This window comes from Flectobacillus roseus (genome assembly GCF_030056595.1).
Taxonomy (GTDB): Bacteria; Bacteroidota; Bacteroidia; order Cytophagales; family Spirosomataceae; genus Flectobacillus; species Flectobacillus roseus.
This window is the reverse complement of sequence record NZ_JASHIF010000011.1, coordinates 1-57,671: the sequence shown is the minus strand read 5'-3', so window position 1 is coordinate 57,671 and position 57,671 is coordinate 1. Positions and strand designations below refer to the sequence as shown.

Below are 57,671 nucleotides of genomic sequence, written 5' to 3'. Positions count from 1 at the left end.
GCCATGATTGGGAAGCTTTCTGGTAAATCTTGTTTGGGAAGATAGGTAAAGCCATTTCTTTCATAAAAACGAATAGCGGCTTGTAAGCGCTCTATAGTGCCGAGATAGAGATGTTGCATTTGTGCTTCTTGCGCTTTTATCGTAAGCGTGTCCAGCAGTTTTTGGGCAATTCCTAATTCTTTTCCTCTAAATTCCTTCTTCACAAACATTTTACGGATAGCACCAATAGGTCCACCACAGTCGATGAGGGCAATGGAACCTACTACCTCATCACCTTGTACAGCCACCCAAAAGTTGCCATTGCCTTGTTGATAAAAATTGGGAATTTCTAATAAATCGGGTTGGTCTTGGATAGTGATTGGCACCTGAAACTCCACCTGTTGAATAGTCAGAATCAAATTTACAATTTGCTCTGTGTCTTTCGATTGAAAAGTTCTAATTTGAATCATCGGGATAAGTATAAATGCTGAATGATGAGTTGCGAATGGTAAATACAAAATAAGTAATCACTTACGTAACTATTTACGAAATTAAAAAAATGGATAAATAATTCAACATTTTTACTTAATTTTTTTGATAAACTCGAATAAAAAAGCGCCGTATGTGCGAAAGAACACCAACTATCGTGAAGTCTTTCGCACCTACCGCGCTATAAAAGGAATATAAGACAATATTTAATAACTTGTATTTTAGGCAAGGACAACTCACAACTCAAAACTCATCACTTAAAACTCTCTATTCTTTCGATAACTTAAATGAAAAAGAGGTGCCTTTATCAGGTTTGGACGCTACCGTAATTTTGGTTTTATGTGCATTCAAAATATGCTTTACAATAGCCAAACCAAGTCCAGATGAACCATCAGAACGGCTACGGGCTTTATCGACACGGTAAAAACGTTCGAAAATTCGGCTCAAATGTTCTGGAGCAATACCTGGCCCATTGTCTTTTACCGAAATACGCCAGTCTTTCTTTTCATCTTCAAAAACAACTAATACTTTTCCATCTTCATTACCGTATTTAATCGCGTTTTCAACCAAATTGGTAATCACTTGACCTATACGCTGTGCGTCGGCTTTTACCCAAACTTGACTTTCAGGAGATTTTATTTGCAGACTTACATTTTTGGTTTCGGCTTTACTTTCTAATTGCTCAAAAACCTCTTTCGTAATTTGTTTAACATCCACACGCTCTCTGTTCATGCGAATATCGCCTGTTTCCATTTGAGAAAGTGTGAGTAAATCTTTTACCAAAATATCGAGCCCATCCAAACTTTTGGCAGCTTTGGTCAAGAACTTCACTCGTACACGCTCGTCGTCCATAGCGCCATCTAATAGCGTATGAACAAAACCTTGCGCCGCAAAAATGGGTGTTTTGAGTTCGTGCGATACGTTGGCCAAAAACTCACGACGATATTTTTCAAGTCGTTTTAACTCATTTACCTCTTGTTCCTTTTTGGAAACATAGACAAACAATTCATCATTCAATTTTTTAAGTGGATTGGCATTTTTGTAGAGTTTTTTGCGAGAAACTCCAAAATCCTTCATCTTCAAACGATTGATGGTATCATACATCTTGTTGATTTCTTGAAATACCAGATAATCAAGCGTGAAATAGATGAGCAATCCTGCGATGATAAATGAAGCGATAAAACAGATAAAGAGAATGTTGGCGTTGGCCTCGGGCAAAAAAGAGAGAAAAGAAGTCGTAAAAATGGCAATTACTACCGAAAGTAGCGTGGCCAACAACTTGGGATTTAATAACATAACTTCAACTTTAAGGAATAATTCATCAAAGTTTGGGCTTTTTTTCGAAACTCTTAGTGTTTGTTGTGTTAAATCTCAGGATATGCAAGCAAAAACTTTGTACCTTTGCACTTTGAAAGCATAATTATGGAACTGAATCAATTATCTGCCATTTCTCCAGTCGATGGACGCTACCGCAAGCAAGTAGAAAGTCTTGCTCCTTATTTCTCAGAATTCGGACTAATCAAGTACCGTGTCCTTATCGAAATTGAGTATTTTATTGCACTCTGCGAAATTCCATTGCCACAACTCGAAGGTGTCAGCAAAGACCTTTTTGGTGCCTTGCGTGATATTTATCGCAATTTCACTGAAGAAGATGCCCTTTGGATTAAAGAAACTGAAAAAGTAACCAACCACGACGTAAAGGCGGTTGAGTACTTTATCAAACATAAACTAAGCAACTTTGGTATTGAACAATACCTTGAGTTTATCCACTTTGGTTTGACTTCGCAAGATGTCAACAACACAGCTATTCCACTTTCGTTGAAAGATGCTATGGATGCGGTTGTTTTACCAAAACTTCAAGAGGTTATTGAAAAAATCAAAGCCTTGGGTGAAGAGTGGAAAGATGTCGCTTTATTGGCACACACACATGGTCAACCTGCCTCTCCTACTCGTTTGGGTAAAGAGTTTTGGGTATTTGCCGAACGTCTTGAGCGTCAAATGGACTTATTGAAAACGATTCCTTACTCGGCTAAATTTGGCGGAGCAACAGGTAATTTCAATGCTCACAATGTAGCATATCCTGAAACTAGCTGGATTGATTTCGGTAACAACTTCGTAGGTTCTTTGGGTTTGTCTCGTAGCAAATACACTACACAAATCGAGCATTACGATAACTTGGCGGCTTTGATGGACAATCTCAAACGCCTTAATAATATTGTATTAGACCTTGACCGTGATGTTTGGACATACGTATCAATGGGCTATTTCAAGCAAAAAATCAAGGCAGGTGAAGTTGGTTCGTCGGCGATGCCACACAAAGTAAACCCAATTGATTTTGAAAACTCAGAAGGTAACGTAGGTATTGCCAATGCTTTGTATGAGTTTTTGGCAGCAAAACTGCCAGTTTCTCGTTTACAGCGTGACCTTACTGACTCTACGGTATTGCGTAATTTGGGCGTTCCAGTAGCACATCAGATTATTGCACTAACAGCATTATTGAGAGGTTTGAACAAATTGGAATTGAACCAAGATGCCATCAATACCGACCTTGAAGATAACTGGGCAGTTGTAGCCGAAGCGATTCAAACGATTTTGCGTCGTGAAGGTTATCCACAACCTTATGAGGCATTGAAAGCCTTGACTCGTAAAAACGAAAAAATCACGTCAAAAACGATTGCGAACTTTATAGATTCACTCGAAATTAGTGATAAAGTGAAATATGAATTAAAACGTATTTCTCCATTCAATTACCTTGGAATCTTGGAGTAAGATATTGGTCTTCAGCTATTGGCAATAAGTTTTCAGCAACAAAAGCTGTTTTTCTAAAGTGCTCAAAAGTAAGATTAATGCCTTTATTCTATCATTTTTGTATTTTTTTGAAAAACTTTTTTTGAAAAACAAATTTTCGAATTAAGTTTGCAAAAAATACAAAAGCAGATTTTCTAAAAAATGACAACAAATTTCAAAAATACAGCATGGTGGTGGCAACTGACGATACTCGGTTGAGCAGTACCTTATTGTGTTTTCGGAAAAAAATATATCATTCGAAAAGACCTACTGTTCAACCAGTAGGTCTTTTTTTTATGTCCAATAGATTTTGCCAAAAGTTAACCATTGATTCTAACAGGTAGCAAACCTACCACACCCTAACATCATGAAATTTACCGTTCAGACCGTTCAGAAAAAGAAGTTAGCCGACACGATTACTCCAGTGGGGGTATTTCTTAAACTCAGAAACAAGTTTAAGAATACCGTAATTCTAGAAAGTGCTGATTATCATGGCAAAGAGCATGGCTACAGCCATATTGCGTGTGATCCAGTGGCAAGTTTTATCATCGACAACGATGTTGTAACTCAAACTTTCCCCGATGGTACCGTCGAAACATTTACCTTGGCTCGTCGCAAAGATGCTGTACAAGCTCTGTTGAATTTTGCTGAAAGATTTGAATGGACTCGCCAACCCGATTATGCGCCAATGGCCAACGGGATGTTTGGACATATTTCTTATGATGCCGTAGAATATTTTGAGGATATTGAGATTCAAGAAAAGAACGAGAATACCGAAATTCCGCAGATTATCTATTATGTATATCGTTATGTAATTGCGATTAATCACTTCAAAGATGAGCTTTCGTTGTATGCCCACGAATACAATGATACAACAGCACCATCTTTAGAATCGCTCGAAATGTTGCTTGATTTGCCTCACTATGCGACAAAATCATTTACGGTAACTGGCGATGAAATTACAAACGTTACTGATGATGAAATGCGTGAGGTAATCAAAATTTGTATTCAGCACTGTTTGCGTGGGGATGTATTCCAAATTGTACCTTCACGTCGTTTTAGCCGTACTTTTGAAGGTGATGATTTCCAAGTATATCGTGCGTTGCGTTCGATTAACCCATCGCCATATATGTTCTATTTTGATTATGAAAACTATCGTATTTTTGGCGCTTCGCCTGAAAAACAAATTCAAATCAAAAACGGACTCGCTGAAATTCACCCGATTGCAGGCACATTCCGTCGTACGGGTGACGACGAAAAAGATGCTGAATTGGCTCGTCAGCTCCATGCTGACCCTAAAGAATCAGCCGAACACGTTATGCTAGTTGACTTAGCACGCAACGACTTGTCGCGTAGCTCGGATATTGTTAAAGTTGAAACTTTCAAGGAAGTTCAATTCTTCTCACATGTAATCCACTTGGTATCGAAGGTTACAGGTCACATGACAGCTGGCACAAACCCATTGCAATTGGTTGCAGATACTTTCCCTGCTGGAACACTGTCTGGCGCACCAAAACACAATGCCATGACCATTATCAATCGTCTCGAAACTACTAACCGTCACATCTACGGTGGAGCAATTGGGTACATGGATTTCCAAGGTAATTTTAACCATGCTATTGCTATTCGTACATTCTTGAGCAAAAACAACACACTGTATTACCAAGCAGGAATGGGTGTAGTAGCAAAATCTGTTATCGAAAGCGAAATGCAGGAAGTACACAACAAATTAGCTGCCTTGCGCAAAGCATTGGAAGTAGCCGAACAAATCTAGTATTCAACTGACTTTTGGGTCAAATCGCATAAAAACATGAAAATCTTAGTACTCGACAATTACGACTCTTTTGTATATAATCTTGTATATATTCTCAAAGATTTAGGAAACGACGTGGACGTTTTCAGAAATGATAAAATTGCTTTAGAAGAAGTAAAAAAATATGATAAAATCCTTCTATCTCCAGGACCCGGTATTCCTGAAGAAGCAGGCATTTTACTAGACGTTATCAAAGAATACGCTCCGAGCAAAAGTATTTTTGGCGTTTGCCTTGGTCACCAAGCTATTGGTGAAGCTTTTGGAGCTAAGCTTCTCAATATGGGCGATGTACTACATGGGGTAACTACGAAATGTATCATTACTCAACCCAACGAAGTACTTTTTCAGGGCGTACCAAAAGAGGTAGATGTATGTCGTTATCACTCATGGACGGTTGTTCCAGAAACAATGCCTGAGGATTTGATTATCACGGCTGTAGATGAAAAAGGTTTTGTAATGGCCGAAGCTCATACCAAATACGATATTCGTGGGGTACAGTTTCACCCAGAAGCATATCTTACTCAGTTTGGAGTCAAAATGGTTGAAAACTGGGTAAAAAGCTAATGACTTTTTATTTCCCTAAAATATTCCAGTGTTTTCAACTTAGCGTCTAGCGCAAATATTTCAACTATGAAGTCTTTTTTAAATAAACGCATTGCTGGTAATCAATTAACGCAAGAAGAGGCTTATGCAGCCCTTTCGATTATTGGTAGAGGAGATGCAAACCCATCTCAAATAGCAGCATTTTTAACTACCTATATGATTCAGGCTATTACGCCAGAAGAATTGGAAGGGTTTAGAGATGCCATGCTCGATTTGGCAGTAACTATTGATCTTTCGGCATACGACCCAATGGATTTGTGTGGTACTGGTGGCGATGGTAAAGATACCTTCAATATTTCCACAACAGCCTCTTTTGTGGTAGCAGGCGCTGGCCAGTCTATTGCCAAACATGGCAATCATGGAGTTTCTTCTTCGGTTGGGTCATCAACAGTTTTGGAATACCTAGGCGTAAGATTCTCGAATGATGAGGAGTATTTACGAAGTAAAATCGAACAAGCAGGTATTTGTTTTTTGCATGCCCCACTATTTCATCCAGCCATGAGATTTGTAGGTCCTATTCGTAAAGAGCTTGGCATGAAGACTTTCTTCAACATGCTTGGTCCTATCTTGAATCCTGCAAAAGTGCAAAAACAAATCACAGGTGTATATAATGAAGAAGTGCTAAAATTATACGGTGCCATCTTTGAGAAAACTGGCAAAAACTTCGGTGTATTATATGGATTAGACGGTTATGACGAAATTTCATTGACTGGAGACTTTGTTTTAATTACACAAAAAGGAATTGAAACTATTTCTCCAAAACAATTAGGCTTCTCAAAATGTAATCCAGAAGAGTTACATGGTGGACATACCGTTGAAGAGTCAGCTAAAATCTTGACCTCGGTACTAAGCAATGAAGGAACCAAAGCACAAACAGAAGTAGTTTTGGCAAATGCCGCTACTGCATTGTATTGTGCAAGTGACAGCCTCAGTTTAGAGGATGCTGTTGCCAAAGCCAAAGAATCATTAGAAAGTGGAAAAGCTTTCGAATCCTTCAAAAAATTTATTGCTTAATGCCCTAAAACCTTTAAGAAATGACAATTTTAGATAAAATAATAGAAAATAAAGCTCGCGAAGTAGCCGAAAGGAAAGCTCTTGTATCAATCGAAGAGCTTACTAAAAAAGGATATTTCGCTAAAACTACGAATTCTCTTAAAAGCAGCTTATTGAATCCTGCTTCTACTGGAATCATCGCTGAATTTAAAAGAAAATCTCCTTCAAAAGGTATTATCAATGCTGATGTAACAGTTGAGGAAGTAACTACGGGATATGTCCAAGCTGGAGCAGCTTGCTTGTCAGTTTTGACAGATATGGATTTCTTTGGTGGTTCGGACGAAGATATTTTGGCTGCACGCAAGGCTAATCCTACCATTCCTATTTTACGTAAGGATTTTATCATTGACGAATACCAAATCTTTGAAGCTAAAGCTCTAGGCGCAGATGTCATTTTATTAATTGCAGCCAACCTTACTCCTACTCGTATTTACGAACTAGGGAAAGTCGTAAAAGATTTAGGCATGGAAACCCTCTTGGAGGTTCATGATCAAGAAGAACTTGACCGTAGTCTATGTGAGTATATCGATGTAGTGGGTGTGAATAACCGTAACCTTAAAAACTTTGCGGAACAAAACGTAAATGCCTCGCTGGAATTAGCTGAAAAAATCCCAAGTCATTGCATCAAAATTTCGGAAAGTTGTATTTCTCAACCCGAAACCATCAAGCAATTAAGAGAAGTTGGATACAGAGGTTTTTTGATTGGAGAAACATTTATGAAAACTCCTGCCCCTGCTGAAACCTTAAAAAGCCTAATTGCTCAAATTCAGTAAATTAAATGGCTTTTTAGCAACCTTATTTCCACAAAAATGTCATGTTTTTTCAGTATTTTTGTTTTTTAAGAACGTCTAATTCCTAACAACTACCGTCAAGATATGAGACTAAAAATATGTGGAATGCGTGATGCCGAAAACATCCGTGAAGTGCTAGCCTTGCAACCAGACTACATGGGTTTTATTTTTTATCCAAAGTCAAGCCGATTTGTCGGAAATGAGCTTGATGAAGATTTATTAAAATCCTTTCCTAAGTCAACCAAAAAGGTAGGTGTTTTTGTCAATGCTTCGCAAGCCTATATTTTGGATACAGTCAAAAAATATAATTTAGATTACGTTCAGTTGCATGGTGAAGAACTCCCTGACTTTTGTAAAAATCTAAAATTTAAAGGTGTGAGCATCATTAAAGCATTTTCAATAGACAGTACTTTTAATTTTGCTAAATTACACAACTACAAACCTCATTGCGATTTCTTCTTGTTCGATACCAAAGCTGGTGAGCAAGTTGGTGGAACAGGGCTAGCATTCGATTGGTCTCTACTGAGTCGCTATGATAACGAAAAACCCTTTTTCTTGGCAGGTGGTGTAGGTTTAGCCAATGCTGCACAAACTTTAGATTTAAAACAATTACGGATTCATGCAATCGACGTAAACAGTAAGTTTGAACTTGAACCTGGACTAAAGGACATTGACAAACTGAGTGAGTTAATCAAAATCTTGAAGCCAGAAGAAGTTGAAATGTAAAAGAGGTGCCAAAGACAATTATTTCTTAAAATTATTTGTGTCAAATGACTACAGCTCAACAATATAATGTAAACGAAAAAGGATACTACGGGCAATTCGGGGGAGCATTTATTCCCGAAATGTTGTATCCCAACGTAGAAGAACTCAAAAATAACTATTTGAGTATTATCAACGACCCTGCTTTCAAAGCTGAATTTGACGCTTTATTGAAAGACTATGTTGGTCGTCCAACGCCCTTATTTTTAGCAGAACGTCTTTCAGAAAAATATAATACTACTATTTACTTGAAGCGTGAGGACTTGTGTCATACAGGCGCACACAAAGTAAATAATACCATCGGACAGGCATTGTTGGCGAAACGTTTGGGAAAAAGACGTATCGTAGCCGAAACTGGTGCTGGTCAACATGGTGTTGCTACGGCAACGGTTTGTGCTTTAATGGGCTTGGAGTGTATTGTATACATGGGCGAAATCGACATTGAGCGTCAAGCACCAAACGTAGCACGTATGAAAATGCTTGGAGCTGAGGTTCGTGCGGCAAAAAGTGGTTCAAAAACCTTGAAAGATGCGACTAACGATGCCATGCGTCACTGGATTAACAACCCTGTAGATACTCACTATATCATTGGTTCGGTTGTGGGTCCACACCCTTATCCAGATATGGTAGCGCGTTTTCAATCTATTATTTCGGAAGAAATCAAATGGCAGTTACAAGAAAAAACAGGAAATACCAACCCTGATTATGTTATTGCTTGTGTAGGTGGTGGGTCAAATGCAGCGGGTGCATTTTACCATTTCTTAGACGATGCTCAAACCCAACTAGTAGCCGCAGAAGCAGGTGGTCATGGTATTAGCTCGGGTTTTTCGGCAGCAACAACATTTTTGGGAAAACCAGGTGTATTACACGGAAGTCGTAGTATTTTGATGCAAACAGAAGATGGTCAGGTGGTAGAACCACATTCTATTTCGGCAGGTTTGGATTACCCTGGTATTGGTCCTATGCACGCACACTTGTTTGATACACATCGTGCCAAGTTTTTTGCTATTACAGACGAAGCTGCATTGAAAGCTGGTTTTCAGTTATCAAAACTAGAAGGTATTATACCTGCATTAGAGTCAGCTCATGCACTTGCAGCATTAGAAGAATTAGGTGCTCAACCAAACGAAACGGTTGTAATCAACCTTTCTGGTCGTGGTGATAAAGATTTGTCAACCTACATGAAGCATTTGTAGGACTTTGATTTGATTGATATAACAAAAAATCCCTTCGGCTTTCGCCAAAGGGATTTTTTGTTATTGCTTCTTTATCAAATCTTACTGACCCAACAAAGTTTCTAGTTCTTTTTTGAACTCTACCAAAAGCGTTTCTTTCATTGAAATTTTACGCTTCTGAGTATTGATTTTATTGATCACCAACTTGTCATTCATTTGACCAGAGTATTGCGATTCAGAAATAAACGAGTCTAATTCGTTTTTCTCTTTCTTCGTCATATAATCCATCTGGTTAATCATAATCTTCAACTGCTCGATACGTGGTTTTTCGTGCAAAGCAGGGTGACGGTACGAAATAACACGCAACAAGTAGTTCATTTCGAAAATCTTATCGCAAATGTTACGGAAACGTTCTGCCAAGTTTCTATCCACACTTTTCGCCAAAGTCGAAAGCTCTTTCCATTTTACAAGATATGCTTTTGCTTTTTCTGCTGTTTGTGGAATATTTGGTTGATCTGGGAAGTTACGCTCCAACTCAGTCGTCATGTCCATCATTTGTTGAGCACGAGGATCGATTCTTGGTTTCGATACAATTCCCTTCACATTGTTATAACGCTCGAAGAAGAAATCAGAAGAACGTTTGAATTGCTTCCAAAGCATAGATTGCTTTTTAGGCGGTACCTGAGAGATGGTTTTCCATTCACGTTGTAAATCTTTTACTTTTTGGAAACCAGCATCTACATCTTGTTCGTAACGCAATGCACGAGCACTATCAACGATACGTTGTAACTGAGCTAACTTCTCGTCGATGATACGGTTTTTCTCAGCATAGTATTCACGACGACGAACGAAGAAATTGTCAACGATACCATTAAATTCAGTTTCAATGCCATCTTGCAATGCTTTATCAACAGGACCAGTCTTCAGCCATTTGGTTTTGATTTCCATAATGACATCAGTTGCTTTAGCCCAGTCGTCAATAGCACCAGCTTGATTAGCTTCCTCAATCAAAGCTCTCTTGATTTCAAGATTTTTGATTTGATTGTTTAGAATTAGCTCACGCAACTGCAATTCTAACTCATCCAACTTGTGAAGTAGAGGTACGAAATTACCCAAACCATCAAACTCTACGAGGTTTTTACGTAGTTGGAGTAATTTAGTTAGGTAAGAGCCTTTGTTTTGAGCTTCATCTACTTGAGAGAAAAGCAAATTCACTTTGTTTTCTGCGATAGCAAAGCGATTAACAAAATACTGAAGAGCTTCTTCTTCGGTGTTACGAACAACACCAATCAGGCGGTCTGGGTATTCCAAATATCCTTTTAAATAGACCTTACCATCTTTACAATAGCCATACTCGGCAGGGTTTTTTACTGTATTTTCCATTGGTTTACGTTGCGTGGTTAGAGTTTTTGGCAATGCTCATAGCTCTAACGGGATTCATGGTTTAGGTTAAATATTAGCTTTTTTGATTTTGAATACTTCATTTATTCTATCTCACTGAGTAAACAATTTAATAAAATGAATGAAAAATCTAGTTAATAACCTATTTGAATTAATAAGACAAATTTATTGATTGTTGGTGGATTTTTATCGGTTATTAGTTTGATATTTTTTTTGCAATATACTGAATTTCAATAAAAAATATAATTATACATATCGATTATCCATTATTCGGACAAAATTTAACATTGGCATGCTAAAATCGCTATGAATTACCAATGGAAATAAAAACTAAGCCTTATACACTGAATCCCCACTCTGCTTTTAGTATCTTTGACAAATTTATTTCTTAGTTTTTTTAATCACTAAAACCTACGAGTTTTGAACTTACTTTGCTTGAATTAAAGTCAATAATTTTAGTACTTTACTCATCCTTTTTCTTAAAAGTATTGAGCTTCAAGCAATTTATTCAAAAGCTATGTAGAGCTTCAGATATTCATTTTACTAATATAAATAGACCTTTAGAATAAAACAAAAAAACAATGAGTCAAGAAACCATTATTTTTTCAATGGAACGGGTTTCTAAAACTGTTCCACCACAAAAAACAATTCTCAAAAATATCTATCTCTCGTTTTTCTACGGTGCCAAAATTGGTGTGCTTGGTCTAAACGGTGCTGGTAAGTCGTCGTTGTTACGTGTGATTGCTGGTATCGACAAGAGTTACACAGGCGATGTGGTATTTTCGCCAGGTTATACGGTAGGAATGCTTGAGCAAGAGCCAAAATTAGACCCAACCAAAACAGTTAAAGAAATTGTGGAAGAAGGTGTCGCTGAAATTGTTGGACTATTAAAGGAGTTTGATGAAATCAACGAGGCTTTTGGCGACCCAGACGCTGACTTCGATAAATTATTGGCTCGCCAAGGAGAAGTACAAGAAAAATTGGATCACTTCAATGCTTGGGAATTGGATACTCGCCTCGAAAAAGCTATGGATGCGCTCCGTTGTCCTCCGTCAGAAGCTTTAGTAGGCAATCTTTCTGGTGGTGAAAAACGTCGTGTGGCGCTTTGCCGCTTGTTGTTGCAAGAACCAGACGTATTATTGCTCGATGAACCTACCAACCACCTCGATGCTGAATCGGTATTGTGGTTGGAAGAACACCTCCGTCAATATAAAGGAACCGTTATTGCCGTAACTCACGACCGTTATTTCTTAGATAACGTAGCTGGTTGGATTTTGGAACTTGACCGTGGCGAAGGTATTCCATGGAAAGGAAATTATTCTTCATGGTTGGAGCAAAAGCAAAATCGCTTGGCTATGGAAGAGAAAACCGAATCTAAGCGTCAGAAAACATTACAACGTGAATTAGAATGGGTACGCATGGCTCCAAAAGCTCGTCAGGCTAAATCTAAGGCTCGTTTGGGTGCTTATGAAAAACTCCTTTCGGAAGAAAACAAACAAAAAGAAGATAAGCTAGAATTATTTATCCCACCAGGACCACGCTTGGGTAATAAGGTTATTGAAGTAAATAATGTTTCAAAAGCTTATGGAGATAAACTATTATTCGAAAATCTTAGCTTCTCATTGCCTCCAGCAGGTATCGTAGGTATTATTGGACCAAACGGTGCTGGTAAATCGACATTGTTTAAGCTTATCTCAGGTCAAGAAACTCCAGATTCTGGTACATTCGAAGTCGGAGATACTGTTAAAATGACTTATGTAGATCAAGAACACCATCTTTTAGATGCAGGCAAATCTGTTTTTGAAACTATTTCAGGGGGTACAGAGCAAATTATGCTAGGCAACAAGCAAGTAAATGCTCGCGCCTATGTGAGTAAATTCAACTTTGCGGGTGCCGACCAAGAAAAGAAAATTGCTAACCTGTCGGGTGGTGAGCGTAACCGTGTTCACTTGGCAATGATGTTGAAAGAGGGTGCTAACTTGGTACTTTTAGATGAACCTACCAACGACCTCGACGTAAATACCTTGCGTGCGTTGGAAGAAGCTCTTGAAAACTTTGGTGGTTGTGCTGTAGTTATTTCCCACGACCGTTGGTTCCTTGACCGTGTGGCTACGCATATCTTGGCATTCGAAGGAGATTCTCAAGTATATTGGTTTGAAGGTAACTTCTCTGACTACGAGGAAAATCGTCGTAAACGTTTGGGAGCTGATGCGACACCAAAACGCATCAGATACAAAAAATTACAATAGTATTCATCCTCAATTGAGTGAATTGAGATTGAGTGAATGAGTGATTGTGTTAAAATAATAATCACTCATTCGCTCAATCGCTAAATGTAGGAATGGCTTATGTTTGGTGAATATCTTTAGAATTTCGGACAGCGAAGCTCTGCTTTCCGTGGACGATATTTTGGTTTGGAATCAAACAAATCTGAAAATACATAAGAAAGAGATAGCTCATGTGCTCCACCTGTCGATGAACCTAAGCTTGAAATAGTCATGTCGTAGCTGTAACCAATCGAAAAGTTATCTTGACGATACCCTATCAAAATAACCGCGGCATCGTTGCTCAAGTAGGTAGTATTGTCTTTTTTATATGTTTTTAACGGAATACCTCTGTACCAAGCTCCAAGTACAAGTGGCGAATAAGTCAAGTACATACCCACATCCAACTGGTCAAATGCCCCTTGATGCTTGTAATGTACAACAGGGGTTAGACTTTTTTCTTTCTCTATTTGACTTCCTAAATTATTACCGATTTCGTAATCTGCTAAAGGAATTCTGTATCCTGCCTGTACGCCTATTTTCATAGGTAGTTTGGCATCGGCATTACCAAAAGATTGATTAGGCTGATTGATGTGATGTACTGAGAGTCCAGCCCAAAATCTTTCTGAGTAAACAATCCCACCCGAAGAAAAATCCCAATATTGAATCGTAGGAGCAAATCCACCAGTTACAATTGGATCGTTAGTATAAGCGGGGAATCCTCCACCGTTGAGATAAGACTGGATTTGGTCAGCAAAAATATAGTCTCCAAAATTGATACTACGACTCACATACGAGCCTTGCACACCAAGATTGGCAGATAGACCATCGCTTAATTTGAGGTGGTATGTATAAATTGCACCAATATCGGTAGTTTTTAAATTTGAAAATTGTCTATCATTCGTAATCAACAAGCCCACGCCACTATTGATGCGTTCGAGATACATATCTGTCGAAAGAGACGAAGTAACAAAGTTTGCACTGAGAGAAGGCCACTGATTACGGTGATTAAAGTTCACACGAGGTGCCATAGCCGAACCTGCAAATGCTGGATTAAGATATAAAGGAGCTGCATAAAACTGTGAGTATTGAGGATCTTGCCCCAATGCAACTAGCACAGTCCCAAGTAATATTCCTAAGCCTAAAATGGATTTTCTTAACATATTATTGATAAAAGTTACTTCTCATATTTCTTGGTAAATCTCTAAAATTTTATTGAATAGGTTTCTAACGAACTGTAAAACTTAAATCAGAACTATTTTTAGAAGGTCCCAAATAGGTTTTAGTAATATGACCTCATTTGAGTGTAAAAAGCTGCTAGAATCGCATTTTTATATTAAGTTTTAACAAAAAAAGACCTTTTTGAAGGTAAAAAAGCGTTTTAGAGTTTACTTTAAAATTAATATCCTACTTATTCGTTAAATTATATAAAATTGTGTGTAAAATAACTCCTGAACATAAAGTTATGTAGTTTGTTTATTCAATAAATGATTTTTTTCTACAAATCTAGTGCCATCTCTGCGTATATATACAACCCTTTAATTGAGTTGTCGGTCTATTAGAGTAAATTGTAAGATGGGTATCACGACATAGATAACGAACAAATGTTAAATTTTGGTAAATCATATCCGTATTTTTTGCATATCCTTTTGGTATCGTTCCTTTTACTAGGAATGAGTGTAGTTGGTATGGGACAAACTACGAGTACTCCAGATTATATTGCCGTAAAAAACCTTTGTTTATCCGAGTGCTTAGATTCAACTGCTGCAACTCAGTTTCGTGACCTACATATCACGAAGGCAACCAGTGTTCTTTGGAATTTTGGAGATCCTACAAGTGGCAATAAAAATACCTCTACTCGACTAAATCCTGCTCACCTATATAACACTCCAGGTACATATACTGTTACCCTAACCCGCACTGAGGCATCAGGACCAGCAACATATACCAAAGTTATTACAATCAATCAACCCCCAAGGCCTTTTTATTTGGGAAATGATCCTTCGCAACAAGATACTACTATCTGTAAAGGCGATAAACTCAAACTAGACCCTTATCGAACTGGAGGTGCCGAACCGCAGTTTAAATACATCTGGTTTCCTAAAGGAGATACAACACAAACCGTACTGGCAGATTCAACCACTTGTTATTCTGTACAAGTAACAGATACCTTGACAGGCTGTTCTACGGAAAATAAGTTAAATGTCAAACTCTGTGTACCTCCTCCACCACAACCTCCTAAAGAATATTGGTATTTTGGACAAGGAGCTGGTATTTTGTTTCAAAATGGCGAGCCAACAGCCGACGGAAACGGTAAAACCAACTCACTAGAAGGTGTAGCAGGAATAACAGATACAAAAGGAAATACCATCTTTTATTCAGATGGTAAAAATGTGTATCGTACAGACGGAACGCTAATGCCATCCGTATCCTCTAGTATTCCCTTAGCTGGTAGTTCTACTGCTACCCAAGGGGTCGTCATTGTACCTGTTCCATCCTGTAAAGGTTGTCAGTCAACGTATTATGTATTTACCACAACCGATATAAATGGCACTAAAAAGCTTACTTATTCTATTGTTGATATGCGTAGAGATGGAGGTTTGGGAAAAGTTATTGAGAAAAATATTCCGCTCGATACCAACAGCACTACAGAAAGTATTGCTTCTGTGTATGTTCCAAAAGATTCTACTTACTGGGTAGTTAGTCACGACTATGGTGATAATACATATCGTATGTATCGTGTTACAAAAAATGGGGTTTCTATTTCCAAAACAATTAGTATTGGTGCCAAAATAGACTCTGTGGGTAAAGCACAAGGGTATTTGAAGTTTTCGCAGGATGGTACCAAAATGGCGTATGTGGTACCAGGTCCAGATCGCAACTATGTAGAGATATATGATTTTGCGGATTCTACGGGAGCTATTTCTAACAAAAAAGTCATTGATTTAGGCAAAGCCCCTCCAACGCTGTACGGTGCTGAGTTTTCGCCAGATGGTAATAGTTTGTATACGAGTCTAAGCGCGGGAGTAACTACACTCCCTCCTGCTGATCCATCCATTAAGTCCCAACTATTACAATTTGACTTAACCTCCAAGGATTCTGCTACGATTAGTTTATCTCGAAAGCTCATTGATAGTACTAGTACCAAAAATTTTGGAGCCCTGAAAATAGGACCTGATAGCAAAATCTATATGGCTGTTCAGGGTAGTACACATTTGGCTGTGATTGGTCAACCCAATATCATTTTACAAACAGGCAGTAAAGTAGATACTTTAGAATACAAACAACTTGGATTTGATTTGGCAGGCAAATTGAGTCAATTAGGCTTACCCAACAATACCTCTGTAGCTCCCGAACAAGATCAACAATCGGGGATTTCGGTTGGCGACACTTGTTTGGGCGCTCCTACTCAGTTTCAAGCGAATCATCTCTGTGGTGAAAAACTAAAAAATACGAAAACACTTTGGAAAGTTTACAAAGGACCAGCTCCACAGCAAGGTCAGCCTGAAACCTCCTTCCCAGTTGCAACACTAGGAGGTACTGGCTCTGAACAAGACTTGCAGGTGAGTACTACTTTATCTGAACCGGGCTTGTATCATGTTACGGTAACTATGGCAAATCGTTGTAAATCTGATACCACTTTGCCCGCACAAGAATTTACGATAAAACCTATGCCTAATCCTGATTTGGGCAACGATATACAGCTATGCGCCGCTAGTACGACTTTAGATTCGAAAAATACAATAGCCAATAGCCATTACTTTTGGCAAAAAGACGGTGGGTTATTAGCTGATACACTATCAACACTTAATGTTACACAGTCTGGCACCTACAAGGTGCTTGTTGAAAGCAACGGGTGTATCAAAGAAGATGAAGTAAAAGTTGTATTGGCACAAGCGCCACCATTTGCTGTAGCAGATACAAATATTTGTCAAAATAGCTCTATCATACTCAATGCCGCCAATCCAAATTTAAGTACCTCAACTACTTATCTATGGAATACTGGTGCTACAACCCCTTCGATAACAGTATCCACAACAGGCAAATATACTGTTACGATCAAAACGTTGATAGGTACAACACAATGTACTGTTAGTGATGATATTCAGGTAACTGCGAGACCTAAGGCTACCTTTAGGTCTGTTATTACCAATCCGACAGCTTGTAACGCACAAGACGGGACTATTGCTTTAACCAATTTTTCTCCAGCTGATAATTATAGTTTTATATGGAAGAAAAACGGCTCTATTATACCTAGTTTGAGGGGGAGCAGTCTTTCTGGACTGGGACCAGGGGTTTATCAAGTAAGTATCAGTAGCCCTAATACATGTTATCAAAATGCTGATTTTAACTTGCAACCCACCAGACTGCCCGTCACAGCTATAACGACTCGCTCAACGCCTGTGACTTGTCTAACAGATGGCAGCATAACGATTGCGCTTGGTGCTACTAATCAGTTTATTCCAGCAAGATATGTCCTTTTACAACAGGAAAATGGTGTATACAATCGTATCGCCAGTGGAGATATGAGTAGCATTTTTGTAAAAGATAAAGAATATAAAATTAGTAGTCTTGGTGTTGGTACCTATCAAATAGTTCTTGAAACGGTAGAGGGCTGTCAGTACACTACCTCACCAATTACGTTACTAAAAGTGGCCAGTACACAATTAAGTATCGAGCCCCCAGTGGTAAAATGTGAAGGAGAATCTGTTACATTAACGCTAAATCAAACTCCTACAGGAACGGTACTTTGGAGTACAGGAGCCACTACGCCGACCATCAATGTTCAATATGCTGGTATTTACAGTGTTACTATTACGTCATTAGATGGCAAGTGTAATAATTCTGCTCGTACAACGGTTACTTTCAAAGCAAGTCCTAAAGTGAGCGTTACAGGCCCATCTTTCTTGTGTATAGGAGCGACTCCTGTTCAACTACGTGCCACACCTGCGGGTGGAACATGGAGTGGATCGAGCAATATCAGTGCAACGGGGTTATATACTCCTGCGACTTTTATCAAAACTGAAACTATTACTTATAGTTATACCCAAAATACCTGTACAGGTAGAGGTAGCGTCAATATTTCGACCGTATCTAAGCCTTATGTAGATTTAGGAGAGGATATTGTTTTTTGTAAAAATACCTCTGTAATAATCGGTATTCCTACAGACCCGAACTGGACATTTAAGTGGAATACAGGAGAATCAACACCAAAAATTACGCCTACCAAGTCAGGAAACTATACCTTGTTAGTTTCAAATGGAGCTTGTAATTCTAGCGATGATATCAATGTAAATATTCTTCCGATACCATTTAGTAGTCTAAAGTCGGAAGTGCCTTTGTGTATTGCTGATGGCAAAGAGCTAGAACTTGACCCAGGTAATGCTGGAAATACATGGAAATATGTATGGAGTCCTTCAGGTGCAACCTCTCAAAAAATCAAAGTGTCTGCGACAGGTAGTTATACAGTTAAAATAACGAATCTCGAAGGTTGTAGTATCAAAGCTAGCACATTGGTATATGACTTGTGTCTTCCCGACATCATGGTTCCCAATATCTTTACCCCAAATAATGACGGATACAATAATACTTTTAAAATTTTCCCTAGACATATTTTAAAAGAAGGATTTTCCCTAAAAATCTATAACCGTTGGGGCGAATTAGTATTTGTATCTTATGATTGGGAAGACGAATGGGACGGTAAATTTAGAGGAGTCTTAGCACCTCCTAATAGTTATGCTTGGGAAATAACCTATCGTCCTGAATACCCTGAGCCAAACGTAGGCACTCCTCTACAAGTTAAACGTGGTGCAGTAACAGTGGCGTGGTAGCAATGAGTGAATTAGTGAATTGTGAATGAGGGATTATTTACATGTCCAGCATTTTATCATCAAAAAAGCGGTCAAAAAATTGTTTTTCGACCGCTTTTTTGATAAATATCTGATTTTTAAGTTACTGAAATAGGGAACAATCACTCATTCACAACTCACTCATTCATAACTTATTCTCCTTTTACTGATTTTACAAAAGCATTAATATCTGCTGATAAATCTTTTGCTTCTGTCACAACTTTGATAAATGCACTACCAATAATTGCGCCTGCTGCGTGTGATGATGCTTTTGTGAAAGTAGCATTATCCGAAATACCAAAACCAATCAAACGAGGATTTTTCAAGTTCATGGCATTGATACGACTGAAGTAAGCCTCTTGCTCATCAGAAATACCCGATTTTGCCCCTGTAATACTTGCCGAAGATACCATATAGATAAAACCTTCAGAAATAGCATCGATATGACTAATACGGCTTTCTGAAGTTTGAGGCGTAATTAAGAAGATATTTAAAATGCCATATTTCTCAAAAATTGCTTTGTAATCTTCTTCATACACATCAGCAGGAAGGTCTGGTAAAATCAAACCATCCACTCCTACTTCTTGGCATTTTTTACAAAACTCCTCAATCCCAAACTGCAAAACTGGATTGATATAACCCATCAGCAAAATTGGCACTTTGATAGCAGGACGAATGTCAGCAAGTTGTTCAAATAACAACTTTACACTCATACCATTATCCAAAGCTACTTGATTAGCATGTTGGATAGTTTCTCCATCTGCCACTGGGTCAGAATAAGGCATTCCGATTTCCACTAAATCAGCACCGCTCTCGTCCAAAGCCTTCAAGATGATTGTTGTATCGTTGAGTTGTGGATAACCCGCTGTAAAATAAATATTTAGTACGTTATTTTTCTTCTGTTCAAAAAGTTGAATAATACGATTCATGATTGTATAAAAGTTCAATAAGTACAGCAAGCGAACGTTCTGTTCATCTTCCCAAACCGTACTGTGATTTTACGAAAGTATTTGACTAGATAATTCTTTGAAATCTAGACCATCAAAGGTCCCCGACGACATCATCAGTAAGTTTGAGCCGCGCCATCGCTTACTCAAAAGGAATGTCTTCAGAGACTGGTTATCAGTAAATACTTCGAGATTGCTGTTCGCAAAATTTGCTTTGACTTCTTCTACACTAAGCGCTGGCATCTTTTTGTGTTCAAGGGTTTTAGGACTGAAATATACAACTGCGGTATCAGCTCCGTCCAACTTGTGAGCATACTCTTTCAAGAAGTTTTTGTTCAAACTACTAAAAGTGTGTAACTCCAAGCAAGCCACTAAATGACGGTTGGGAAACTGTCTTTTGAGCGCTTTGGTTGTCGCCTCCACCTTAGATGGTGCATGAGCAAAATCACGATAAAACACCGTTTCATCGTTTTGTCCTACTAGCTCTAAGCGCTTGGCAGCTCCTTTAAATGAAGCAATTGCTTCATAAAACTGCTCATCTTCGATACCAATCTGGCTTAGTATCAAGCGTGCGCCATTAAGGTTTTTGAGATTATGCTCTCCAAAAACCTCGATTGCTAGTTCTTTTTTATCAGGTAATTGTAAAAAAGTCTTTCCATTTCTCACCACCGCAGGGTGAGCTTTGTAGGCATATTTCTGAATATCAGCATATTCTTTTTGACCTACGGTATTTACTAACGAATCTGTTTCGTCATAAATCAAGCTACCAGATTTTGGTAAGTCTTGCGCCAACAGTTCAAACTGATGTACATACTCATCAAATTGTGGATACACATTGATGTGATCCCAAGCAATTCCCGAAATCAGAGCTACGTGCGGATGGTAGTGCAAAAATTTTGGACGGCGATCAATAGGTGACGATAGGTATTCGTCGCCTTCAATCACAATCACAGGAGCATCCGAAAGTTTAGCCATAGTCTCAAAGCCTTCGATACGAGCACCTACCAAATAATCAAATTTGCGATTATGGAATTTCAACACGTGTAAAACCATCGATGTAATCGTAGTTTTACCATGACTTCCAGCAATCACCACTCTTTGCTTATTTTGGCTATTTTGATAAATAAATTCAGGATATGAGTAAATTTTCACACCTAATTCTTGAGCTTTCAACAATTCAGGATTGTCGACTCTGGCGTGCATACCCAAAATTACACAATCCAAATCTTCTGAAATCTTCTCAGGGAACCAACCAATTTCGGCTGGTAATAAGCCACAAGCTGCCAATAAGCTACGTGAAGGCTCATATATTTCGTCGTCCGAACCCGTAACTAAATAACCATTATTATGCAGATCGATGGCCAAATTGTGCATCGCTGCCCCCCCAATAGCGATAAAGTGAACTTTTTTCATAAAATTTAACTCGAACTTTCCAGTTCAAAACATTGTTCGTTAAAAAGATTGTGGTTTTGGATTTGCTATGACTTTTCCAAGAAACTAACTAACTGATAATGAATCATTTTCAAGAAAATCCACGGATTACTCACTTGAATTATTTATCGATACAACTCTTTGATAATCAAATAATTTGACAGAATGATTTTATCAAATTGTGAAATAAAAATAAATCCAAATTAGATTCTTGCAAAGGTCATACTTTTATTGCACTTTTGCACGTTTTTTATGAGTAAACTCCGCAAGTCGATTTTCGTTAGTAAAATTTCTTGCGGTTTTCGTTTCTTAGGACGAATACTCACAAACTTAAATAATTTCGAACATAAAAACTCGCTTTATGCTTTTCGCAGTAGGATGAAAAATTACATTGACCTCATTGACCAGACGATTGAGTTTCCAACTCTTGAGTTTAACATTGACGAAAACAACGAATTAATGTTCAACAACGTACCGTTGATGGACATCATAAAACAATACGGGACTCCCCTGAAAATCACGTATTTACCAAAAATTGGTGAGCATATCGAAAATGCCAAGCGCATGTTTAAGAATGCTATTAAGAAGTACAATTACAAGGGAAATTATACGTATTGTTACTGTACAAAGTCTTCGCATTTTAGATTTGTGGTCGAAGAGGTTCTGAGTCATAATGTTCACCTCGAAACATCCTCTTCTTACGATATTCCTATTATCCGAAAGCTATATGATGAAGGTAAGATTTCAAAATCTACCTACATTCTTTGCAACGGCTACAAGTTGCCTTTATATACTCAATATATCAGCGAGTTAATCAATGAGGGCTTTAATTGTATTCCTATTTTGGACAATCTTAAAGAAATTGATTTTTATGATAAATCAGTTACTGCCGAAACTGTCAATTTAGGTATTCGTATTGCTACTGACGAAGAGCCAGATTTTGCTTTCTATACTTCACGTTTGGGGCTTCGCTATTCTGATGTAATGGATTTGTATAAAAACAAAATTCAGAACAGCAGCAAATACAAGCTCAAAATGTTGCACTTCTTTATCAATACTGGTATCAAAGATAGTGCTTACTATTGGTCAGAATTGAGCCGCTTTATTTACAAATATTGTGAAATGAAAAAAATCTGCCCAGATTTAGATTCTATCGACTTGGGTGGTGGTTTGCCGATTCAAACTTCATTGCAATTTAATTACGATTACCAAGCAATGATTGACGAAATCGTAGAATCTATTTCATGGATTTGTAATAAAAACAATGTGCCTGTTCCAAATATCTTTACCGAATTTGGCTCATATACAGTTGGCGAAAGTGGCGCTGTTTTATATGAAATCATTGACCAAAAACTCCAAAATGACAAGGAATTATGGTACATGATTGATGGTTCGTTTATTACTCAATTGCCTGACTCTTGGGGTATGAACCAAAAATATATCATGCTTCCTGTAAATAACTGGGGCTCGCCTTATCAAAAAGTAAACTTAGGTGGTTTGACTTGCGACTCTATGGACTTCTATAACACCGAGGCACATAGCTCAGATTTATACTTACCAATTTTTGAGGAAGGTCAAGAGCGTCAATATGTTGGATTTTTCCATACAGGTGCTTACCAAGAATCCTTAGGGGGTTATGGAGGTATTCAGCACTGCTTGATTCCTGCTCCAAAACACGTATTGGTGGATCGTCTTGAAGATGGTACTATTACCACACAGTTGTTTGCTTCAGCACAAGAAAGCTATGGTATGCTTAATATTTTAGGTTATGGCTCGACCGAAAAAGCCGAAGCACAGGCCACTGTATTAAGTCAAGAAGAAGTAAAACACGCTGAAAATCTGTCTCTTATCGAACAATAATTTTGTGGATATTAGAGTTTAAGCTTGAGAGATATTTGTATTTTTGTAGTATTATGCCTCAATGGCCAAATCTATCAAATACATCATTGGTATCAACTTTATAAAATTATATCTCATGAAAAGAGCTTCAGTTATTTTGGTTTTGTTAGCAGTAGTAGCAATGGCAAGTTCTTGTGGTAGAAAAAACAACTGCCCTGCTTACGGTACTACGAGCATCGACAAGCCAGCTTACAAAGGTCGTAATTAATCATTAGGACATTCTAAAAACCTCTGTTTCTGTTAAAAATAGAAATAGAGGTTTTTTTATTATTGACTCTGCTGAAATACACATTCATTTGCCTACTAGCTTCGCCTTCAGCACTAATAGTAAAAAATACTTACGTTAGGGAACAAAATATCATCTGATAGATGTTTGCAATATTGTTGCATTGTATTAATTTTGCAACAGTATTACAATTATGCATCACTCACATTCACATAACGAAACACCCATCGAGAAAGTAGGATTCTATCTTTCGGTCATCTGTGCGATTCATTGCATTGCTACTCCAGTAGTGATGACAGTATTGCCTTATTTGGGAAGTAGTCTTTTTCATAATCATTCTTGGGAAATTTGGTTTATTGGAGCAAGTGTTGCTTTGGCTGGCGCTTTATTGATTGCTGACTACCGCAAACACCATTCTATTGTACCTTTGACCTTATTGCTTGGAAGTTTAGCCGTAAAAGGTATCGAACTCTTATGGACTGGTGAACAATACGAATTTTTGACAGGCTTCGTTGGAGCAATTTTGATTGCTTCTGCTTATTATGTCAATTGGAAAGCAAAGGCAAGTTGTTCGTGTTAGAAGTATCATCCTTCTAATTGAGTGAGTTTTGATTGAGTGAATTAGTGATTATATTAAGATTTATATTCTCGTAGTAGAGACGCAACGCTTTACTTATTAAGCCGAGTCAGATATAGCATACTAATAGCAAAAAAGCGGTCGAAAATTATTTTTCGACCGCTTTTTTAATGAAGAATTGTAAAACCATCCTAGTTGCAAAATTCAGGATGAATTATGTGTAATCTTACTAAATACCACTTGATTTTACACGCAGTACTTGCACCTTAAAATACAAATTTTTAAAATAATCACTCATACACTCAATCACCAACCACTCAATTATTTGGTTACACATAATCCATTCACACAATCTACTGTTGGAATAGCAATCATTGCACAATCTGATATTCGACTATATTTGATATTAAGCTGGCGTTCGTATTCGGTATAATCATTGATTTTTTGAGTCAAAACCTTTTCATCTACCTTTCCGACCGAGTACACGATAAACTGCGTTGGTCCACCACAAGCCTTAGAGCCCATCGACATTACGCGGCATTCGTCGCCTGCACATGCTTTGTTTTTAGCATAATCTTTGATATCAGCACCCATTTGGGTTAATTTCTGGTAATCCATCTCCTCCTCCGACAAGCCATTCCCTCCTATTCCTCCTTTGGAGCAACTCCATAGTAACAGTCCCGAAAGGGCAAATATTAATAACCTTTTCATAATGTTAATTTGTTTGTAGTTTATTACAGTTTTGAGGTTTATACTAACGTTTAATCGTTGCCACTTCAACAATTAATTTCTGATGAGTATCAATCATGTCATCCAATCGCCAAGCTTTCAAAGATTGACTAGTTTTGACTTGTACATATAGCATTCCTCCATCGGCACAGCCAGGGCAACCTATCGTTTGAATTGCCTGACCATCATCTTTGATGGTACTCAAATGGTTTTTTATTTTCTGAACAATTTGCTCAGCTTTCGCTTTTTCTGTAACACCTAGTTTATAGCCTTTAAAACGATAATTTTCAGCATTTTTACAGTAGGCACTAGTTGTATCAACAAATAATTGATCACCTGCATACAAATACAGTCCATAGGTACGACACCCCCATCCTAAGCCTACATTTCCAAAAACAATGTATTCGCTCAAATTATTTTTGGTCAAATCAATAGTTTGATTTTTGAGCACTTCTGAGTCTACAACACTACTTGAACTAGAAGCACAACCAAAAACGCTCAATAAGATGGAGGCAATAAGAAGATTTTTCATAGAGATAAAGAGATAAGTTAAGAGTATTGAATTCAGAATGAGGAGTTTTGAGGGCAACCTATTTTAGGCAAGGACAAAGAAAAACTCATCACTCACAACTCAAAACTCTACATTCATTTTAAGGTCTTTGATATACCCCTGCACCAACCGTAATTTTAACATTTTTCAAAAAGCCTTTTTTCTGCGTTTTGACAGGAACAAGCGGTTGGGGCTCAAAATATGGCGTCTGAATAGAAGGAACTATTGGTTCCATTACTCTATGATTTACTTGTAATCCATCATGAGCTACAGGTATCTCTTTGGTAGTGGTTGGTGATATAAAATTAATAGAGTCAACTACCGATTTTTTCACAAGTTCTTCTACTAACACTGGTTGCGGTTCTGTAGGAGCTTCCTCTTGCCTAATACTTGAAGTTTCAGGCTTTCTACTTTTTTCAGCTACGATATAATTTTCGTCCTGTTTTTCTTCTGGCGTGCGAACAGGCTTTACGACTGTCTGTTGATGAACACTCGGCTGCTCAGGCAAATCTTTAGTGCTATCATCTTCAGGTTTCAATAACCATGCGCCTACCAACACCACTACTGCTAGTCCAGCAGAATAAAGCCCAAGGCTACCTTTGGCCATTCCACCACTCGCTTCTGGTGCGGACGACGAAGGAGCAGACTGCTCCAAGGACGCTTCTATGCCATCCCATACCCAGTCGGATGGGGTCATAGAGGCATCATCGAAGGCGTCTCGCCATTGGTCCTCAAAAGAATTGTGTGATGAATTATCCATTATAGTGATTTTATCAGTAAAGATTTTGTCATATTATTTCATTTGTGCTTTATCCTACTTTATCGTACGAAAGTTGTGCTTGCAATAATTGTCTAGCACGTGAGTATTGCGACTTTGATGTTCCTTCCGAAATACCTAACATTTCAGCAATTTCATGGTGCTGATATCCTTCAATAGCATACAGGTTGAATACGGTTTGACAACCTTTTGGTAGTTTATGAATCATGGCCAATAATTCCTGAAAGTGAATTCCTTCGATACTCGTGCCTTTGTCCGAAAAATGGTTTTCAAATTCGGCAACATCCGACATATCCTGCCAAGGTTGTTGAGAACGAATATGTTTAATGGCCGTATTGATAACAATTCTTTTAATCCAAGCACCAATCGTACTTTCACCTCTAAAACTCGCCAGATTTTGAAATATCTTAATAAAAGCTTCTTGAAGAATATCCTCCGCTTCGGCCTTGCTTTGTGCATAGCGTGAGCATACCACCAACATACGCGATGCGTAAGCCTGATAGAGCTTTCGCTGTGCAATGCGGTCGTTTTGCAAACAAGCGTTTATGAGGTCTTTTTCAAGTTCCAATGTATTCAATGTGTTTATAAGCTTACGGACAATACATACAACGCCTCAGGGCATTATAAAAATGTGTTTTTTGAACATTTTACGATAAAGAGCATTTCTTGACTTAAAAGGTTGGAATAGGTTGATTTATTTTTTGAAAACCATCAAATTTCCAATCACTTAGCATTGCTGGTTATACCGAGCCATGCTTTTTACTATCTTTGTAGACGATTGTTCCACAAGGCAGAAACTTTTTTACAAAAATACAGAAGATTCTTGCCTCAAACTGAAATTAATATTCTGTGAACCAAGAAATTAGAAACAAATATGAAGTTGTTATTGGCCTAGAGGTACACGCTCAACTTCAAACAGAAAGTAAAATTTTTGCGGCAGACTCTGCGTCTTTTGGAGCTGCGCCCAATACCCATATTTCTCCCATTACGCTGGGACACCCAGGAACTTTGCCAAAACTTAATCGTAAAGCGGTTGAGTATGCTATCAAAATGGGCTTTGCTGCTGGCTCAAAAATATCTGAATATCAATATTTTGACCGCAAAAACTATTTTTATCCTGACCTTCCAAAAGGGTATCAGATTACACAAGATAAAACGCCTATTTGTATTGGGGGTGGAGTAAAAGTAAAATTGTCTACAGGTGAAAAAGTCGTACGCTTCCACCATATCCACTTGGAAGAAGATGCAGGAAAGTCTCTTCATGCCGAGGGTTCAAGCGACAGCCTTATTGACTACAACCGTGCGGGTACTCCTTTGATTGAAATGGTAACAGAACCTGAAATCAAGTCGTCGGAAGAAGCTGCACAATTTATGACCGAGGTTCGTAAGCTTGTAAGATACTTGCATATCTGCGATGGTAACATGGAGGAAGGCTCATTGCGTTGCGATGTTAATATCTCTGTAATGCCAGTTGGTAGTAAAGTTTTTGGTACAAAAGTTGAAATCAAAAACATGAACTCGATTCGCTTTATTCAAAAAGCTATTGATTATGAGGTAGTTCGTCAGATAGAAGCCGTTGAAGCTGGTGAAAAAATTATTCAGGAAACCCGTAACTTCGACCCTGCTACTGGACGTACTTCGGGTATGCGTGAAAAGGAATCGATGAACGACTATCGTTATTTCCCTGAACCAGACTTAGTGCCTCTACATATTTCGGAAGAGTTATTGAACCAAGTAAAAGCTCAAATGCCTGCTTTGCCTTGGGAGCTTTTCGAGAAGTTTACAAAAACTTATGGCTTGCCAGATTATGACGCTGGTGTATTAACAGATAGCCGTGAAGTAGCCGAATATTTTGATGCAACTTGTCAGTTTACCAAAAACTACAAAGCTGCCTCAAACTGGATTATGGGTACGGTAAAATCATATCTCAATGACAATCACTTAGAAATTGAGCAATTGACTGTTACACCCGAAAAGTTAGCACAACTTATCAATCTGGTAGATGAAGGAAAAGTGAGTACATCAACAGCCTCACAACAGATTTTCCCTGTAATGGTAACGGATACATCGGCTAGTCCACTGCAAATTGCTGAAGCAAAGAATTTGATTCAACAAAGCAATACCGACACACTTCAGTCGTTAATTGATGAGGTTTTGGCAGCCAATCCAGCCAAAGTAAAAGAGTACAAAAATGGTAAAAAAGGACTATTAGGGATGTTCATGGGTGATATCATGAAAAAATCAAAAGGCTCGGCCGACCCAAAAGTTACCACTGCTCTATTACAAAAAACACTAGACTCGCTTTAACAGGAGCGTATAGGGACAAGGCTGTCGAATAAACACAGTATTCGATGTCATTCGAAGCAAATGATTCTGGAATCACTTGCTGAAAGCCTTTCGCCAACAGCTCAATTATTCCAAAGGCATTTATTAGACATTCATTACGATTCTATTTTTGTAAAACGTCTAATAAATGCCTTTTATCCTTTTATCAGTTACCGCTTTATTTATGAAAAAATCAATTTTGAGTATCCTTAGCGTTTTGCTTGGATTCTCGATGGTAGCACAAACCACAGCCACAAAAAAAGTTCAAATCACAGGAAAGGTTCAAAATGTTGTTCCTGACAAAAAAGTCTATCTACAAATGATTAATGGTCGTGGTACGGCTGTTAATATCGACTCTGCTAACGTAGATGCCGCTCATAATTTCAAATTCAATTCGCCCATTGCCGAAGGTGGTGGCTATTATCTGGTTAACTTTTTTAATATGCCCTTGAGTCAGAAATTACTTTTAATTCTTGAAGGAGGCGAAAAAGTAGAAGTTGTGGCAGATGGTATGGATACGCCTCAAGTAAGAGGTAAATTCCAAATTAAAGGAGATTCTAAAAACGTTCAATATTTCAACCAAATCATCAAAATCAATCAAGAATTACAAACTAAGGTTGAAGGTTGGAACAAGCAAGTAACCATTGCAACTGAGAAAAAGGACGAAGCAACTTTGCAGAAAATCCAGAATGAGTTTCAAAATGCACAACAAATCACTGTAAGTAAAATCAAAGCGATGATTCCAGAAATGGGCTCTGAGCTAGTAGCGCTTTGGACGGCAGGAAATTTCCTCAACCCAGAAACAGACATGGATTTGTTGGATCAAGTAGCTGAAACATTCAAAAAGGAAAAAGCCAATTCTCCTAACCCACACATCAAATCGTTTTTGGAGCAAATCAAGCGTATGAAAGGTGTTGCCATTGGTTCGGAAGCTCCAGAGATTTCCTTAAAAACACCTTCAGACAGCCTAGTTACACTTTCATCGATGCGTGGCAAATATGTATTGATTGATTTTTGGGCAAGCTGGTGTGGGCCTTGTCGTCGTGAAAACCCGAATGTTGTAAGAATTTACAACCGTTTTCATGCCAAAGGGTTTGACATTTTGGGTGTGAGCCTCGACCAAGAAAAAACCGCTTGGGTTCGTGCCATCGAAAAAGATGGATTGGTTTGGCAACAAGTATCCGATCTTCAATATTGGAATAGCATTGCCGCAGCAGCCTATGGCGTTAGCGCAATTCCTGCACAATTTTTAATAGATAAGGAAGGGAAAGTCATTGCCAAGTACACAGGTAGCTCGGCAGAATTAGAGAAAAAATTAGAAGAAATCTTCAAAGATTAATTTCAGCAACATATACCTCGCTCATAAGGCAACCATCAACCTGACAATATTTTATCAATACTGTCAGGTTTTTTGTTGTAATTTTGTTCCACAAAACTGAATTTCAGCTGATAACCAAATTCATAATCATTTTTAATTAATTTTTGACCAAAAACAAACCATCATGAAAGTAGCTATTGTTGGAGCGGGTAATATGGGAATGGCCTTTGCCAAATCTTTTATTCAATATGATTTAGTAAAAAAAGAAAACCTATTCCTAATCGAAAAAAATGCTGCCAGAGCCGAAGCGCTTCAATCAGAAAAAGCAGGTGTTGTGGTAGATACTATCTCTCCTAAAGTTGGAGAATACGATTTAATCATCCTTTCGGTTAAGCCCCAAGACTATCCAACAGTTTCTGAAGAACTTAAAAAAGTAATCCAGCCCAACCAAATTATTTTGAGTATCATGGCTGGTATTTCTATCGATAAAATACAGGAATCCCTTAATCACCGAATTATTGTAAGAGCCATGCCAAACACTCCTGCGTTGTTGGGAATGGGGATGACAGCTTTTGCTGCTTCTGGCGATATTACATTGAGCCAACTAAAGAAAGTTGAAAACTTGATTAACTCTACTGGTCGTGCGGTGTTCTTAGAAGAAGAATCTTTGCTCGATGCTGTAACAGCTTTATCGGGTAGCGGTCCTGCTTATTTCTTCTATTTGGTAAAAGCTATGATTGAAGCAGGTAAAGAAATGGGCTTTGAGGACTCAATGGCGGCATTATTGGTAAAACAAACGATGTTGGGATCATTTCACCTTATCAACAATGCAGAAAAGAGCCTCGACGAACTTATTAAGGCTGTAGCATCAAAAGGTGGTACTACCGAAGCTGCGCTCAAGCGATTTGAGGAAGGCTTATTAGCTCAAAACTTAAAAGAAGGTATCTTTGCTGCACAAAAACGCGCAACAGAACTTTCGAAATAATATGCTTTAGGCTATAAGCCATAGGCATTAGGGCGATACGAAGGATTTGAAATTATTGCTGATTTCGGAAATATAAAAACCTACCTTAGTTTTTTGTGAAATATGACTCAAAGAAGTGGCTTACACTTCCGAAATTCAACATTCCAAATCCAAAATAGTTTGAAATCCTTCGTACACTACTAATATAGAACCATTCTTTATTGGCACCAGAGTAAACCAAATTCTTATAAATATTGTCATATATACAAGAATAATCGTAATTTAGAACTGTTCGTGTAAGTATTGAGCGAATTAGTATTAGAGTGACTTTGTGATTTATTATTTGAAAACTAGCAATTCATACAATAGAAGTTAAAAATTTCGGGCTTTTCACCACCGAAATACACATTCTCAAATCCACCATCTACTTATTGGTATCATTTTAGCTCATACAAAATAGTGGCTAATGGCAATCACATAAAGCATTTACATTTTATTGGTAAATACTACCAAGCACAACTCAGCCACCACACATTATTTCTCATTTTATAACTGAAACAATCCTTTTCTTTGAATAAAAGGTAATTATATATCAATGACTAAACAGAAAAATAGCAAAGAAGAAAGATTTCGCGAATCTGTAAAAAATGAAATCTTATCATTTTTCGAACTAAACGACGACCGTAGTTGGTCGCTCAATCAAGTTCACAAAGCCTTTGCCGTTCGTGACCGCAGTACAAAAGAACTTTTTGCTACACTAGTTGAAGTATTAACTAAAGACAAAAAACTGATTCGTCAAAAAGACGGCAATTATATCATAGACCGTGTCACTGAATTTGTGACAGGAAAAGTTGACCACGTCAATGCTCGATTTGCATTTGTGGTAGTAGAGGGTCGTGAGGATGATGTTTGGATTTCAAACCAAGACCTTAATGGGGCTATTGATGGCGATATTGTCAAAGTATTGATTTCGGCAAAACGCAAGAAAGGCTCTGATCGTGCCGAAGGCGAAGTGGTAGAAATTTTAGAACATGGTCGCTCCGAAATTGTAGGGACTATCGAATTACTCCCTAATTACGCTTTTGTGACACCAGACTCTAAACGTTTGTATCAAGACATTTTTGTGCCAAGAGAAGCACTCAAAGATGTAAAACATGGTGATAAAGTGATTGTCAAAATCACGAAATGGCCTCTTGGCGAACGCAAAATGGAAGGTGTTATTCAGGAAGTATTAGGTAAAGCTGGTGAAAATAATACCGAAATGCATGCTATTTTAGCCGAATTCGGTTTGCCATACCATTTTCCTGATGGTGTCGAACAAGAAGCTGAAGATATCTCAGAGAAAATTCCTGAAGCAGAAATTGCCAAACGCAAAGATATGCGCGGCATTACCACATTCACTATTGACCCAATAGATGCCAAGGACTTTGACGATGCCTTGAGTTTTGAACAACTCGAAAATGGTAATTATCAAATTGGTATCCACATTGCCGATGTAACGCATTATGTTCAGCCAAACACTATTTTGGAACAAGAGGCATTCAAGCGTGCCACATCGGTATATTTGGTAGACAGAGTTGTACCAATGCTTCCTGAAAAGCTTTCGAACGGCTTGTGTTCATTACGTCCTAATGAGGACAAACTAACCTTCTCTGCCATTTTTGAAATTACATCAAAAGGTAAAATCAAAAACGAATGGTTTGGTCGCACAGTTATTCACTCTGACAAGCGTTTTACCTATGAAGAGGCTCAAGAAGTATTAGATTTGAATAACCCTCCTGCCGAAGTACCAGCTACTGTCAACGAAACTACAGAAGTTGCGACACCCGTAGAAGAAGTAAAACCTAAACGTGGCCGTAAGAAAAAAGTAGAAGAGCCAACTACACCAGACGTTCCATTTTTGCATGAATTGACGGTTTTGAATAACCTAGCGCATATTCTTCGTGCCGAGCGTTTTGCTAATGGTGCGGTAAACTTTGAAACAGTTGAAGTTAAATTCAAGTTGGACGAAAATGGTAAACCTTTAGGTATCTACCAAAAAATCCGTAAAGATGCTCACAAGCTTATCGAAGAATTCATGCTTTTGGCCAACAAACGTGTAGCTGAGTATGTGTATAAACTTCGTAAAAAAGAGCCTCGCAATACCATGGTGTATCGTATTCACGAAGCACCAGACCCTGAAAAACTTCGCACGTTTTCTACCTTTGCCAAGAAATTTGGTTATTCGGTAGCAACAGAAGCCGCTCAAATCAGTAGTTCATTCAATCAACTGATGGAGGGTATTGAAGGAAAACCAGAGCAGAACATTTTGGAAAGTTTGGCGGTGCGTACCATGTCCAAAGCCAAATATAGTACCGATCCTATTGGTCACTTTGGTTTGGCATTTCCGTTCTACTCACATTTTACATCCCCAATTCGTCGTTATCCAGACATGATGGCACACCGTATGCTGCAACATTATCTTGACGGCGGTGATCCACTCGAAAGAGCTGCTTGGGAAGTAAGATGTAAACATTCGTCTGAAATGGAAAAACTTGCGAGTGAAGCCGAACGTGCTTCTATCAAATACAAGCAAGTAGAATACATGAGTATGATGGAAGAAGAACGTGTTTGGGATGGTATCATCTCGGGCGTAACTGAGTTTGGTATTTTTGTAGAAATTACAGAAACTGCATCAGAGGGCATCGTTCGTATGGTTGACCTAAAAGATGACTTCTATGATTTTGACAGAGATAACTTCCGTATTGTAGGACAGCGCAACGGCAAAGTGTATACCTTTGGTGATAAAGTGCAGGTACGAGTAAAAGAATGTAATTTAGCTCGTAGAACGATGGATTTATTGCTAGCAGGAGCTAATGAAAGCCGTGGTGGTGGTAAAAAAGACAAAGAACGCTTTAATTCTCGTCACAGATCAAAATCTGACTCTAGAGGTAGAGATAACAGAAAAAAAGATTATAAAGGTGGCAAAGACAACAAGCATGGTAGCGACCGTAAGAAACGTAAATAAGATTTGAGCAAGACGCTCTAACAAAAAAAGCCTCTGGAATCAATCCTAGAGGCTTTTTTGTTAGAATATATCTTCCAATCCTAAGCTGGTACAATTATCTGGCTTGCTTCCAACAAAGTATTTGTCGTAATTTCAGAAAATGACTCTTCAGGTTTTTCTGTTAAATGTATCGTTTTTACGCCTGCACGATGTCCCGCTTTAATATCACGATGTGCATCGCCAATCATCCAAGATTGGTCTGGGTCGATTTTGTATTTGGCAATAGCCTTTTCAATCATCAGCGAGCCAGGCTTGCGAGTAAGAGATGCCGAGTTGAAGTTTTCGTGATGAGGACAGAAATACAAATCATCTAATAAATGTCCACATTGCTCTTGAAAGTAATTATGACACATCCATACATCATCGCGCGTGTAGATACCCTTCGCAATACCTGATTGGTTTGTAATGACAATCAACAAGTAACCCGCAGCCTTCAAGCGCTCCAGCGCTTCTACTGTTCCTTCAGGAATAATCAAATCTTCGATGCGATAAACGTAGTCCACTCTATCTACGTTCAAAACACCATCTCTATCTAAAAAAATACACTTATTCATATCCTTACAAAGTTAATCAGTTTTATATAAAAATGGTCAATTGATGTGTTTTCAAAATGATAAGAAGAAATCCCAATAGGTTTTTATATAATTTATCGAATATTTTTTTTAATAAAAATTACAAATAATAACTACTTTTCAAACTTTTATCGTCGATAAATCTTCAAATTTGATTGAAAGGTAAAAAAAAGGCTCATCAGAAATATCTGATAAGCCTTTTTTAAAGAATGTCTGGTTGGTGGACAAACTTATTTTATCCGTGCATTACGCTATAAGCAAAAAGTATTTCTAACAAAATCATGAATACATTTTTGCCTAACGCCTACAGCTTATGGCCTAGAGCGCAATAATGCAATTATTAATACTTAATTCCTAAACCGCTTTGTTCCAAGGAATACCAGCCAAAATCAATAGCAAGCCTAATCCAAAGAAAATCAATGCGTTGTTAAATCTTTTTGCATCACTCGTTTCACGCTTATTTTTTGAATGACCTACCGTAATCAAAACGATAGCAATAATCATGGTAAATACGTGCTCAACAGCGATTTTACGATAAAAAGCATTACCCATTACTTCCTTCATACCCATTTCGAATGCTTTAGCACCGAATGGACTCACAAAGTAAAGAACTAAGCCTAGTAACAATTGTGTGTGGCATGAAATCATAAAGAAAAGACCTAATTTACGATCACCATCTGAAAACTGCGCTTTTGAAGTTTTGCCCATGATGGCACTAATCGTTGTAGCCAAACCCAACATTAACACAAGCCAACGAAGGTAAGAGTGAGAAGTTACTAGAATCTCGTACATAATAATATGTTTTTTGTTTGTTAAAAATTCAAAGTGGCGCTATCCAATAGATTTGCTGTGCCAAAGATAATCAACAAAAAAATCGGACTATAGGTTATTCTCGAAAATTCTCAATTATTTGTTATTTCATTTCGCTTTCAATCTTTGATGTTGAGCTAAATTTCTCTTTCATCAAACAATTCTTTCTCATTTTGACTTAACTTTAAAGTAGAACAAAACCCTCTTATTTTATACATTTAACAAACTAAGATCAATTCTATGAAAAAACATTACGTCCTACCATTAGCTTGCGTTGGTAGCTTATTCCTTGGAGCTTTTATACATCAAAAGATTGAAAATCAACCTATCACAACCAATGTTATCCGACACGCTCAATCATTATTAGGATTAGACTTTACGGAAGCTGAAGCTGATTCTATGCTTTTTGATGTGACTGATAATCGAAGAAATTTTGAAGAAATTCGAAAAGTATCTATCAACAACGAGGTAGCCCCAGCTGTTACCTTTAATCCTTTACCCATTGGATTTACTTTTGACAAAACTCCATCAAAATTTACTCCTTCGTTAACTTCTGCGGTTAAACTTCCTGTAAATAAAAGCGATTTGGCCTTTATGAGTGTTCGCGAATTGGCTGAATTGATTCGCACCAAACAAATTAGCTCATTAGAACTAACGCAGTTTTTCTTAGAAAGACTAAAAACCTACGATAAACAGTTGGCGTGTGTAATTACGCTCACAGAAGATTTGGCGATTCAACAAGCCAAAAAAGCTGATGCAGAAATAGCCAAAGGAAAATATAGAGGTTTATTACATGGTATTCCGTATGGCGCTAAAGATTTATTAGCCAAAAAAGGATACAAAACCACTTGGGGCTCTGTACCTTTCAAAGACCAAGTGTTGGACTATGATGCGACTGTGATTACTCGTCTCGAAGAAGCTGGCGCTGTGCTTTGTGCCAAACTAACACTCGGAGAGCTAGCTTGGGGAGATGTTTGGTTTGGAGGAACAACCAAAAACCCATGGAACCTCAAACGTGGTTCGTCAGGCTCGTCGGCAGGTTCGGCGTCATCTGTTTCGGCTGGACTATTACCATTTGCGATTGGCTCCGAAACTTTAGGCTCTATTGTATCACCTTCTTCCGAATGTGGCACGACGGGATTGCGTCCAAGTTTTGGTCGTGTGCCTCGTACAGGTGCAATGGCATTGAGCTGGTCGATGGATAAACTTGGCCCTATTTGTAGAACAGTCGAAGATTGTGCGATTGTCTTCAATGCCATCAAAGGAACCGACGGAAAAGACCTAAGTACCATTGACGCTTCGTTTAGTTTTAATGGAAATAGAAAAGATTTGAAAGGTATCCGAATCGCTTATTTGAAAAAAGATTTTGACCGAAATTATCCAACCAAGACTCAGGATTCTCTATCCTTGGTAACTTTACGCAAATTGGGGGCAGAGTTAATTCCTCTTGAACTACCGAACTATCCAGTAGGAGATATGACTATTATCCTGAGTGCCGAAGCAGCTACGGCATTTGATGAGCTAACACGCAATGGCAAAGATGATACGATGGTCAGACAAATCAAGAATGCTTGGCCAAATTCCTTCCGTGCCTCTCGCTTTATTCCTGCAGTAGAATACCTACAGGCCAATCGTCTCCGTACCAAGCTTATTCAGGAAATGGAGACTAAACTCAAAGATATAGACGTTTATATTTCACCAGCCTTTGGTAATGCCAACTTGACATTAACCAATTTGTCGGGGCACCCTTGTGTAGTATTACCCAATGGATTCCGTCCAGAAGGACGCCCAACAAGTATTACTTTTATGGGGAAATTGTTTGGAGAAGGTAAGTTGCTAGAGGTAGCCAAAATTTACCAAGATGCTACTGATTTCCACAAAAAGCACCCAGAGTGGCTCAAGAAATAGCTATTTTCATTATAACTTCAATTATTGAGTGTTTGAGTGATTGGCGAATGAGTGATTAATTTTTAATCTATAATTTAAAAAGCATTACGTCTGAGAAGATAGATATTTGTAAAAATCACTCAATCACAAACCACTAATTCACTCAATATTTATTCGATATACGATTTACTTTTTTTAGTGGTTCAAGAAATAGCTATTTTCATTCTAATTTCAATTATTGAGTGATTGGCGAATGAGTGATTAATTTTTAATCTATAATTTACAAAGCATTGCGTCTGAGGAGATAGATATTTGTAAAAATCACTCAATCACAACTCACTAATTCACTCAATATTTATACGATATGCGATTTACTTTTTTTATCTGCTTGTTATTGACGGCTTTCCGTTTTCAGGATACCTTACCCAAAGAAGCTATCACTCAAATGATTGCGACGGAAAAAGCGTTTGCTAAAATGGCATTAGATAAAAATACACCAGCTGCCTTTCTTTATTTTTTAGCGCCTGATGGCGTAGTTTTTGAAAAAGGAATGCCTCAAAATGGTTTGGAGGTCTGGAAAAATAAAAAGCCTCAAGGCTTATTACAATGGCAACCGATTTATGCAGGAATGGCGCTTTCGGGCGATTTAGGATATTCTATTGGTAATTGGCAAGCTTCCGCTAATGAGCAAGCGCCAGCCTCCGCAACTGGTACATTTGTGACGCTTTGGCAAAAACAAAACACTGGCGATTGGCGTGTTCGTGCAGATATTGGTGTGGCGCACAAAGCCAACCCCAACCAAGCGCTCAAAGAAAGATTTAGTACCTTCAAACCATCTAGTAATTCGGTGATTCAAGCAGAACGTTTTGTATTCATGAAGGATTTTTATTATTGGAAAAATGCTCAAACAGCTTTGAACCCGCATGAGCCACATCTTTCCGAAAAGGTCTTATTAATCCGAGATAATTACCTACCAATAGAAGGAAAAGCCAACGCTGTAGCTTTTTTGCAAAAAAATTATCAGAAAAAACTGATTTATACAGGTCTCAAAACTATCGTATCTCAGGCCACCGACTTTGCTTGTGTTTATGGAAGCATTTCTGGAAAAGCTACAGATAAAGACATTAAGGGCAGTTTTCTGAGAGTTTGGCAACAAGAATCTAATAATACTTGGAAAATCGTGGTCGATGTAGAAACAATTCAATAAATGTTTATCTCTCATCAATCGTATTCATACTACTGCGCAAGCTTACCTCATTTACTACATTAACCATTTAACTTATGTATGCATTAAAAAACTGCAAAATTTATACTTCTTCAAAAATTCTTGAGCAATACGCAATTGTCATCAAGGATGATAGCATTTTGCAAATTATTCCTGAAGAACAAATCGATAGCGAACTCTCGACTGTAGATATGAGAGGATATTCCATAGCTCCATCCTTTGTCGATATTCAAATTTATGGTGGCGGTGGTAGTCTTTTTAACTCTAGTACAAGTATTCAGACTATTCAAAAAACTTATCAGGAAATACGTCGCTCAGGAACAAGTCATTTTCAAATTACTCTTTCGTCTACTCCTCTTGACAAAATCTTGGAGGCAATTCAAGTGGCTAAAGATTATTTGGCACAAGGCGGAAAAGGTTTGGCGGGCTTACATTTAGAAGGACCATATTTTAGTTTTCCTAAACGTGGTGCACACGTAGCCGAATTTATCCGAAAACCAAGCAATGAAGAACTCATTCAAGTGGTAGAAGCCTCAAAGGGTTTGCCTACCTACATGACAATAGCTCCAGAAGAGTTTACCAAAGAGCAATTAGAATATTTACTCGACAGTCATATCATTATTTCGGCGGGACATAGTTCTGCGACTTACGAACAAGCAACAGAGGCTTTTGATAAAGGTATTAGAAGAGTTACCCATCTTTTCAATGCCATGTCACAGTTTCAGAGTCGTGAGCCAGGACTTGTAGGTGCGACTTATGATAGCGATGTTTGGGCAAGTATTATTCCTGATGGCGTACACGTAAGTTATTCGACGGTAAGTATTTCGAAAAAAATGATGGGCGAGCGCCTCTTTATCATCACCGATGCCGTTACCGAGGACACCTCGGGCGATTATAAGTTTATTCATGCTGGCGATCGCTATACCGATACCAATGGTATTTTATCAGGTTCGGCGCTCAGTATGATTCAGGGAGTTATAAGCTGCTACTTAAAAGTAGGTATTCCTCTCGATGAATCCTTGCGTATGGCCTCTACATATCCAGCTCAAGCTATCCAACAAGACCACACCTTAGGAAAGATAGAAGAAGGGTTTCCAGCTAATATGGTTATTTTTAACGAAGACTTAGAGGTTCAGGGGATTATAGAACAAGGATATCTCGAATGGTTTCTTGAAATTTAAGCCCTAATACTTGTCGATATATTGGGATACTTGCTAATCCTTACCTTATTTTGCATGTTCACAATGGCAGATTTTTTACATGCAATTACAATCTAAGCAACCCCATATTGGTACTACCATTTTTACGGTCATGTCTAAACTAGCCAATGACCACGGCGCACTCAATTTGTCACAAGGCTTTCCTAATTTTGAGTGTTCTCCCAAATTGATTGAATTAGTTGAAAAATATTTACGCAAAGGCATGAACCAATATGCTCCATTGTCTGGAATTCAGCCTTTGCGTGAAATCATTGCACAAAAAACATCAGATCTTTACGGCATTTCCTATCATCCTGACCAAGAAGTTACCATTGTTTCGGGTGCAACTGAGGCACTATACGCCGCCATCACAGCTGTGGTACAAACTGGCGACGAGGTTATCTTACTTGAGCCAAACTACGATTCTTACGAACCAGCCGTTCGCCTCAACGGCGGTATTCCTGTATATGTTACGCTTACTCCAGAAAACAACTACCAGATAGATTGGAACGTTGTAAAAGCTAAAATCACAGAAAAGACAAAACTCATTTTGCTCAATACGCCCCACAATCCAACAGGAACGGTTATGAGCAAAGATGACCTTGAACAGCTAGCAGCCATTGTCAAGGATACCAATATTTTTATTGTTAGTGATGAAGTGTACGAGCATATCATCTTTGACGGTCATAATCATTGGAGCCCTATTCGTCATCCTGAGCTTCAAAAGCGTACCTTTGTATGTGGCTCGTTTGGTAAAACATTTCATGTTACTGGTTGGAAAGTGGGGTATTGTTTAGCGCCACAACAGCTCAGCGAAGAGTTTAGAAAAGTCCATCAATGGCTTGCATTTTCAACCGTAACGCCTATTCAATATGCATTAGCTGAGTTTTTGCAAGAACCTGATAACTATTTATCAGTATCGCAGTTTTATCAAGAAAAGCGAGATAAGTTTATTGCATGTATTCAGGGTAGTAGATTTGAATGGATTCCAGCAAGTGGTAGCTTTTTCCAGTGTGTCAATTATGCTAACATTACCGACGAGAACGATTTGGCATTAGCACAGCGACTTACCAAAGAAATCGGTGTAGCTAGTATTCCTGTTTCTGTTTTTTATCATCAGAAAAACGATTACAAAATTTTGAGATTTTGTTTTGCCAAAGATGACCAAACCTTAGAGATAGCTGGCGAGCGATTGAGTAAATTATAACAAAATATTTATCAACATGAAAAAAATTATCAACGGGTTCATCGGGATATTTTTATTGATTAGTACTATGGCTTGTACCAAGCAACCCAAGTTGGAAGGACTCGATTTGGAAACATGGAAGTCAGATAGAGGTGGTTGTCAGGGAAAACGGTTAGCCATGTTAGAAAAAGTAAAAAGCCTGAAAGAAGAAATAAGAGGCGTTAGTGCCAACGATATGGATGATTACTTAGGAAAACCAGACATTCAACAGTTGGCCGACCGTAATCAAAAATACTACATTTACTTTTTTGAACCGGGCACACATTGTCAAAACAAGACACAGAAATCTAGTGCATTGTCTATGGGTATTCGATTTAGCGCTATGGGCATTGCAACCGAAATAACTTTTCAGCATGGTACTCCATAAAAAAAGGCTCGAAATTCGAGCCTTTTTGTTTATGTATGTCTATAAGTTACATTCTTAAAATCTTACAGGTAACACATAATAAGATGCTACCTCTACCCCTCTAATTTTACCAGGGTTCCATGACCCCATTTTTTTCACAACTCTGATTGCCTCAGCGCTGATTTGAGGGTCGCCATTACTTTCTACAATATGAACTTTACTAATTTCACCATAGCGTTCAACTAAGAACTTCACCAAAACAACCTCACCTTTTGACCCTTTCGGTCTAATAAGGTTTTGTGCAATAAATCGACGTATCGACTCATCTCCACCAGGAAAAGAAGGTGCAATATCAACCTCGTGATAGATAGAATCTCTATCAACAGGAGCTGCACTAACTCCAATTTCGTAGCCTCTTGTATCAGAAATATGTTGAGATGATGTAGATGCCCAATTGAGCGACTTTTCAATATTAGAACGCTCTTGTGGCTTGATGGTCGATGAAACATACTTACTCTTTTGAGCTTGTATTTGAAATGTAAGTAACGAGATTAAAAATAAAAGAAGGATCTTTTTCATGTGTTAATAGACTAATTCAAATGTAACTACTCAATTAATTATCAATCGGACAAACCCTGTCAGGTTTGTGCTCTTGACCACATTGGCGGTTCTAGTCAAGGGTAACACAAAAGACATAACTATTTATCTTGCAATTTGTTGGCTAACAATTCAAAAAATATGCCAAAAAGAAAAGTGAGTGTATTTTGGAGGGCACGAAGATAGGAAGAATAATGAAGGTTTTAAAATAAAATCCCTTATTTTACCATTAATCAAACATTTTCTTTTTCTGTACCAAAAATGGCACGTAAAAAAAAAGTAAACCTTAATTAAAATAAGGTTTACTCATTTTTTCATTAGTCTAAAATCCACCCTAAAATTGTGGATACCACAGAGATACCAAAGCTGAATAATAAGGGAGGTAAAAATCCGTGGACATTAAAACCTGTAACAAAATGTGATACCAAATACACCAGAATCACATTGATTACTAATAAAAATAATCCTAAGCTAAGGATAGTAATAGGAAAGCTAATAATTTTGAGAACAGGCTTGAGGAAGGTATTTACAAAACCCATCGCTAGAGCCACCTTCAAGGATATAACAAAGTTATCATCCTGAATTACGATACCATCGATGTATTTGGCAAATACAATCACAGCAATCGCAATCAATAAATACTTAATGATGAAATTGACCATTGTTTTTATAAAAAGGTTTGAAGATGTTTGAGCTTCGACAATAGCTACTTGCTATGTCTTTTACGAAGTACGTCAATGATTTCGTCAAAATCAATACCTCTCTGCTCTAACAATACCAAATAGTGAAACAATAAGTCTGCGGCTTCGCCCTTAAACAAATCATTGTTATTGTCCATTGCTTCAATCACTAGCTCGACAGCCTCCTCCCCTACTTTTTGGGCAATTTTATTGGTTCCTTTTTCAAACAAACTTGCTGTGTATGATTTTTCGGAAGGGTTATTTTTGCGCTCACGAATGACAGCTTTCAAGTAATTCAACCAACCTGCCTGCCCTGGTGCATTTACCTCATTCCAACAAGTGTCAGCACCTGTGTGACAAGTAGGACCAGCTGGATTAACTTTAATTAAAAGTGTATCTTCATCACAGTCTTTCAAAATTTCGACTACATGTAGAAAATTATCTGAGGTTTCTCCCTTAGTCCAAAGACGTTGCTTTGAACGACTGAAGAATGTAACCACACCTTCTTTCTCTGTTTTTTCCAACGCCTCTTGATTCATATATCCCAACATTAATACTTTGTCGGATTTGGCATCTTGAATAACGGCAGGAATCAAGCCTCCTTGTTTTTCAAAATCTAATTGCATAGCTCTTTATTGATAAATGTGAATGATGAATTGCAAACGATAAGTTGTAAATGACATCATTCACAATTCATCTTCTACAATTTTGAATTATTTATAATCTTACTGAAATTCCTTGTTTTTGAAGGTACTGTTTTAGTTCAATAATATCTATTTCTTTAAAATGGAAGATACTTGCAGCTAATCCAGCATCAGCTTTTCCGGCAGTAAATACTTCTGTAAAATGCTCCATGGTTCCAGCACCACCAGAAGCAATAATTGGAATAGAAGAATTTGCAGAAATAGTAGCGGTAAGCTCATTGGCAAAACCAGCTTTTGTGCCATCTGTATCCATAGAAGTCAACAGAATTTCACCAGCTCCACGATCTTCTACTTCTTTTGCCCATGCAATAGTACGCAATTCGGTAGGTTTTCGTCCACCATGTGTATGCACGATATGTTCGCCTTCTACAAATCGAGTATCAATTGCAACGATAATACATTGAGAACCAAATTGTAGTGCTAGTTCGTTAATCAATTCTGGTCGACGAACGGCCGAGGAATTAATTGAAACTTTATCAGCACCCGCATTCAATAATGCCGAAACATCGTCGATGGAAGAGATACCTCCGCCTACCGTAAAAGGGATATTGACATGGCGTGCTACATTACGCACCAAATCAATCAAGGTTTTACGGTTATCTACTGTTGCGGTAATATCCAAAAATACCAATTCGTCAGCTCCTTGTTCGGCGTAAATAGCACCCAATTCTACAGGGTCGCCAGCATCGCGGAGATTAACGAAGTTAGTTCCTTTTACAGTTCTACCGTCTTTTATGTCCAAACAAGGAATAATTCTTTTCGTTAGCATGATAAGAAGTTGTAAGTAAACTTAAATTAGTAGGCATTTTATTCAAACTAGGCTTTAGGTATAAAGCGTATTAAGGCAATTTTATTTTTCATTAATACACTCCGAGCATATCAATTTGCTTATAATTGCAATCTAATAACTGATATACTGTTAACTAATACCCTCTATTTATGAAAATCGGCTAATTGCTTCAACGTAATACGCCCTTCGTAAATAGCTTTTCCTACGATTACACCAAAGACATTCATTTCGTTTAACTGAATAATATCTTTCAATTCAGATACTCCACCACTCGCAATGATATGTAAGTCAGCAAAACGGTCTTGAAGTTTTTGGTATAAGTCAAAACTTGGTCCTTGTAATAAACCATCTTTGGCTACATCTGTTGAAATCGTATATTTTGCTCCTTTAGCAATATATTCTCCTACAAAATCATAAACCGATTTTTCTGTTGACTCTTCCCAACCAGAAATGGCAATTTTTTCATCTTTGGCATCTGCGCCTAAAATAATTTTTTCACCACCATATTCTTGTAACCATTTTTCGAACAATTCTGGATTTTTTACTGCTACGCTACCACCCGTTACTTGTTTGGCACCATAATCAAAAGCCAACTGAATCATTTCGTCTGACTGTACTCCTCCTCCAAAATCGATATGTAAGCTGGTTTTGTTGGCGATTGTTTCAAGAACTTTATGGTTGATAATACGCTTTTGCTTGGCACCGTCCAAATCTACCAAATGCAAACGCTGAATACCTGCATCTTCAAATGACTTGGCAACTTCTAATGGATTCTCGTTATAAGTTTTTTTCTGAGAATAATCTCCTTGGGTAAGACGTACACACTTGCCATCGATAATATCAATTGCTGGAATAATCTGAATCATCGCAATATTGTTCTGTTTATGTTGAGCAACAAGCTAAAAGCTTGAGCAAAAATGATTTCTTTAATAATGAGTTACAGCTTCAGGAAGTTTTCCAAAATCAACTGACCTTCTTTTCCACTAATTTCGGTATGAAACTGTGCGGCATAGAAGTTGTCCTTTTGAAGCATTGCCGAAAATGGTTGTACATAATTACATTCTGCAACGGTATAGGGACTCAATTCAGCAAAATAACTATGTACAAAATACATATAGCTATCCTCGCGCAAGCCTTGTGTCAATTCCGTTTTGAGATTGTAAATATTGTTCCAACCCACATGTGGGACTTTAAAATTGCTAGAATCAAATCGCTTTACATCCAAATCAAAAATTCCCATACAAGTGGTATTATTTTCTTCAGAATGACGACACATCAATTGCATACCTACACACGTACCAAGTACAGGTTGTGTCAAAGAAGGAATAACTTTATCCAAGCCTTTTTCTCTTAAATAGCTCATAGCAGTACTTGCCTCGCCAACACCAGGGAAAATAACTTTATCGGCAGTACGAATTTCTTGCTCATCGTCGGTCCAAAGATAAGATGCGCCAATTCGATCCATGGCGTACATAACACTTTGAACATTACCAGCATTATACTTAATAATTACAGTTTTCATTTACGGTAAAATTTATGGTCAGGCTTATCGGTTAGAGCCTTCAAAGTAATTTTTAGGATACTGCCAAAATACAAAAAGCCTGACTCGGTAAGGAATCAGGCTTTTTGTATATTTTGAATAATTCAATTCTTCAAAATGGCACAAACACGCATCAGCCCATTCCCGTTTAGGAAATTAAGTGGTGATGATGATGTGTAATTGTGCTGTTCATGGCGCAAAGTTAGACGAAGAATATACAAACACCAAGTATTATCTATCTATTTTTGCATTTATCTGCGATTCAAGCATTTATATCATCCTTAAAACAAGCTCATTTGTTCTATTTTGGGTAAAAATTTGGGAGGATTAATCGCCAAATTACAATGCAAATTTAGCTCCTGAATCCAATAATTCGCCATTTCGGGTGCAATGGTATTTTCACAGATATGTACAAAAATGTATAATTCTTCTAAGCCAGTATCCAACCATTGTTTGATTCTTTGTACCCACTCATCTATTCGTTTATAATCAGAAGGATGCTCATTGCCAACCCAACGAATCATTGCAGTAGTGGTGCTCAGGCTCTGATGACAAACATCACGTCGTCCAGCTACGTCGGTTATTACTGTTCCAACTTGGTAGGATTTGAGCATTTGAAGGGTATTTTGCCAAATAGTTGGATTTTTAAACCAATCTTCATTTCGGAATTCCACCGAGAATTTTAATTGCTGGGGTATTGTTTGAATATATTTCTCTAAAATGGGTAATTGTCTTGGACCAAATTGTGGTGCCAATTGCAAAAAGCTTGAACCTAACCTATCGCCTAACGACAAAATACTATTACAAAACAACTGACTTAGTTCTTGTGCATTTTGGAGCTGTTTATCATGCGAAATCACCTGCGGGAATTTTGGGCAAAACAAAAAGTCATTTCCTGTTTCGGTAACCCAGCGCTGAATAGTTTCTTCATTGGGTATTTGGTAGTGCGTCACATTCAATTCAATTGTGTTGAATTGCTTGGCATATAAAGAAAGGTAATCTTGATTTTTGGCAGTAAAAGGATATATTTTCCCATTCCATTCTTTATTAGCCCAAATGGGACATCCTATCCAGACTTTAGGTTTTGTCTTTTGTGTTCCATCCAATACCTCCAAATTAAAGGTATTATCTTGTAAGAGAGTAAAATCGACACGCCCTACATCAAATTTCGAAAGTTTTCCAAAGTCCATTTCATTAATTGATTTTCTCTATCTTATTCCGCAATAAAGTTACCATATAAAGCAAAAATCCCACTATTGCTAGTGGGATTTTCGTGAATTCATTGTACTCAATAGTTTAAACACAGAAGCATATCATACGATGTATCTACTGAATATACCTCTGTGTCTTTTGGCTATTGATTATTTTGGATCTAAGCCTTTTTCAATTCTAAACAAAATATCTTGTAAGTGATACTTAGTCATTTTGTCTTGAATCAATGGCAAGCTAACTTTTACTTCATCTTTCAATGCCAACAAATGTCCACGGCTTACCGATACAATATCAGTTTTGCGAGGGTCAACTGCTGGAGGCACTACAGTACCTCTGAATGAGAAACCACCAGACATAGAAGCACCAGAAGCATTAGCTGTAGCAATTAATTTCTCAACATAGCTTTTCTGCAAGTTACGACGGAAGCTATCTGTTGCTTTTTTAGTTTTAAGCTCTGAAAAAACATTTGATTTTACATCTGTCAACATTTCGTCGATACCATAAGCTGTTGGATATTTTGCTTGTGTTTCAACCAAACGTTGTAAACGGTCGATTGCAAAAATGCTTGACAATGCAGCATCTTGAATTCTTGAGATAGCATCCAAACCTTGGTCTGGGCGAATACGAGCAATAATTTTCTCTTCCAATAACCAAGTTGGTGTATCAAATACATACTTGTTCAACCAAGTAATAGCTTCTTTCTGCGTAGCTTTTGGTGTTGGCTCATACACAACGCCTGTTTGATCTGCTGACTTTGGTGTTTCAAAAATACCACCAACGTTTTTCACAACATGACCAATATAACGACGATACTGTGTAACGATTTCATTATATGATTCAGCCAACATATCATAATCTTGAGCTTCTTCTTTTGTCCAATCAATCAAGTTTGGTACAATACGCTTCAAGTTTTTGATACCGTATTCACTCGCCAACATATTGTTGTCACCCAAACATTCGCTTTGTGAGCGTGGATCGTAAGGGTTAGTTTCTGTACCGAACCAAATTCTTGGATTCTTCGCTATTTCTTGGATATACTCTTTGCTCAAAGTCTTTTGGTCGTCTTCAGCAGTAGCACCGTCTAATGTTTGGTACCCCCATTTGATTGCCCAAATATCATATTCTCCAATTCTTGGATACAAATCTTTTACGCCATCTTCTGGTTGTGCAACGTAGTTAAAACGAGCATAGTCCATAATCGAAGGCGTGTGCCCGTGCTCAGCAATCCATTTTGGATCACGAAGTTTCTCTACAGGAACTGTGCTACTTGAACCATAATTGTGACGCAAGCCCAAAGTGTGACCAACCTCGTGAGATGATACAAAACGAATCAAATCGCCCATCAATTCATCATCAAATTTGCTTTTACGAGCACGAGGATCTACGGCAGCTGCTTGAGTCATATACCATTTTTTCAACAACTTCATTACGTTGTGGTACCAACCGATATGACTTTCCAAAATTTCACCTGAACGAGGGTCATGAACGTTTGGACCGTAAGCATTTTCAATATCAGAAGCAAAATAACGAACTGCCGAATAGCGAGCGTCTTCAAGGCTAATGGTAGTGTCGTTGTCTGCCAAGATTTCACCACGAATTGCATTTTTCCAACCAGCGGCTTCAAATGCTTTTTGCCAATCATCGATACCAGCTTTCAAGTATTTTCTCCATTTTGCAGGAGTAGCTGGGTCGATATAATAAATGATTGGTTTTTTAGGCTCAATTATTTCACCTCTCTTTTGTTTTGCAGCATCTTCAGCATTCTTTGGCTCTAATCTCCAACGAACTGCAAAAGTCTGATCTTCTGTTCTTTGTGAATTTTCATCAAAAACTGTGTAGCCATTTGCAAAGAAACCAACACGAGAATCGAAGTTACGTTTCTTCATTGGTACTTTTGGCAACAGAATCATTGACGTATTCACTTCCATTGTCATCACACCCGTTGTAGCTACCGAAGGTAAAGAAATCGATGGCATTGCACTTGGAGCACCAGGCATAGAAGGCGCACCATTATAAGTACGAACCGCTCTAATTTCGGTATTGATAGGATATGTTTTGATAGAAGTCAAATACGTACGATCAGGAGCCAAAGTAGTCAATTTATAAGCCGACTTAATCGTAGGCGGTAAAGAGATAATTTGGTTTTCGCTTTTGAAGAAATCCGAAACATCAATTACCGTATTAGTAGATTTTGAAACAGAGTCTTTTTTGAAAGCTTTTACTTCAAATGCCTGAGCAATTGGATCAACGTTTGAGTTGCGAACAGCTTTGTAAATTGGTTGTGTTGAATCAGCCGACACATTGATATACTGAACCCCTCGCAAGAAAACCTTATTATCTGGTCCTTTCTCAAAACGAATAACCTGACGGTTTAGCAATTCACCACCATAAGCTGGCAAACCTACCGAACCTGGTACTGTAGCAGATTTAGAAACGCGCGTTACCGTCATAATTTCGCGACCCATCAAAGAGTCTGGAATCTCGAAGAAATATTTATCTTCAATTTTATGAACAGTAAACAAACCTTTTGAAGTTTTTGCTTTATCAGTAATAACCTCCTTATATGGCTTTGGACCTGGTTTAGGCGCATCTGCTTTAGGGGCTGCCGCCGCTGCTGGCGTAGCAGCTGGAGCTTTTGAATCTCCTTTTTTGTCTTGTGCTTGAGCATTTAGTGCAACACTAAGCGACAACACAGCTAAGGAAATTTTAGTAGCATTTTTTAGCATGTTGAATAGTTGTGTTTGAGTTAATAAACTTACTTTAGTATGGGTTTTAGAAATAATCCAATAACGAAAATAGATTTTAATACACGAATTTAAAAACAGCTTGTGATGAATGGTAACAGTTTTTCGACATGGGGTAAGGTATCATTGACCAAAGCTTTTATTTTACAAACAAAACTTTGGCACCTGTTTGTCGTAGATACTCTGCTTTAACTCCCCATTGCTCAGATTGTTTCAAAATCTTTTGTGCATAATATTCTGAACAAGAACCATCCAAAATCAAGGCTTTATACTTTAAGCCATCTAAATCCTCTAGTTTTTTGATTGCTTTGTTACCTATAATTATCCAGTCAAATGTGGTACTCGATACGACTTTCTGCTTATTAAGTCTGTAAGGGATATATAGCAATCTATAATGTTGATAAGTTAGTTCTCGAATAGCATTCGTTTTTAACAAACTTTCACTCAAGGTGTCCTTCACTCCCCTTTCTGAGAAATAATTACTTAACCTAAAGCCCATTTCTTTCTTATTCTCGATAAAGCTACTATCACCAATAATCAATGCGTTTGTGCCATCAAGCACACTTATAGCGTGCCCTTTCGGAATACTGTGGATAACTAATTGCTTTTGCTCACTAATATTAATTTGCTCTTCAACTTGCAGAAATATCAATATAATTAGCAATAAAACACTACTTTTTATCCACACAAATGACCTAGTTATCCACAATGCAGAAAAAGTTATCAACAGTGCAAAAATTAAGCCTACTTCTAATTTTGAAAAGTGCAAAAATTGCATCATTGAATAAGGTAATTTCTCTGTTATTTTGGCTGATAAGTTTAACAAATCTGTCAGAAATGCTAATAACTTTCCAAGATACTCAAGAACAAAATACACCTTAAACAATTGAAAAACAGGATATATAACAATAAAAAGTAAACCTACACAAAGCACTAAGGTAGAAAAGAATATTACAAAAGGATTGGCTAATAAGAAGTATAAAGGGAACTGATGGAAGTAATACACAGTCAGTGGAAAAGTAGCTAGTTGGGCAGCAATCGACACACAAGTCAACTCCCAAAACCAGTACAATATTCTTACATGAAAACCTCTGTGGATATCAGTTATCCACAATTTAACTAATAATGGTTGAAAAAATAGTATCCCTAAAACTGCCAAATAGGAAAGTTGAAATCCAACCTGAAAAATGAAATTAGGATTCCATAAAAGCAATACAAAAGCAGAGAATGCTACCGTATTATAGGTATTTTGTTTTTTGTGGATAAACTCTGCTATCAGTACCATCGAGAACATCAACGTAGATCGTAATACAGGCGATGAAAGTCCTGTCAAAAAAGCATAAAACCAGAGCAAGCTTAAGACTACAAGCACAAAGGTTGTTCGTCCCCATCGGCTTTTTCTTTTCTTAATAAAGCCTAATAACATAATCAGCACTTGATAAATAATACCAACGTGCATTCCCGATACCGAAAGTACATGTATGGCTCCTGCCGCCGAATAGGCTTGCATCAAAGGCGAATCCAACTCGTCTCTTACGCCCAAAACCATAGCATTGACCACTCCATAAACTGATTTCTTGGGTATAGACTTCACAACTGCCCTATCTGCATAGCGATTCAGTAGCATCGCATAATAATAAATGCTTTTATGTTCTGTTTCACCTGCATATACGAAGTCGCCTTTTCTTACATATTGTTGGTCAAAGATTTCTTGCAAGGCCATGTATCTTTGGAAGTCGAATTCATACGGATTTTTGGGAGATTCTATTTTTTGTAGGTGATTAATCAACCAGTATTTTTCTCCTAACTCTGGCTTTCTTTCTGCTTTCTTATCGACATACAATAAAATTTTTCCATGACTTGAATATATTGTATCATTTTTAATCACCTCTTTTACCTCAGCGATTGCCTTCCAAGTATTTGCTTTTTCCTCTACCATTTCCACAATCTCTACTAAATGAACCGCTTTGGTATCAGTAAAATCAGAATAGTGATTTTTGAAAAGGATTTCTTTTTTTAGGTCAACAACCAAGATTCCTACGCCAATCATCATCATCAAGCCCAACAATCCTGTCAGATTCTTCCAAAGTTTTGTATAGGCAAAAATATATAAGACGAAAAGACTCATCAGACTCATCAAAAGTCCAAGCCAATGTCCAGCAAAATACGGGGCTAATAAAATACCAACAATAAGGCATACTACATACCTCAAAAAAGGGAAGCGTGTAAAAGGTGTCATAACTATAATAATGATTCGGTGTAAAATCTATAAGGTTGTCAAAACTCATTGGTTATCAATAAGATTTGAATATTTTCTGGATTTTTCGAAATTTTCCAGAATTACCATATCTAATATCCGTATCTTTGCGGATTAATCAAAATACACGCACGATAAATGTCTTCAGTGATTAGCGATAAATTAGATAAGTTCTTAAAAGGGAATTCGTTACCTAAAGTTCATAATAAAGGAGTACAGTTATTTCAAAGCAAAGCTTGTAAGCTCGAAAGCATCCAATTGGAAGGCGATGGTGAAGCTAAATATCAAGTAAAAAGCGAGTCAGGACCAAAACTCTATCAAGTTGACATCAAAAATTGGAATGGCTCAATTATTCGAACTAAGTGTAACTGCGAATATGATTGGGGAGGTATCTGCAAACACCGTGTAGCTGCTCTTTTATCTTTAAAAGAATATATCAAAACGAACCCAACCTCGTCAAAAGTTTCTACAACTGCTGCAAAACCAAAGTTTATTACAGCTCAACATATCCTAAAAATTGGCTCCTTCGACGATTGGTCACTCAAACAATTGGTACAGGAAGAGGACTGGAAAAAACGTAATGATAACCTATTTCAGGTAAATATCACCCATGCACTCAATGGTGTTGCTGAAGTAGATGTATCCAACAAACAAGAAACTTTTCACGTAAAAGTTGAACGTCTACGTTTTAATCAAGAAATTTTTACCTCTTGTTCTTGCCACGCCTCTATCGACGCGCAGCTTTGTGTGCATAAACTTCAAGCTATTTTAGCTATTCGAGAAAAATACGGTACGTATAATCCATTTGACAAAATGCGTGATTATACTTCCGAAAAAAATAAACTTCTTCAAGAATACGGCTTCAGCCTAGAAGATGATTTAAAAGGAAAATTCGACTTCAAAATCAATCAAGATGGCTCTGTAGCATTAGTTAAGTTAGACAAAAGCATTCAGAAAATTAGCTCTTATCAGAACTGGCGTATTATCAACAATAAGATTTTTCGCCCAGAAGAGTATGCTTTTCAAATCAATACCGACGAAACTAACCTTCAGGAAACTCGTGAGATTATCTATGTGGTTCATTTCAAAGAGGCCAAATATCTCAACGATGTTCAATTTGAGGTGCATTCCTGCAAAATCAACGGTCAAGGCAAAATGTCAGGCTTTAAGTCTTTCGACTCTGCTCAGTTCAAAGATTTTCCACAACTCTCTGACGAAGATTTACAGGTAATTCATACCATCAATAGCATCAATGCCGATGGTATTCAATCTTTTGCCAAAAGAAAAGAAATACGTCTCAATTACTTCCATGATTATCTTGACCGTGAACAAGTTTCGGCAGATACTCTACCAATTATTGAGGAGTATATGAGCAAGCAGCTAGATAAGGTATTTCATTTATTGCAGGGTAAAAATGTTTTTCTAGCAAGCTCTCCTTATTTCAATTCGCACCACGAATTAACTCCAATCACGTTATCAAGCGAAAGGGTTATCCCGTTTTTTACTCTTCGCCAAGATGCTGAATTTATTATATTAGAAGGCTACACACGTATTCTCAAAAAACGCATTCGACTAGCTTCATTACTTAATCTTAATAGCTTTTGGATACGTGAATACGGAGAACAGTTACATAAAGTAGCATCACCCGAAATTGCCAATCTTTTACATTATCTCGACAACCAAGGAGTAATTAAGGTAAAAAAAGAGGACTTTGAAGGCTTTGTACACGATTTCATTATTCCTTTAAGTCAGAAATTTGATTTAGAAGTAAACCTTCAGGAGCATATCCAAAAGGAAGAGTTGCAGTTTATCGAAGCCAAACTAATGTTGAAAGAAGAAGACAATAATCTTCTTTTTGTTCCAAGATTTGTTTATTCTCAAATTTTACCCGAAGAGCCTGTTGTTGAAATCGTACCCCCAAAACGTGGTCCTAAAAAAGCTATAGTGTCCAAAAAAGAACCTATTCAATACGAATTTACGTACGACCACAAATCTAGTCGTCTCGACTATCATAATGGGGATATCCTCATACAAGAGCGAAATGCTGCTCTAGAAAAAGAAATCTTTGAGAAGATTCAGCAATTGCATACTGAATTTCAATCGCAAGGGCAATATTCATTTTTTCACTTAAGTTTCAACGAAGTACTAAAGAATGATTGGTTATTTCATTTCTTCGAAGAAATGAAGAAAGAGAATATCAAGATATTTGGTACTCAAGAATTAAAGAAATTCAAATACAATCCGAATAAGGCTACTTTTTTTGTCAAAACCAGCTCAGGAATTGATTGGTTTGACATGAAAATTGAGGTGGTATTCGGCGATCAGACCGTTTCTCTTAAAGAAATTCAAAAAGCTGTTTTGAAAAAACAGAATTATGTAGAACTCAAAGATGGCACTTTAGGGATTTTACCAGAAGAATGGCTAATGAAATATGAGCATATCTTTAAGTTGGGTAAAATTAAAGGAGAAAACCTTCAAGTCTCAAAACTCCACTTTTCACTTCTGGATGAACTGGGTGCAGATATTGATAATTTTGCTATTCAGCAGGAATTATTTGAGAAAAAGCAAAAATTACTCAATTTCAAGCAACTCCCCAATGTGGCTGTTCCTCACAACGTAAAAGCAACTTTACGTGACTATCAGCTTGAGGGCTACAAATGGCTTTCTTTTCTTGACGAATTCAAATGGGGTGGTATTCTAGCCGATGATATGGGTCTTGGTAAGACTTTACAGATGTTGACTTTTTTACAAGAACAACAAAATCGTCATAAGGACACCACAAACCTTGTTATTCTGCCAACTACTCTAATCTTCAACTGGCAAGCTGAAGCAAGTAAGTTTTGCCCAGACTTGAAGCTTTTTGTACATCGTGGCGGTACTCGTCAAAAAAACAATCACCATTGGCATGAGTATGATATTATTCTAACAACCTACGGTATGGTTCGTTCGGATATTGAACTATTCAAATCATTTCCATTCAATTATGTTGTTTTGGATGAGTCCCAAGCTATCAAAAACCCAGATTCTTTGATTTCAAAGGCGGTTAAACAGCTAAACGCTCAAAATCGACTTGTCATGACAGGTACTCCTGTCGAGAATAATACATTTGATTTATTCTCGCAAATGGAGTTTATCAACCCTGGCTTATTAGGTAGTCAAGAGTTTTTCAAATCAGAATTTGCCACACCTATCGACAAAGGACAAGATAAAATACAGGCCGCACACTTGCGCAAAATTGTTTATCCTTTTGTTTTAAAAAGAACTAAAGAGGAAGTAGCTAAAGATTTACCAGAAAAAACAGAAAGTATTATTTTCTGTGAAATGGATAAAAAGCAGAGAAAAGTATATGATTCTTATCGAGAAGAATACCGTCAGAAGCTAGTAGAAAAAATGGCTACAGATGGTAAAGAAAAAGCTTCATTCTTGATTCTTGAAGGTTTACTGAAACTACGTCAAATTTGTGATAGTCCTGCATTAATTAACACAGAAATACCACTTGAAAATAATTCGGCTAAATTAGACGAAATTGTAAGGGAGATAGAGGAGAACGCAGGAAATCATAAAATTTTGATTTTTAGTCAATTCCTCAAAATGTTAGATTTAATCAGAGAACATCTTGAAAAACATCATATCTCATACGAATATCTTGATGGTAAAACCCAAGATAGAGAAGATCGTGTAAATCGTTTCCAAGAAGACGAAAACTGTCGTGTGTTCTTAATGAGTCTCAAAGCAGGTGGCGTGGGTATCAACCTTACTGAGGCAGACTATGTTTATTTAATTGACCCGTGGTGGAATCCAGCCGTTGAGCAACAAGCAATCGACCGTACACACCGTATCGGACAAAAGAAAAATGTATTTGCCTATCGAATGATTTGTAAGGATACCATTGAAGAAAAGATTCTTTTACTACAAGAAAAGAAAAAGGATTTGGTTAAAGATTTAATTAGTACAGAGGAAGGTTTCTTGAAAAAACTATCTCAAGACGATATCATCGATTTATTCTCTTAATACATGAAAAGCTGGTTTATCCAGCTTTTCTTATTTTATTCAATTAATATCTTCTGGGTTAATATATTGGTAGTATTCCACCATACTGAAACAATAGCTAAACCCTTAAAGGTATCTTCTTTCAATCGAATAACGTAATTTTTACCCCCATCTTGTTGTATTTCATAAGCTACTGAAGTTCCATTTATTGTATAAATCTCGATGTAGGGTGTCTCTTCTCGTATCCAAGTTAGTAATAAAGGTTGATTCTTTGAAAATAAAGATGGATATATACCCGCTTGTTGTCCTGAGTCAACCCACTCTATTTTCAGCGCTATAGGCTTAAAACAGGTTTTAGTCGAGTCATTATCAATCTGACAAAGTCTATAGTAGTTTAAGCCCTTTTCTGGCTGTTTATCCAGCAGACTATATAACTTCTCTGATTTTGAGTTTCCCTGAGAAATTACCCTAGCTATTTCTCTAAAATCAAGCATATTATTAGATCGTTCAATAGAGAAATACGCATTGTTTAACTCCTCAATAGTTGTCCATTTTAATTGCGTTACTTGATTTGACAAGACTTCTCCTGTAAAACTACTCAGCGTAATAGGAGTTGGCATAAGTTGATAAGAGAGACTAAAATTATCAATAGCAGATGATGTTCGAGTCGGACTTGGGGCATTTAATGGATTCGTTGAAGCTGAGAGTGCTACTATTCTAATCCATATTTTTTGGTTTTGATTATTAACAGATGCAGGAAGAGTAGTGTTTATACGATTACTAAAAACCTGATTGGCTCCTGTCATATGCCCAGTTGATATAGTTGAAAAAGTAGATGGATTATCACCTATACCATAGTCGACCGACCATACTGTTTGTCGTTCGCCATTAGTATCGTCCAAAGATTGTAAATCAAATGATAGTTGAAAATTTTGGAATGCTTGTGTATTAGCAATACAAAGTACAAACGCTGCACCTGGATCGCCCAACGTTGAGCTTTGTCTTACGCCTAAGGCTCTATCAGGCTCACTTGCTTGCTGCACATAGTTTCCGATTAATGAACTTTTGAAGGAGGCAAAGTTTTTAAATTTTGCCGTGGTATTCTTCCAGTATGTTCCATTTGCTCCAATAACTGTTGGAGTAGGCGTAGCTACAAAATCACCTGAAACATCATTGCCTAAACTATTCACACTAGCACCAGTTTTCACAGACCATCCTTGAGGTAATCCTGAAGCCAATTGATTAAAGTCCTGAGAATATCCAGCACCAGATAAATTTATTTGGGCTATAGCAGAAGTACAATAGATACTTAGCAGAAGTATTTGGAGTAGATTTTTCATAAAATGTAGAAAAGCTATTTACAACTGAATTTATACTTTAAATTAATATAGTAAAGTGACAAAATCAATAGATAAGAGCTATATGTCAAAATTTTATTCTATCCTTCAAAATACTCAAATAGCAAAATCAAATATTATAAACACAAAGTCTTAGTGATAAGGTAAGATGTCATAGGACATTATTCTCATCTATTTGTTTCTAGTGCTTTGTTTAAAGTATCGTATCCTCAATACTGAGCCTTGTAAAACACAAAAAGCCACCCTATCGAGGTCGCTCACATTTATTTGTAATAATTTATGGCTTTTCCCACATGATTGGGGCACTGAGTTCTCAGCGCGTAGCCTGCAGTATCCTCAACGGGCCTGAGCCTTGAAAAACAAAAAAGCCACCCTTTTGGAGTGGCTTCTGCCTTTGTAATATTTTGGAGCTTTTTTACTTTCCCGCATTTGATCGGGGCGCGTAGCCTGCAGTATCCTCAACGGGCCTGAGCCTTGAAAAACAAAAAAGCCACTCTTTTGGAGTCGCTTCTGTCTTTGTAATATTTTGGAGCTTTTTACTTTCCCGCATTGATCGGGGCGCGTAGCCTGCAGTATCCTCAACGGTACAGAGTCTTGAAAAACAAAAAAGCCACTCTTTCGGAGTGGCTTCTGTCTTTGTAATATTTTGGAGCTTTTTTACTTTCCCGCATTTGATTGCAGTATCATCAACGGTACTGGGCTTAACTGCTCTGTTCGAGATGGGAAGAGGTGAACACCAGTCCTATCGGCTCCATAAA

Annotated in this window: 44 protein-coding genes and 1 rRNA gene (1 of these 45 running past the window's edge); 22 read left to right on the top strand and 23 right to left on the bottom strand. The window is 37.6% G+C overall.

The genetic code is table 11. The features are described from left to right. A protein-coding gene (locus QM524_RS14335; RefSeq protein ID WP_283345109.1) for a GNAT family N-acetyltransferase crosses the window boundary here: on the bottom strand, positions 1–449 show its 5' portion. The gene continues 34 nt to the left of window position 1, outside the view; only the first 449 of its 483 coding nucleotides appear in the window; the start codon lies at positions 447–449; its stop codon lies off the left edge, out of view. A gap of 286 nt (positions 450–735) precedes the next feature. Continuing rightward, positions 736–1,764, bottom strand: a complete 1,029-nt coding sequence (locus QM524_RS14330) for a sensor histidine kinase (RefSeq protein ID WP_283345108.1) — start codon at positions 1,762–1,764, stop codon at positions 736–738. Positions 1,765–1,890: 126 nt separating this feature from the next. Here QM524_RS14330 and purB point away from each other — a divergent pair, with 126 nt between their 5' ends. The 7 genes from purB (at position 1,891) to trpB (ending at position 9,473) form a co-directional block, all read left to right on the top strand. Continuing rightward, positions 1,891–3,237, top strand: a complete 1,347-nt coding sequence (gene purB, locus QM524_RS14325; protein ID WP_283345107.1) for an adenylosuccinate lyase — start codon at positions 1,891–1,893, stop codon at positions 3,235–3,237. A 385-nt stretch (positions 3,238–3,622) separates the two neighbouring features. Then, the gene (locus QM524_RS14320) at positions 3,623–5,029 is read left to right on the top strand and encodes an anthranilate synthase component I family protein (RefSeq protein WP_283345106.1); all 1,407 of its coding nucleotides are present in this window, start codon (positions 3,623–3,625) and stop codon (positions 5,027–5,029) included. 36 nt (positions 5,030–5,065) lie between these two features. Continuing rightward, complete coding sequence (locus QM524_RS14315; RefSeq protein WP_095166181.1) at positions 5,066–5,632, top strand: anthranilate synthase component II; 567 nt, start codon at positions 5,066–5,068, stop codon at positions 5,630–5,632. A gap of 66 nt (positions 5,633–5,698) precedes the next feature. Next, positions 5,699–6,685: an anthranilate phosphoribosyltransferase gene (gene trpD, locus QM524_RS14310; protein ID WP_283345105.1), complete on the top strand. Its 987-nt coding sequence runs from the start codon at positions 5,699–5,701 to the stop codon at positions 6,683–6,685. Between the two features lie 20 nt (positions 6,686–6,705). Further along, a complete protein-coding gene (gene trpC, locus QM524_RS14305; protein WP_283345104.1) occupies positions 6,706–7,497 on the top strand; it encodes an indole-3-glycerol phosphate synthase TrpC in 792 nt (263 codons plus the stop codon). A gap of 102 nt (positions 7,498–7,599) precedes the next feature. After that, positions 7,600–8,241 carry a phosphoribosylanthranilate isomerase gene (locus QM524_RS14300; RefSeq protein WP_095166177.1) on the top strand — a complete coding sequence of 214 codons (642 nt, stop codon included), beginning with the start codon at positions 7,600–7,602 and terminating at the stop codon, positions 8,239–8,241. Between the two features lie 44 nt (positions 8,242–8,285). Further along, positions 8,286–9,473, top strand: coding sequence for a tryptophan synthase subunit beta (trpB, locus tag QM524_RS14295; protein WP_095166175.1), 1,188 nt, complete (start codon positions 8,286–8,288; stop codon positions 9,471–9,473). 81 nt (positions 9,474–9,554) lie between these two features. On the opposite strand, the gene QM524_RS14290 is transcribed toward trpB, so the two are convergent. After that, complete coding sequence (locus QM524_RS14290) at positions 9,555–10,835, bottom strand: DUF349 domain-containing protein (protein WP_095166172.1); 1,281 nt, start codon at positions 10,833–10,835, stop codon at positions 9,555–9,557. Positions 10,836–11,434: 599 nt separating this feature from the next. Between QM524_RS14290 and ettA the strand changes: the two genes are divergently transcribed. Further along, a complete protein-coding gene (gene ettA / locus QM524_RS14285; RefSeq protein WP_166578714.1) occupies positions 11,435–13,102 on the top strand; it encodes an energy-dependent translational throttle protein EttA in 1,668 nt (555 codons plus the stop codon). Between the two features lie 116 nt (positions 13,103–13,218). Here the strand turns inward: ettA and QM524_RS14280 are convergent, their stop codons facing one another. Further along, on the bottom strand, positions 13,219–14,280 hold the full coding sequence (locus tag QM524_RS14280; protein ID WP_283345103.1) for a PorP/SprF family type IX secretion system membrane protein: 1,062 nt from the start codon (positions 14,278–14,280) through the stop codon (positions 13,219–13,221). Between the two features lie 441 nt (positions 14,281–14,721). On the opposite strand from QM524_RS14280, the gene QM524_RS14275 reads away from it, so the two are divergent. After that, on the top strand, positions 14,722–18,948 hold the full coding sequence (locus tag QM524_RS14275; protein WP_283345102.1) for a T9SS type B sorting domain-containing protein: 4,227 nt from the start codon (positions 14,722–14,724) through the stop codon (positions 18,946–18,948). 170 nt (positions 18,949–19,118) lie between these two features. Here QM524_RS14275 and trpA read toward each other — a convergent pair whose 3' ends face one another. Together trpA and QM524_RS14265 are read right to left on the bottom strand one after the other, a co-directional pair. Beyond that, a complete protein-coding gene (gene trpA / locus QM524_RS14270) occupies positions 19,119–19,895 on the bottom strand; it encodes a tryptophan synthase subunit alpha (RefSeq protein ID WP_283345101.1) in 777 nt (258 codons plus the stop codon). A 69-nt stretch (positions 19,896–19,964) separates the two neighbouring features. Further along, complete coding sequence (locus tag QM524_RS14265) at positions 19,965–21,326, bottom strand: UDP-N-acetylmuramate--L-alanine ligase (RefSeq protein WP_283345100.1); 1,362 nt, start codon at positions 21,324–21,326, stop codon at positions 19,965–19,967. Positions 21,327–21,722: 396 nt separating this feature from the next. Here QM524_RS14265 and QM524_RS14260 point away from each other — a divergent pair, with 396 nt between their 5' ends. From QM524_RS14260 to QM524_RS14250, 3 genes are all read left to right on the top strand, one after another. Further along, positions 21,723–23,204 carry a type III PLP-dependent enzyme domain-containing protein gene (locus QM524_RS14260; RefSeq protein ID WP_095166160.1) on the top strand — a complete coding sequence of 494 codons (1,482 nt, stop codon included), beginning with the start codon at positions 21,723–21,725 and terminating at the stop codon, positions 23,202–23,204. Between the two features lie 115 nt (positions 23,205–23,319). Beyond that, a complete protein-coding gene (locus QM524_RS14255) occupies positions 23,320–23,451 on the top strand; it encodes a hypothetical protein (protein ID WP_283345099.1) in 132 nt (43 codons plus the stop codon). Positions 23,452–23,662: 211 nt separating this feature from the next. Next, a complete protein-coding gene (locus QM524_RS14250; protein WP_283345098.1) occupies positions 23,663–24,049 on the top strand; it encodes a MerC domain-containing protein in 387 nt (128 codons plus the stop codon). 318 nt (positions 24,050–24,367) lie between these two features. On the opposite strand, the gene QM524_RS14245 is transcribed toward QM524_RS14250, so the two are convergent. From QM524_RS14245 to QM524_RS14230, 4 genes are all read right to left on the bottom strand, one after another. Next, complete coding sequence (locus QM524_RS14245; RefSeq protein WP_283345097.1) at positions 24,368–24,757, bottom strand: hypothetical protein; 390 nt, start codon at positions 24,755–24,757, stop codon at positions 24,368–24,370. Between the two features lie 43 nt (positions 24,758–24,800). Then, positions 24,801–25,307: a hypothetical protein gene (locus QM524_RS14240; protein ID WP_283345096.1), complete on the bottom strand. Its 507-nt coding sequence runs from the start codon at positions 25,305–25,307 to the stop codon at positions 24,801–24,803. 118 nt (positions 25,308–25,425) lie between these two features. Continuing rightward, positions 25,426–26,085 (bottom strand): hypothetical protein, encoded by a 660-nt coding sequence (locus QM524_RS14235; RefSeq protein ID WP_095166152.1) that lies wholly within the window; start codon positions 26,083–26,085, stop codon positions 25,426–25,428. Between the two features lie 49 nt (positions 26,086–26,134). Further along, positions 26,135–26,680 (bottom strand): RNA polymerase sigma factor, encoded by a 546-nt coding sequence (locus QM524_RS14230; protein ID WP_310586454.1) that lies wholly within the window; start codon positions 26,678–26,680, stop codon positions 26,135–26,137. A gap of 272 nt (positions 26,681–26,952) precedes the next feature. Here QM524_RS14230 and gatB point away from each other — a divergent pair, with 272 nt between their 5' ends. The 4 genes from gatB to QM524_RS14210 all read left to right on the top strand — a co-directional run bounded on the left by gatB (position 26,953) and on the right by QM524_RS14210 (position 33,717). Further along, positions 26,953–28,410 carry an Asp-tRNA(Asn)/Glu-tRNA(Gln) amidotransferase subunit GatB gene (gatB, locus tag QM524_RS14225; RefSeq protein ID WP_283345095.1) on the top strand — a complete coding sequence of 486 codons (1,458 nt, stop codon included), beginning with the start codon at positions 26,953–26,955 and terminating at the stop codon, positions 28,408–28,410. 202 nt (positions 28,411–28,612) lie between these two features. After that, positions 28,613–29,767, top strand: a complete 1,155-nt coding sequence (locus tag QM524_RS14220) for a TlpA disulfide reductase family protein (protein ID WP_095166415.1) — start codon at positions 28,613–28,615, stop codon at positions 29,765–29,767. Between the two features lie 163 nt (positions 29,768–29,930). Then, positions 29,931–30,731: a pyrroline-5-carboxylate reductase gene (gene proC, locus QM524_RS14215; protein ID WP_095166149.1), complete on the top strand. Its 801-nt coding sequence runs from the start codon at positions 29,931–29,933 to the stop codon at positions 30,729–30,731. A 574-nt stretch (positions 30,732–31,305) separates the two neighbouring features. Next, entirely contained in the window at positions 31,306–33,717 is a 2,412-nt protein-coding gene (locus QM524_RS14210) for a ribonuclease R family protein (protein WP_283345094.1), read from the top strand. An 80-nt stretch (positions 33,718–33,797) separates the two neighbouring features. Here QM524_RS14210 and QM524_RS14205 read toward each other — a convergent pair whose 3' ends face one another. Together QM524_RS14205 and QM524_RS14200 are read right to left on the bottom strand one after the other, a co-directional pair. After that, complete coding sequence (locus QM524_RS14205; protein WP_095166145.1) at positions 33,798–34,310, bottom strand: D-glycero-alpha-D-manno-heptose-1,7-bisphosphate 7-phosphatase; 513 nt, start codon at positions 34,308–34,310, stop codon at positions 33,798–33,800. A gap of 372 nt (positions 34,311–34,682) precedes the next feature. Continuing rightward, entirely contained in the window at positions 34,683–35,120 is a 438-nt protein-coding gene (locus tag QM524_RS14200; RefSeq protein ID WP_095166143.1) for a hypothetical protein, read from the bottom strand. A gap of 258 nt (positions 35,121–35,378) precedes the next feature. Here QM524_RS14200 and QM524_RS14195 point away from each other — a divergent pair, with 258 nt between their 5' ends. From QM524_RS14195 to QM524_RS14175, 5 genes are all read left to right on the top strand, one after another. Then, entirely contained in the window at positions 35,379–37,046 is a 1,668-nt protein-coding gene (locus tag QM524_RS14195) for an amidase (RefSeq protein WP_283345093.1), read from the top strand. A 343-nt stretch (positions 37,047–37,389) separates the two neighbouring features. Beyond that, positions 37,390–38,232 carry a Cif family virulence factor gene (locus tag QM524_RS14190; protein ID WP_283345092.1) on the top strand — a complete coding sequence of 281 codons (843 nt, stop codon included), beginning with the start codon at positions 37,390–37,392 and terminating at the stop codon, positions 38,230–38,232. 74 nt (positions 38,233–38,306) lie between these two features. Next, positions 38,307–39,431 (top strand): N-acetylglucosamine-6-phosphate deacetylase, encoded by a 1,125-nt coding sequence (gene nagA, locus QM524_RS14185; protein ID WP_283345091.1) that lies wholly within the window; start codon positions 38,307–38,309, stop codon positions 39,429–39,431. 79 nt (positions 39,432–39,510) lie between these two features. Beyond that, entirely contained in the window at positions 39,511–40,656 is a 1,146-nt protein-coding gene (locus QM524_RS14180; protein ID WP_283345090.1) for a methionine aminotransferase, read from the top strand. Positions 40,657–40,672: 16 nt separating this feature from the next. Then, on the top strand, positions 40,673–41,062 hold the full coding sequence (locus QM524_RS14175) for a hypothetical protein (RefSeq protein ID WP_229242102.1): 390 nt from the start codon (positions 40,673–40,675) through the stop codon (positions 41,060–41,062). A gap of 54 nt (positions 41,063–41,116) precedes the next feature. Here QM524_RS14175 and QM524_RS14170 read toward each other — a convergent pair whose 3' ends face one another. From QM524_RS14170 to QM524_RS14130, 9 genes are all read right to left on the bottom strand, one after another. Next, a complete protein-coding gene (locus QM524_RS14170; RefSeq protein ID WP_095166131.1) occupies positions 41,117–41,620 on the bottom strand; it encodes an energy transducer TonB in 504 nt (167 codons plus the stop codon). A gap of 335 nt (positions 41,621–41,955) precedes the next feature. Beyond that, positions 41,956–42,300 carry a phage holin family protein gene (locus tag QM524_RS14165; protein ID WP_095166129.1) on the bottom strand — a complete coding sequence of 115 codons (345 nt, stop codon included), beginning with the start codon at positions 42,298–42,300 and terminating at the stop codon, positions 41,956–41,958. A 44-nt stretch (positions 42,301–42,344) separates the two neighbouring features. Beyond that, entirely contained in the window at positions 42,345–42,944 is a 600-nt protein-coding gene (hisIE, locus tag QM524_RS14160; protein WP_095166127.1) for a bifunctional phosphoribosyl-AMP cyclohydrolase/phosphoribosyl-ATP diphosphatase HisIE, read from the bottom strand. A 91-nt stretch (positions 42,945–43,035) separates the two neighbouring features. Continuing rightward, complete coding sequence (gene hisF / locus QM524_RS14155) at positions 43,036–43,791, bottom strand: imidazole glycerol phosphate synthase subunit HisF (RefSeq protein ID WP_095166125.1); 756 nt, start codon at positions 43,789–43,791, stop codon at positions 43,036–43,038. A 164-nt stretch (positions 43,792–43,955) separates the two neighbouring features. After that, positions 43,956–44,678, bottom strand: coding sequence for a 1-(5-phosphoribosyl)-5-[(5-phosphoribosylamino)methylideneamino]imidazole-4-carboxamide isomerase (gene hisA, locus QM524_RS14150; protein ID WP_166552319.1), 723 nt, complete (start codon positions 44,676–44,678; stop codon positions 43,956–43,958). 71 nt (positions 44,679–44,749) lie between these two features. Then, positions 44,750–45,334: an imidazole glycerol phosphate synthase subunit HisH gene (gene hisH, locus QM524_RS14145; RefSeq protein WP_095166121.1), complete on the bottom strand. Its 585-nt coding sequence runs from the start codon at positions 45,332–45,334 to the stop codon at positions 44,750–44,752. A 299-nt stretch (positions 45,335–45,633) separates the two neighbouring features. Next, on the bottom strand, positions 45,634–46,542 hold the full coding sequence (locus QM524_RS14140; RefSeq protein ID WP_095166119.1) for a DUF72 domain-containing protein: 909 nt from the start codon (positions 46,540–46,542) through the stop codon (positions 45,634–45,636). Between the two features lie 171 nt (positions 46,543–46,713). Next, positions 46,714–49,290, bottom strand: coding sequence for a zinc-dependent metalloprotease (locus QM524_RS14135; RefSeq protein WP_283345089.1), 2,577 nt, complete (start codon positions 49,288–49,290; stop codon positions 46,714–46,716). A gap of 157 nt (positions 49,291–49,447) precedes the next feature. After that, positions 49,448–51,547 carry a ComEC/Rec2 family competence protein gene (locus QM524_RS14130; RefSeq protein WP_283345088.1) on the bottom strand — a complete coding sequence of 700 codons (2,100 nt, stop codon included), beginning with the start codon at positions 51,545–51,547 and terminating at the stop codon, positions 49,448–49,450. A gap of 156 nt (positions 51,548–51,703) precedes the next feature. Between QM524_RS14130 and QM524_RS14125 the strand changes: the two genes are divergently transcribed. Further along, on the top strand, positions 51,704–55,576 hold the full coding sequence (locus QM524_RS14125; protein WP_283345087.1) for an SNF2-related protein: 3,873 nt from the start codon (positions 51,704–51,706) through the stop codon (positions 55,574–55,576). Positions 55,577–55,611: 35 nt separating this feature from the next. On the opposite strand, the gene QM524_RS14120 is transcribed toward QM524_RS14125, so the two are convergent. Together QM524_RS14120 and rrf are read right to left on the bottom strand one after the other, a co-directional pair. Next, positions 55,612–56,895 (bottom strand): hypothetical protein, encoded by a 1,284-nt coding sequence (locus QM524_RS14120; RefSeq protein WP_283345086.1) that lies wholly within the window; start codon positions 56,893–56,895, stop codon positions 55,612–55,614. Between the two features lie 662 nt (positions 56,896–57,557). After that, positions 57,558–57,669, bottom strand: a 5S ribosomal RNA gene (rrf, locus tag QM524_RS14115). Between the last annotated feature and the right edge of the window lie 2 nt (positions 57,670–57,671).

Excerpts from the sequence above, each read along its gene's own strand:
- QM524_RS14330 (WP_283345108.1), bottom strand. The coding sequence starts at position 1,764 with ATGTTATTAAATCCCAAGTTGTTGGCCACGCTACTTTCGGTAGTAATT.
- purB (WP_283345107.1), top strand. The coding sequence starts at position 1,891 with ATGGAACTGAATCAATTATCTGCCATTTCTCCAGTCGATGGACGCTAC.
- QM524_RS14320 (WP_283345106.1), top strand. The coding sequence starts at position 3,623 with ATGAAATTTACCGTTCAGACCGTTCAGAAAAAGAAGTTAGCCGACACG.
- QM524_RS14315 (WP_095166181.1), top strand. The coding sequence starts at position 5,066 with ATGAAAATCTTAGTACTCGACAATTACGACTCTTTTGTATATAATCTT.
- trpD (WP_283345105.1), top strand. The coding sequence starts at position 5,699 with ATGAAGTCTTTTTTAAATAAACGCATTGCTGGTAATCAATTAACGCAA.
- trpC (WP_283345104.1), top strand. The coding sequence starts at position 6,706 with ATGACAATTTTAGATAAAATAATAGAAAATAAAGCTCGCGAAGTAGCC.
- QM524_RS14300 (WP_095166177.1), top strand. The coding sequence starts at position 7,600 with ATGAGACTAAAAATATGTGGAATGCGTGATGCCGAAAACATCCGTGAA.
- trpB (WP_095166175.1), top strand. The coding sequence starts at position 8,286 with ATGACTACAGCTCAACAATATAATGTAAACGAAAAAGGATACTACGGG.
- QM524_RS14290 (WP_095166172.1), bottom strand. The coding sequence starts at position 10,835 with ATGGAAAATACAGTAAAAAACCCTGCCGAGTATGGCTATTGTAAAGAT.
- ettA (WP_166578714.1), top strand. The coding sequence starts at position 11,435 with ATGAGTCAAGAAACCATTATTTTTTCAATGGAACGGGTTTCTAAAACT.
- QM524_RS14280 (WP_283345103.1), bottom strand. The coding sequence starts at position 14,280 with ATGTTAAGAAAATCCATTTTAGGCTTAGGAATATTACTTGGGACTGTG.
- QM524_RS14275 (WP_283345102.1), top strand. The coding sequence starts at position 14,722 with ATGTTAAATTTTGGTAAATCATATCCGTATTTTTTGCATATCCTTTTG.
- trpA (WP_283345101.1), bottom strand. The coding sequence starts at position 19,895 with ATGAATCGTATTATTCAACTTTTTGAACAGAAGAAAAATAACGTACTA.
- QM524_RS14265 (WP_283345100.1), bottom strand. The coding sequence starts at position 21,326 with ATGAAAAAAGTTCACTTTATCGCTATTGGGGGGGCAGCGATGCACAAT.
- QM524_RS14260 (WP_095166160.1), top strand. The coding sequence starts at position 21,723 with ATGAAAAATTACATTGACCTCATTGACCAGACGATTGAGTTTCCAACT.
- QM524_RS14255 (WP_283345099.1), top strand. The coding sequence starts at position 23,320 with ATGAAAAGAGCTTCAGTTATTTTGGTTTTGTTAGCAGTAGTAGCAATG.
- QM524_RS14250 (WP_283345098.1), top strand. The coding sequence starts at position 23,663 with ATGCATCACTCACATTCACATAACGAAACACCCATCGAGAAAGTAGGA.
- QM524_RS14245 (WP_283345097.1), bottom strand. The coding sequence starts at position 24,757 with ATGAAAAGGTTATTAATATTTGCCCTTTCGGGACTGTTACTATGGAGT.
- QM524_RS14240 (WP_283345096.1), bottom strand. The coding sequence starts at position 25,307 with ATGAAAAATCTTCTTATTGCCTCCATCTTATTGAGCGTTTTTGGTTGT.
- QM524_RS14235 (WP_095166152.1), bottom strand. The coding sequence starts at position 26,085 with ATGGATAATTCATCACACAATTCTTTTGAGGACCAATGGCGAGACGCC.
- QM524_RS14220 (WP_095166415.1), top strand. The coding sequence starts at position 28,613 with ATGAAAAAATCAATTTTGAGTATCCTTAGCGTTTTGCTTGGATTCTCG.
- proC (WP_095166149.1), top strand. The coding sequence starts at position 29,931 with ATGAAAGTAGCTATTGTTGGAGCGGGTAATATGGGAATGGCCTTTGCC.
- QM524_RS14210 (WP_283345094.1), top strand. The coding sequence starts at position 31,306 with ATGACTAAACAGAAAAATAGCAAAGAAGAAAGATTTCGCGAATCTGTA.
- QM524_RS14205 (WP_095166145.1), bottom strand. The coding sequence starts at position 34,310 with ATGAATAAGTGTATTTTTTTAGATAGAGATGGTGTTTTGAACGTAGAT.
- QM524_RS14200 (WP_095166143.1), bottom strand. The coding sequence starts at position 35,120 with ATGTACGAGATTCTAGTAACTTCTCACTCTTACCTTCGTTGGCTTGTG.
- QM524_RS14195 (WP_283345093.1), top strand. The coding sequence starts at position 35,379 with ATGAAAAAACATTACGTCCTACCATTAGCTTGCGTTGGTAGCTTATTC.
- QM524_RS14190 (WP_283345092.1), top strand. The coding sequence starts at position 37,390 with ATGCGATTTACTTTTTTTATCTGCTTGTTATTGACGGCTTTCCGTTTT.
- nagA (WP_283345091.1), top strand. The coding sequence starts at position 38,307 with ATGTATGCATTAAAAAACTGCAAAATTTATACTTCTTCAAAAATTCTT.
- QM524_RS14180 (WP_283345090.1), top strand. The coding sequence starts at position 39,511 with ATGCAATTACAATCTAAGCAACCCCATATTGGTACTACCATTTTTACG.
- QM524_RS14175 (WP_229242102.1), top strand. The coding sequence starts at position 40,673 with ATGAAAAAAATTATCAACGGGTTCATCGGGATATTTTTATTGATTAGT.
- QM524_RS14170 (WP_095166131.1), bottom strand. The coding sequence starts at position 41,620 with ATGAAAAAGATCCTTCTTTTATTTTTAATCTCGTTACTTACATTTCAA.
- QM524_RS14165 (WP_095166129.1), bottom strand. The coding sequence starts at position 42,300 with ATGGTCAATTTCATCATTAAGTATTTATTGATTGCGATTGCTGTGATT.
- hisIE (WP_095166127.1), bottom strand. The coding sequence starts at position 42,944 with ATGCAATTAGATTTTGAAAAACAAGGAGGCTTGATTCCTGCCGTTATT.
- hisF (WP_095166125.1), bottom strand. The coding sequence starts at position 43,791 with ATGCTAACGAAAAGAATTATTCCTTGTTTGGACATAAAAGACGGTAGA.
- hisA (WP_166552319.1), bottom strand. The coding sequence starts at position 44,678 with ATGATTCAGATTATTCCAGCAATTGATATTATCGATGGCAAGTGTGTA.
- hisH (WP_095166121.1), bottom strand. The coding sequence starts at position 45,334 with ATGAAAACTGTAATTATTAAGTATAATGCTGGTAATGTTCAAAGTGTT.
- QM524_RS14140 (WP_095166119.1), bottom strand. The coding sequence starts at position 46,542 with ATGGACTTTGGAAAACTTTCGAAATTTGATGTAGGGCGTGTCGATTTT.
- QM524_RS14135 (WP_283345089.1), bottom strand. The coding sequence starts at position 49,290 with ATGCTAAAAAATGCTACTAAAATTTCCTTAGCTGTGTTGTCGCTTAGT.
- QM524_RS14130 (WP_283345088.1), bottom strand. The coding sequence starts at position 51,547 with ATGACACCTTTTACACGCTTCCCTTTTTTGAGGTATGTAGTATGCCTT.
- QM524_RS14125 (WP_283345087.1), top strand. The coding sequence starts at position 51,704 with ATGTCTTCAGTGATTAGCGATAAATTAGATAAGTTCTTAAAAGGGAAT.
- QM524_RS14120 (WP_283345086.1), bottom strand. The coding sequence starts at position 56,895 with ATGAAAAATCTACTCCAAATACTTCTGCTAAGTATCTATTGTACTTCT.